Source organism: Actinokineospora inagensis DSM 44258, assembly GCF_000482865.1.
In the GTDB taxonomy this organism is placed as follows: Bacteria; Actinomycetota; Actinomycetes; order Mycobacteriales; family Pseudonocardiaceae; genus Actinokineospora; species Actinokineospora inagensis.
Window position 1 is genome coordinate 57,672 of record NZ_AXWW01000026.1, and the last position, 55,930, is coordinate 113,601.

Annotated in this window: 28 protein-coding genes and 3 pseudogenes; 14 read left to right on the plus strand and 17 right to left on the minus strand. The window is 71.3% G+C overall.

Translation table 11 applies throughout. The annotated features are described in order from the left end of the window. The first annotated feature begins 45 nt into the window (after positions 1–45). The 4 genes and pseudogenes from H504_RS0111190 to H504_RS43015 all read left to right on the plus strand — a co-directional run. Positions 46–537, plus strand: coding sequence for a DUF4383 domain-containing protein (locus tag H504_RS0111190; protein ID WP_051385730.1), 492 nt, complete (start codon positions 46–48; stop codon positions 535–537). A gap of 411 nt (positions 538–948) precedes the next feature. After that, positions 949–3,060 carry a catalase gene (locus H504_RS0111200; protein WP_026422840.1) on the plus strand — a complete coding sequence of 704 codons (2,112 nt, stop codon included), beginning with the start codon at positions 949–951 and terminating at the stop codon, positions 3,058–3,060. Between the two features lie 171 nt (positions 3,061–3,231). Beyond that, a pseudogene (locus H504_RS43010) lies at positions 3,232–3,475 on the plus strand (hypothetical protein); the annotation flags it as partial. Between the two features lie 124 nt (positions 3,476–3,599). Then, positions 3,600–3,780 (plus strand): annotated as a pseudogene (locus tag H504_RS43015) (SRPBCC family protein); the annotation flags it as partial. On the opposite strand, the gene H504_RS34515 reads toward H504_RS43015, so the two are convergent. Beyond that, positions 3,779–5,785, minus strand: coding sequence for an ABC transporter ATP-binding protein (locus tag H504_RS34515; protein WP_051385731.1), 2,007 nt, complete (start codon positions 5,783–5,785; stop codon positions 3,779–3,781). The pseudogene H504_RS43015 and the gene H504_RS34515 sit on opposite strands and share 2 nt — an antisense overlap. Positions 5,786–5,859: 74 nt before the next feature. Between H504_RS34515 and H504_RS0111215 the strand changes: the two genes are divergently transcribed. Continuing rightward, a complete protein-coding gene (locus tag H504_RS0111215; RefSeq protein WP_026422842.1) occupies positions 5,860–7,719 on the plus strand; it encodes a S9 family peptidase in 1,860 nt (619 codons plus the stop codon). Here H504_RS0111215 and H504_RS0111220 read toward each other — a convergent pair. The 7 genes from H504_RS0111220 to H504_RS34525 form a co-directional block, all read right to left on the minus strand. Next, positions 7,706–8,920: a cupin domain-containing protein gene (locus tag H504_RS0111220; protein WP_026422843.1), complete on the minus strand. Its 1,215-nt coding sequence runs from the start codon at positions 8,918–8,920 to the stop codon at positions 7,706–7,708. The two genes, H504_RS0111215 and H504_RS0111220, sit on opposite strands and share 14 nt — an antisense overlap. Next, the gene (locus H504_RS41945; protein ID WP_169735371.1) at positions 8,920–9,066 is read right to left on the minus strand and encodes a hypothetical protein; all 147 of its coding nucleotides are present in this window, start codon (positions 9,064–9,066) and stop codon (positions 8,920–8,922) included. The genes H504_RS0111220 and H504_RS41945 overlap by 1 nt, the downstream gene beginning before the upstream one ends. A 192-nt stretch (positions 9,067–9,258) precedes the next feature. Then, entirely contained in the window at positions 9,259–9,726 is a 468-nt protein-coding gene (locus H504_RS34520; protein WP_157440350.1) for a helix-turn-helix domain-containing protein, read from the minus strand. 88 nt (positions 9,727–9,814) lie between these two features. Further along, complete coding sequence (locus tag H504_RS0111235; RefSeq protein WP_026422844.1) at positions 9,815–11,023, minus strand: ABC transporter permease; 1,209 nt, start codon at positions 11,021–11,023, stop codon at positions 9,815–9,817. Next, positions 11,020–11,712 carry an ABC transporter ATP-binding protein gene (locus tag H504_RS0111240; RefSeq protein ID WP_035304024.1) on the minus strand — a complete coding sequence of 231 codons (693 nt, stop codon included), beginning with the start codon at positions 11,710–11,712 and terminating at the stop codon, positions 11,020–11,022. The genes H504_RS0111235 and H504_RS0111240 overlap by 4 nt, the downstream gene beginning before the upstream one ends. A 5-nt stretch (positions 11,713–11,717) precedes the next feature. Beyond that, complete coding sequence (locus tag H504_RS0111245; RefSeq protein ID WP_051385733.1) at positions 11,718–12,797, minus strand: efflux RND transporter periplasmic adaptor subunit; 1,080 nt, start codon at positions 12,795–12,797, stop codon at positions 11,718–11,720. A 31-nt stretch (positions 12,798–12,828) separates the two neighbouring features. Next, complete coding sequence (locus H504_RS34525) at positions 12,829–13,338, minus strand: hypothetical protein (protein WP_051385734.1); 510 nt, start codon at positions 13,336–13,338, stop codon at positions 12,829–12,831. Between the two features lie 166 nt (positions 13,339–13,504). Between H504_RS34525 and H504_RS0111255 the strand changes: the two genes are divergently transcribed. Beyond that, positions 13,505–14,158: a response regulator transcription factor gene (locus H504_RS0111255; RefSeq protein ID WP_026422847.1), complete on the plus strand. Its 654-nt coding sequence runs from the start codon at positions 13,505–13,507 to the stop codon at positions 14,156–14,158. Between the two features lie 68 nt (positions 14,159–14,226). After that, the gene (locus H504_RS0111260; protein WP_051385735.1) at positions 14,227–15,309 is read left to right on the plus strand and encodes an ATP-binding protein; all 1,083 of its coding nucleotides are present in this window, start codon (positions 14,227–14,229) and stop codon (positions 15,307–15,309) included. 7 nt (positions 15,310–15,316) lie between these two features. Here the strand turns inward: H504_RS0111260 and H504_RS0111265 are convergent, their stop codons facing one another. Further along, positions 15,317–29,665: a toxin glutamine deamidase domain-containing protein gene (locus tag H504_RS0111265; protein ID WP_026422849.1), complete on the minus strand. Its 14,349-nt coding sequence runs from the start codon at positions 29,663–29,665 to the stop codon at positions 15,317–15,319. Positions 29,666–30,333: 668 nt separating this feature from the next. Between H504_RS0111265 and H504_RS0111270 the strand changes: the two genes are divergently transcribed. After that, on the plus strand, positions 30,334–38,640 hold the full coding sequence (locus H504_RS0111270; protein ID WP_157440351.1) for a toxin glutamine deamidase domain-containing protein: 8,307 nt from the start codon (positions 30,334–30,336) through the stop codon (positions 38,638–38,640). Positions 38,641–38,716: 76 nt separating this feature from the next. Here the strand turns inward: H504_RS0111270 and H504_RS0111275 are convergent, their stop codons facing one another. After that, positions 38,717–39,034 carry a hypothetical protein gene (locus H504_RS0111275; RefSeq protein WP_026422851.1) on the minus strand — a complete coding sequence of 106 codons (318 nt, stop codon included), beginning with the start codon at positions 39,032–39,034 and terminating at the stop codon, positions 38,717–38,719. 16 nt (positions 39,035–39,050) lie between these two features. On the opposite strand from H504_RS0111275, the gene H504_RS41070 reads away from it, so the two are divergent. Then, positions 39,051–39,275: a hypothetical protein gene (locus H504_RS41070; RefSeq protein ID WP_157440352.1), complete on the plus strand. Its 225-nt coding sequence runs from the start codon at positions 39,051–39,053 to the stop codon at positions 39,273–39,275. 342 nt (positions 39,276–39,617) lie between these two features. On the opposite strand, the gene H504_RS43610 is transcribed toward H504_RS41070, so the two are convergent. The 6 genes from H504_RS43610 to H504_RS34535 form a co-directional block, all read right to left on the minus strand. Further along, the gene (locus tag H504_RS43610; RefSeq protein WP_281173610.1) at positions 39,618–39,752 is read right to left on the minus strand and encodes a hypothetical protein; all 135 of its coding nucleotides are present in this window, start codon (positions 39,750–39,752) and stop codon (positions 39,618–39,620) included. A 106-nt stretch (positions 39,753–39,858) separates the two neighbouring features. Then, positions 39,859–41,592 carry a thiamine pyrophosphate-dependent enzyme gene (locus H504_RS0111285; RefSeq protein WP_026422852.1) on the minus strand — a complete coding sequence of 578 codons (1,734 nt, stop codon included), beginning with the start codon at positions 41,590–41,592 and terminating at the stop codon, positions 39,859–39,861. A 9-nt stretch (positions 41,593–41,601) separates the two neighbouring features. Beyond that, on the minus strand, positions 41,602–43,185 hold the full coding sequence (locus H504_RS0111290; protein WP_051385736.1) for an FMN-binding glutamate synthase family protein: 1,584 nt from the start codon (positions 43,183–43,185) through the stop codon (positions 41,602–41,604). Between the two features lie 158 nt (positions 43,186–43,343). Next, positions 43,344–43,874 (minus strand): RICIN domain-containing protein, encoded by a 531-nt coding sequence (locus tag H504_RS0111295; RefSeq protein ID WP_026422854.1) that lies wholly within the window; start codon positions 43,872–43,874, stop codon positions 43,344–43,346. A gap of 56 nt (positions 43,875–43,930) precedes the next feature. After that, on the minus strand, positions 43,931–46,006 hold the full coding sequence (locus tag H504_RS34530; RefSeq protein WP_035303995.1) for a tetratricopeptide repeat protein: 2,076 nt from the start codon (positions 46,004–46,006) through the stop codon (positions 43,931–43,933). After that, positions 46,007–47,221, minus strand: a complete 1,215-nt coding sequence (locus tag H504_RS34535; RefSeq protein WP_051385737.1) for a hypothetical protein — start codon at positions 47,219–47,221, stop codon at positions 46,007–46,009. A 348-nt stretch (positions 47,222–47,569) separates the two neighbouring features. Between H504_RS34535 and H504_RS34540 the strand changes: the two genes are divergently transcribed. Genes H504_RS34540 through H504_RS0111325 form a run of 3 tightly spaced genes read left to right on the plus strand, consistent with a single transcriptional unit; the run spans position 47,570 to position 53,347 of the window. Next, entirely contained in the window at positions 47,570–50,113 is a 2,544-nt protein-coding gene (locus H504_RS34540) for a type 2 lanthipeptide synthetase LanM family protein (RefSeq protein ID WP_084467560.1), read from the plus strand. A gap of 23 nt (positions 50,114–50,136) precedes the next feature. Then, positions 50,137–50,424 carry a hypothetical protein gene (locus H504_RS0111320; protein ID WP_026422855.1) on the plus strand — a complete coding sequence of 96 codons (288 nt, stop codon included), beginning with the start codon at positions 50,137–50,139 and terminating at the stop codon, positions 50,422–50,424. A 46-nt stretch (positions 50,425–50,470) separates the two neighbouring features. Next, positions 50,471–53,347, plus strand: coding sequence for a LuxR family transcriptional regulator (locus H504_RS0111325; protein ID WP_026422856.1), 2,877 nt, complete (start codon positions 50,471–50,473; stop codon positions 53,345–53,347). A 151-nt stretch (positions 53,348–53,498) separates the two neighbouring features. Here the strand turns inward: H504_RS0111325 and H504_RS0111330 are convergent, their stop codons facing one another. Next, positions 53,499–54,119, minus strand: a complete 621-nt coding sequence (locus H504_RS0111330; RefSeq protein WP_026422857.1) for a C39 family peptidase — start codon at positions 54,117–54,119, stop codon at positions 53,499–53,501. Positions 54,120–54,248: 129 nt separating this feature from the next. On the opposite strand from H504_RS0111330, the gene H504_RS34545 reads away from it, so the two are divergent. Both H504_RS34545 and H504_RS39750 read left to right on the plus strand, forming a co-directional pair. Beyond that, the gene (locus H504_RS34545; protein WP_051385740.1) at positions 54,249–55,202 is read left to right on the plus strand and encodes an ArsR/SmtB family transcription factor; all 954 of its coding nucleotides are present in this window, start codon (positions 54,249–54,251) and stop codon (positions 55,200–55,202) included. Positions 55,203–55,389: 187 nt separating this feature from the next. Continuing rightward, positions 55,390–55,875: pseudogene (locus H504_RS39750) on the plus strand (transposase); the annotation flags it as partial. Positions 55,876–55,930: the final 55 nt, after the last annotated feature.

Consider the following 55,930-nt stretch of genomic DNA (forward strand, 5'->3'; position numbering starts at 1 on the left):
TCCCGCCGCACACCCAGTTCCCCACCACTGACAAGGGGTTTGCCAATGGCCACACCACACCACCCTCAGCCAGGACCAGCCACCAGCGGCATCACCCCCGGCAAGGCCACCCCGGCGCAACTGGTCGCCAGGGCCTTCGGGGTTGTGTTCCTGTTGGTCGGCATCGGCGGCTTCATCCCGGGGCTGACCACGAACTACGATCAGTTGTCGTTCGCCGGACACGGCTCGATGGCGATGCTGCTGGGGTTGTTCATGGTGTCGATCCTGCACAACGCCGTGCACCTGTTGTTCGGCGCCGCCGGGCTCGCACTGGCTCGCACACCGGGCTCCGCGCGGACATACCTGATCGGTGGCGGCCTGATCTACCTGGTGCTGTGGGTCTACGGACTCCTCGTCGACCACAACTCCACCGCGAACTTCGTGCCGGTCAACACCGCCGACAACTGGCTGCACCTGGGCCTCGCGGCCGTCATGATCGCCCTCGGTCTGCTCACCGCTCGCGTTCCGAGTCCATCCGCGCCCGAGAGCCGCCGGTGACCACCACCACCGCGCAGTAGGGGTGGTCGCCACGCACTACCCATTGTGGACAGACCGGTTCGTCGCTCGCCTGGACGCCCGGCGGTCGTGGGTGGTCGGAGCAAGCCCGCGCATCGAAGACACTGGCCGTCGACCGGCTCGACGCCCTGCACGCGGCGGTGAGGGGTGGGACGGCGTCGGTGTCGGGCGTGTACGGCGGCGAGGTCGATGATGGAGATGTTCGACCGGGGCATCCAGTTGCGCATGGGCGTCCGCAAATGGGCCTGCGCGGCGGCGAAGTGGGGGCAGCGTGCACGTGTGAAGCGGGAGTTCGCGGGGTAGACGAAGACAAGATCGTGGGCCTGTGACACCTGACAGGCCCGTGCGCCCCAGACCCCGGCGTATCCACATTTCCTGGTACCTGGAGGCGCCATGCCCACGTCCCGCAAGTCCGACCAGAGCGCACCGGCGCCGACCGGTCCCACCGGCACCGTCGAGGGTGACCCGGCGACCGGGGACGCCCGCGCCCAAACCGGTGAGTTCCTCACCACCGCGCACGGGCTCCGGCTGCCCGACACCGACCATTCGCTGAAGGCGGGCGACCGCGGGCCGACGCTGCTGGAAGACTTCCACCTGCGCGAGAAGATCACCCATTTCGACCACGAGCGGATTCCCGAACGCGTGGTGCACGCCCGAGGGGCCGCCGCGCACGGGGTGTTCGAGGCCTACGGCACCGCCGGTTCGGTGACCAAGGCGGGATTCCTGGCGCAGGAGGGCCGCCAGACCCCGGTGTTCGTCCGCTTCTCCACGGTGCTGGGCTCCCGCGGTTCGGCCGACACGGCTCGGGACACCAGGGGCTTCGCGGTCAAGTTCTACACCGACGAAGGCACCTTCGACCTGGTCGGCAACAACATCCCGGTGTTCTTCATCCAGGACGGCATCAAGTTCCCCGACATCATCCACGCCGCCAAGCCCCACCCGGACCGGGAGATCCCGCAGGCGCAGTCCGCGCACGACACGTTCTGGGACTTCGTGTCCCTGCACACCGAAGCCACCCACCACGTCATGTGGAACATGAGCGACCGGGGCATCCCGCGTTCCTACCGGACGATGGAGGGATTCGGGGTGCACACCTTCCGGCTCGTCGACGCCGCGGGCGGGTCGAGCCTGGTGAAGTTCCACTGGAAGCCGGAGGCCGGGGTGCACTCGCTGGTGTGGGAGGAAGCGCAGATCGCCGCAGGTGTCGACCCGGACTTCCACCGCCGTGACATGGCCGACGGGATCGAGGCCGGTGCGTACCCGGTGTGGGAGTTGGGCATTCAGGTGATGCCCGACGACGGCACCGACTCCTTCGAGGGCATCGACCTGCTCGACCCGACGAAGATCGTGCCCGAGGAACTGGCCGCGGTGCAGGTGGTCGGCAGGCTGACCCTCAACCGCAACCCGACGAACTACTTCGCCGAGACCGAGCAGGTCGCCTTCCACACCGGCAACCTGGTACCCGGCATCGAGGTGACCAACGACCCGCTGATGCAGGCCCGGTTGTTCTCCTACCTGGACACTCAGCTAACCCGGTTGGGCGGCCCGAACTTCACGCAGCTACCGATCAACCGGCCGCACTGCCCGGTCAACGACATGCTGCGCGACGGCATGCACCAGACCGCGATTCCCACCGGTGTGGCGCCCTACCGGCCCAACAGCCTGGACAACGGCGAGCCGCTGGTCGCCACCGCCGAGGAAGGCGGCTACGTCCAGACCCCGCGCCGCATCGACGGGACGGCGGTGCGGGCCAACCCGGTGTCGTTCGCCGACCACTTCTCCCAGGCGACGATGTTCTACCGCAGCCTCACCCCGCTGGAGCAGGCCCACATCGTCGAGGCGTTCACCTTCGAACTGGGCAAGTGCTACGAACAGGCGGTCAAGGAACGCGAACTGGGAGTGTTGGCGAATGTCGACGCCGAACTGTGCGCCCAGGTCGCCGCCGGTCTCGGCCTACCGGCGCCGCAGGGCGAGCCCGCCGAGGACGGTGCGCTCTCGCCGAGTCTGTCGCAGATCGTGACCGAACCGGGTCCCGTCACGGGCCGCACGGTCGGGGTGATCGCCGACGCGGGCGCCGACCTGCCCGGGATCGCCGCGCTGCGCAAGGCGATCGAGAAGCTCGGCGTGACCGTCCACGTCATCGCGCCGTTCGGGGGTGTCCTCAGCCGCGGCAACAGCAAGCAGACCGTGACGCGAACCCTGCTGACCGCCCGCTCCATCGAGTTCGACGCACTGGTCGTCGCGGGTGGCACGACGCCGAGCACCGACATCAAGCTCGTGGTGCTGCTCCAAGAGGCATACCGGCACTGCAAGGCCCTGGCCGCCTGGGGTGACGGCGACGGGATCCTGCGTGCGGCGGGCGTCGCCCTGGACGCCCCCGGCGTGCTGCTGGCCGAGGCCGCGGACAAGACCTTCACCAACGATCTGGTGGTCGCGCTGGGGCTACACCGGGCATGGGACCGCGCCGACCTCGTGATGAACTCGGCGATCGCCCCCTCCGGATGAGGACCAACCCGGCCCGCGCGGTCGGGAACTGCCGCGCGACACCGACAAGGCGACAGCAGGGGAACCGATCCCGACCCGACACGGTGTCGCCGAACAGCGGTGGGCGACCCGTTCCGGGAGCAGCCAGAGGGAGAACCGCACCTGGGCAACCGAACACCCTCCGCGCACGCCATGACCAATCGCGATCCGGCGTTCGCACGACCGCTGGCCGAGCAGACCGGCTTGGGCGCGATCGACATCCGTGCGGTGGACACGATCCGCGTGCCGGCCGCAGACGCGGTGCAGAAAGCGGTCAACGGCCACCCCGGCACGGCGACGAGCCTGGCGCCGTTGGCGTACTTGCCGTTCCAGCAGGTACTGCGGCACAACCCGGACGACGACCAGTGGCTGGGGGCGGGACCGGTCCGTGCTCTCCGGACCGCCCGCGTGGACGGGAACGTGTCGCGCCTGGACGTGCTTGCCACCCCCGAAGCACTCGAGCTCAAGGGAAAGGCCGCGGTGCGAGAGCAAGCCGTACCGCGGCACCGCCACACGGGTTCATGAGCAAGACGAGTCGTGTCGTGGGGGCAGATCCCGACGACGTCTTCGCCGTACTGGCCGATGGCTGGTCCTACGCGGGCTGGGTCGTCGGCGACTCATACATCCGGGGACGTTGACGCTGGTTGGCCGTCGGTGGGTACACGCATCCACCGCAGTGCGGGAGTGTGGCCTGCGCGGGTTACTCCCTCTCGATGGCGGCCGAAGGCTGTTTGGTGTCGAGGGGTCGGGGTGGTTGGTTGTCGAGGTAGGGGGCGGCTTGGAGGTGGAAGAGTTCGGCGTAGGTGCTGCCGGGGTGGGTGAGGAGGGTGGTGTGGGTGCCGGTTTCCACCAGGGTTCCGTTGTCCAGGACCAGGATTGTGTCGGCGTGGCGGACGGTGGAGAAGCGGTGGGAGACGTAGAGGACGGTGCGGCCTTGGGAGAGAGCGGTGAGGCGGGTGAAGAGGTCGGCTTCGGCGCGGGCGTCCAGGGCGGATGTGGGCTCGTCGAGGAGGAGGAGACCTGGTTCGGCGCGGAGGAAGGCGCGGGCCAGGGCCAGGCGTTGCCATTGGCCGCCGGAGAGGTCGGTGCCGCGGCCGAACCAGCGGCCGAGCATGGTTTGGGGGCCTGCGGGGAGGGACTTCACGATGGATGTCGCGTCGGCGCGGGCCAGGGCGGTTGTGATGGCGTTGGTGTCGTCGATGTGCGGGACGTCGCCCAGGCCGACGTTTTCTTGGACGGTGGCCTGGTAGGTCACATAGTCCTGGAACATGGCGGCGGTGCGGGCGTGGACGGAGGCGGGGTCGTACGTGGCCAAGTCCTTGCCGTCCAACAGGACTCGGCCGGATGTCGGGTGGTAGAGGCCACAGGCCAGTTTGACCACAGTGGACTTACCGGAGCCGTTGGGGCCGACGAGGGCGGTGACTCCGCCTGCGGGGAGGTCGAAGCTCACGTCGCGCAGGGCCCACTCCGCCGAGTCCGCGTAGCGGAAGGAGACGTTCTCGAAGGTGATTCGAGGGGCGCCGGGGGCCAACCGCAGTGTCCCGCCCGGGGTGTCGGGCCGCACGGAGAGCAGGGCGAACAGTTGGTCGAGGTACAGCGTGCTCTCGTGCATTGTTGACAGGGCGGAGAAAATCGCCTGGATTGACGCCTGCAAGGTTACCGCGGCGGCGGTGTACAGCATGAGGTCGCCGACGGTCAGTTTGCCTTGTGTGGCCGCCAGGGCGATGTAGAGGTAGGTGCCCGCGCCGACGAGTGTGCTCAGCACCCCCCACAGGGCGGCGGCGATCTGGCGGCGGCGGACCTGGGTGCGCAGACGCCGGTAGTAGCGGTCGCCGATGAGGCGGAAGCGTTCGGTCAGGTAGGCGCCGAGACCGAGGACCCGGACTTCCTTGGCGTAGGTGTCCGTGGTGAGCAGGGACGACAGGTAGTCCATCCGCCGTCGGGCCGGGGCGGCCAAAGTGGACAATAGGAACGCTTGCGTACCGTGCCGGGCGTCGGCGATGAACGCCGGGACCGGGGCGAGCAGCGCCAGCAGGGCCAACCACGGGCTCACCGTCACCAGCAGCACGGCCAGGCCCGCGAACATGACCAGGTTCTGCAGCAGGCCGAACGCGCTGCCCACCATCCCAACCGGACGGACGGCGGCCTCCTGCTGGGCTTGGCGCAGCAGGTCGTAGGACTTGCCGCGCTCGAAGAAGGCCAGGTCGAGGCTCGCGGCGTGGTCCATGATCTGGGCCCGCACGTGCTGGGTCACCTTCTCCTGCAACAACTGTTGCGTCCCCGTCCGCACGGCCGAGGCCACGCCGCCGAGCAGGGCGACGGCGAGCTGGGTGCCGACCAGGACGACCACGGCGGTGGTGGTGGGCAAGGCGGGCAGGTGGAAGGCGAACCCGGGCAGTCGCACGTCCAGCGGGCCGCCGCCCTTGCCGGACAGCGCCGCCAGTACCGCGTTGACCAGCACCCGGACCGTGGCCGCGGTGACGACCGGGACCAGCCCGGCGACGACGATCGCCGCGCCCAGCCACCCGGTCAGCCGCGCGTCCACCCCCCACACCAGCCGCAGCACCCGGACCACGCCGGTGAGCGCGGCCAACGGGTGGCGGCGGCCCGCGGGCGCGGCAGGCGCGGCGCCGAGGTCCGGGTCGCCGGTGAGGCCGCTGCCGCCCGCGTCGCCCGCGGATTTGGAAAACACGAAACGCACCGACATGACTCTCCCCGTGTTGTCCGGTCCACCATTCGGTCGCTGGACAGCGGTCGCGCGCGATCAACATACTGACCGCCGTGACCGAGCCCAGGATCATTCCGCGCGCGATTCTGTTCGGAAACCCGGACCGGATGAGCCCGGCATTGTCGCCGGACGGGCGGCGAATCGCGTTCATCGCCCCGGTCCGGGGTGTCAAGAATGTGTTGTGCGGTCCGGTCGGCGGCCCGTACGAGCCGGTGACCGACGACCGCGGCCGCGGCGTGCACGTGTTCGCGTGGGCGCACGACGGCACCACGCTGCTCTACGCCCAGGACCGCGACGGTGACGAGAACACCCACCTGCAGGCGGTCGACGTCACCGCCCCCGAGCCGCGCGACCTCACCCCGTACCCGGGGGTCCAGGCGCGGCTGGTTGCGCTGCGGCCGAACCGCCCGGGGCACGCCCTGATCACGCTCAACCGCCGCGACCGCGCCAGCGCCGACGCCCACCTGCTCGACCTCCGCACCGGCGACACCGAGTTGGTCGCCACACGGCCCGGAGTGACCGCCTGGACCGCCGACGCGGACCTCGACCCGCGGGCCGCCGTCGAGGCGCGACCCGAGGACGGGCTCGCGGTGGTGGTGCGCGACGCGGACGGCTCGTGGCGCACGCTGCACGCGGTCGACCACGACGACACGATGCTGCTGCGCGTGGTCGGCTTCACCGCCGCGGGCACGCACCTGCTCCTCTTGTCCAGCAAGGGCGCCCCGGCGGCGCGGCTGCTGCGGGTGGACGTGGCCACCGGGGTGGCCGAGGTGCTGGCCGAGGACCCGCGGTACGACGTGATCGGCGCTGGTGTCGACCCCGACGGCGAGGCCAGGCTGGCAGTGATCCGCCGCGAGCGAGCCGACATCGAGCCGCTGCGGCCGGACACCGAGGCCGACATCGAGGCGCTGCGCGCGGGGGGTCCCGGCGAGGTGACCGTGCTCGGCGAGGACGACGCCGACCGGACCTGGCTGGTGCGCTACCTGGTCGACGACGGCCCGGCCATATACCGCCTCTATCACCGCGACACCGGCCGGACGACCACGCTGTTCTCCCATACGACCGCGCTGGCCGGTCTGCCGCTGGCCAAGGTCGAGCCGTTCACCGTCACCGCGCGTGACGGCCTGGCTGTCCCCGGGTACCTGACGTTCCCGCCGGGGCGCACGCGCGCGGGCCTGCCCGCTGTCGTTGTCGTGCACGGCGGTCCGTGGACCCGGGACCTGTGGGGCTACCGGGCCGAGACGCAGTGGCTGGCCAACCGCGGTTACGTCGTCGTGCAGGTCAACTTCCGCGGCTCCACCGGCTACGGGAAGGACTTCGTGAACGCCGGTGACCGCCAGTGGGGTGCCGCGATGCAACACGACCTGCTCGACGCCGTGGACCACGTGGTGTCGGCGGGTTGGGTCGACCCGGCGCGGGTGGCGATATACGGCGGCTCTTACGGCGGGTACGCCGCGCTGGTGGGCGTCACCGCGACCCCCGAGGTGTTCCGCTGCGGGGTGGCGCTGGCCGCGCCGTCGGACCTGCGCGCGTTCGTGGCGACCGTCCCCGGCGGCGGCCTGTCCGGCCTCACCCAGCGGATCTGGCGCCGAATCGGGCACCCGGTCGACGACGCGGAGATGCTGCTCGCCCGCTCCCCGCTGGCCGCGATCGACCGGCTGCGGGTGCCGCTGCTGGTCGCGCACGGCGCCAACGACCCGCGGGTGCCGGTGGCGGAGGCCGAACGCGTCGTGGCGGTGCTGCGGGCCAACGGGATCGACCACGAGTACCTGCTCTTCCCGGATGAGGGTCACGCGATCCTGCGGCCGCGCAACCGGATGGTGTTCCACGCGGCCGTCGAACGGTTCCTCGCCCGGCACCTCGGCGGGGGAACCGAGGAGCCGGGCGAGGTGACGCCGGTCAGCCGACCGTGAGCAGGCCCTCGCGGACGAGGGTGCCCACCAGCAGGACCTGGCCGGGCGAGTCCAAGCCGCCGGGCAGGTCGCCCGGCTGGAACGGACCGCTGGCCGAGGAGATGAACCGCACCTGCTCGTCCACCCGCGCGGGCAGGCTCACCTGCTTGCCGTGGAAACGCAGGTGGATCCGCTCCGCGTCGGACTCCACCGCGACCGGTACCCGTTCCCGCCGCCGGACGGTGGTGGTGCCGTCGAGTGACCGCAGGGCCTCCAGGTCGAGCAGGTGCCCGCCGAGTTCCGGTCGTCTGCCCACCGCCGCGGCGCGTTCGGCGCGGTCGAGCAACTGCGCCGGGTCGGCCAAGGCGCGGACCAGGTCGAGCAGTTCACCGACCGCGGCCTCGGCGTCCGCGCGGCCCCCCGGCTCGGTGAAGGTGCCCGCGGGCACGGCCCGGCGGAACCGCTCGTCGCGCTCTATGGCGGTTTCCACCGCGTCCCGCACGACCGACGCCCACAGCACGGGCAGCACGCCGATGGTCATGTGCAGCGACGCCTCGTCCCGCGACCGCGCGTCGTGCACGCACCCGCGCGGCATGTAGAACACGTCGCCCGGACGCATCACGAACTCTTCCACCGGCGGGCCCGGGTCCGGACCGACGCGGTGCCGGGCGTACGACTGCCCGTGCAGCGGTAGCGGATACGGGGAGTCGTAGATGCGCCAGTGTTTGCTGCCCGACACCTGCACCACGAACACGTCGTGCGTGTCGTAGTGCGGGGTGAGACCGCGCGCGCCGGGCGGTGTCAGGTAGACGTTCACCTGGATCCGCGCGTCGAGGTCGGCCGCCAGCGCCGCACACAACTCCCGCAGCGGCGGCCATCGCTCGTCGAGGAACTTCAGCACCAGCGTGGAACCCTTGCGGTAGCAGTCGTAGAGCAGTTCCAGCGCCGTCGCGTCCCCCGGGGCGGCCAGCTCGGCCACCGGGGTCTCCCGGCCGTCGGCGACCACCCGCAGGTCGGTGGACCGGAGGCTGGACTGGGCCAGGATCGCGTCCACGTCGGCCAGGGACAGCGGCAGCGCCCGGCCGCCGTCACCCGCCGGGACGAGCACGTGCCCGCGCTCGTGGAACTCGGTGGTGAACCGGTCCACCGGCAGCGGGTCGAGCAGCGCGGCGAGCCCCGGGGAGGGCCGTGCGGCCCTCCCCGGCGTCGAGACGTCCGGCATCAGAGCACGGGGTCCGACGGGTCGTTGTCCGCGATGACCAGCACCGGGTCGGTCGGGTCGTTGTCGGAGATCACGAAGTCCGCCGACACGGGCGGGGTTCTGGTCACCTCGACGTCGTCGGCGTCAAGGGAGAACTTCTCGGACATGGCTTACCCCTGTTTCTTTTGTTGCTCAGTGGTGGGATCGGCAACCACGGGAATCGGCTGCCGAGGCCGATTCTCGGGAGCACCGGCCGACGACGTCAACTCCACAAGTAATGCTTTCACGCTTTTGGAGCAGGTTCCGGAAAGAACAGACCCGCGCTCGTTCCAAAAGAACGCGAACACATTCCTGTCCACTTATTCTGCCGCATTTTCGCGGAGTTCCGCCGCTGCTTCCTGCCAGGCGACACCGGCGTCGAGCAGCACCCGGCGCACCTGGCTGCGGCTGACGTCGATGCCGCGCGCCCTGGCCGCCGCGGTCAGCCGGGACAGCGTCCACGGCACCCGGCCGTCCCCGCCCGCCGCCAGGAAGGTCAACGCGGCGCGGTCCGCCTGGGTCAGCCGCAGCGGCCGACCGGAGCGGGGCAGGTCCGCCAGACCGTCGACACCGTCGGTGTCGAACCGGGTGAGCCAGCCCCGTACGGTGCGCGGACGCAGCCCCACCAGCTCGGCGATCTCCTCGGTGGGGGTGCCGTCCCAGCTCAGCGTCACGATCTGGGCGCGCTGCCCGAGCCAGCGCGGCACCGTCCGCGACGCGGCGAGCTTGCGCAGCGTGCGTTCTTCCTCGGCGTCGCGCGCCGGTCTGGCGAACTTGCGTGCCCCCATCTGCCCCCCTGTGTGCCGCCGGGGACGGTTGCCCACTTGTGGAACCGCGCCACCGGCTCGTCCAGACCTCCTGACCTCCTGGCTGCCGCTACACCGAGGCCAGCGCCTGGGTCGGGCTCAGCCGGGCCGCGCGCCCGGCCGGGTAGAGCCCGGCGACGACCCCGGTGCCGACCGCGGCCGCCAACCCCATGGCGAGCACCGCCCACGGCAGCGTCACCGGCAGGTCCCGCGACAGCGAGTAGCCGACGCACACGGCGATCCCGATCAGCACGCCGAGCACCCCGCCGATCCCGGACAACACGGCCGACTCGGCGAGGAACTGGGCCCGCACGTGCGCCCGGGTGGCCCCCAGCGACCGGCGCAGCCCGATCTCGCCGCGCCGCTCCAGCACCGAGATGATCATCGTGTTGGCCACCCCGATCCCGCCGACCAGCAGCGCGACCGCGCCGAGGCCGAGGAACAACTGGTCGAACGCGGACCGGGCGGCCAACTGCGCGGTGAGCGCGTCCGACGGCCGGGACACCGCGACGTTCTGCGGGTTCTCCGGGTTGGCGGTGGCCGCCAGCACCGCCCGGACCCCGGCGACGGCGGAATCCGCCGACCGCTCGTAGACCGTGGTGGGGTGGCCGGTGAACCCGAGATCGGACTGGGCCACCGGCCAGCCGACCAGCGCGGCCCGGTCGATCTCCGGGGCCAGCGGCAGCCCGTCGAGCAGGCCGACCACGGTGAACCACCGGTCGCCCAGGTACACCTGGTCACCGGGACCGGCTATCCCCAGCCGGGCCGCGGCGACGGAGCCGAGGACCACCGCCGGGTAGCGCTCGGTGGCCCCGGTCAGCCACGACCCGGCCAGCACCGAGCCGCCCAGCGTGTCGAGCAGGTCCAACCTGGTCGCCAGCACCGCGATCCCGTTGGTGTCCTGCGGGTCGATCTTGTCCGTCCGGCGCACCGAGCGGCCGCCGACCGCCCCGACCGCGCTGACCGACTCGACGCCATCGATCCGCCCCACCATGGCGACGCTCTCGGTGGGCAACTCGGTCTGGTTGCCGAACAGGTCCCGCCCCGGCGAGACCGTCAGCATGTTCGTCCCCAACCGGCTGATCTGCGCGATGAGGCCCGCCTGGCTGGCCGCGCTGATCCCGAGCACGGCCACCATCGCGGTCACCCCGACCGCGATGCCGAGCAGGGAGAGCACGGCGCGGGCGGGCCTGCCCCGGATGCCGGATGTGCTCTCCCGCAACAGGTCCGCCGACCGCAGGGCCGACGACGGCGGCAGATCCCGCGCCACGGCGGTCATCGCGCTCCCCCATCCAGGACGGCCGCACCAGTGGAATCACCGACGACGGCGCCGTCGCGGATGCGGATCCGGCGGGGTAGGCGGTTGGCGATGTCGGTGTCATGGGTGATCACGACGATGGTGGTTCCGTCCCGGTGCAGGCTGTGCAGCAGGTCGAGCACGACCGCGCCGGACGCGGTGTCGAGGTTGCCGGTGGGCTCGTCGGCCAGCACGATCGCCGGGTCGGTGACGAGGGCACGGGCGATGGCGACGCGTTGGCGTTCCCCGCCGGACATCTCGGCGGGCCGGTGGTCGAGGCGGTGGCCGAGGCCGACCCGGTCGAGCACCTCGGCGGCTCGGCGGCGACGGCGGCGGTGCGGGACCCCCAGGTACATCAGGCCGGTGGCCACATTGTCCACAGCGGACAGTGTGGCGCCGAGGAAGAACTGCTGGAACACGAACCCGATCCAGTGGGCGCGGATGGCCGACAGGGTCCGGTCGCTGACGGCGGCGACGTCGTGGCCGAGCAGGCGGATGGTGCCCGAGGTCGGCGTGTCGAGGGTGCCCATGAGGTGCAGCAGGGTGCTCTTGCCCGATCCGGACGGCCCCACGATCGCCACCAACTCGCCCTCGCGGATGGTCAGCGACACGTCGGTGAGGGCGGGGACACCGCCGCGGTAGCGCTTGCCGACGTGGTCGGCCGTGATCATGTCGGTCACCGGGCGGGCACCTGCACCTTCATCCCCTCGGTCAGCCCGGCGGCGGCCACCTCGACCTGGCCGGTGGCGAAGAAGCCGAGCCGGACGACCACCCGGCGGGTGTGCCAGCCGCCCGCCGGGTCCGTCTCCACCACGTCGACCGCGTAGTCGCCGTCGGGCATGGCCAGCAGCGCGACCAGCGGGACGGCGAGCACCCCGCGGTGCACGTCGCTGGTGAACTCGACCGATACCGGGGCGCCGTCGAGCGTGCCCGCGGCGTCCGGTTGGTCCAGGGTGACCCGGACCGGCACGGTGGCCCGCACGGCATCGTTGCTGTTGTTGCCGTCGTTGCCCGCCGACGACGGGTCGTTGGGCACGGCGGTCGCGACGGTCCCGACGGAGGCCACCTTGCCCGGTGTCGCCGTGCCGGTGGGCAGCAGCACCCGCACGGCGGCACCGACCTTGGCGAGGCCCTGCTGTGCGACGCCCAGGTTGACGGTCACCACGCGTGCGGTGCCGGACGCGGTGGCCACGACCGGTGGCAGCGCCCCGCCCAGGGTCGCCCGCACCTCGACCACGCGCAGGTCCGACGAGGCCACGACGACCTCACCCGGCCGCACCGTTCGGGTCTCCGCCACCCCGATCGAGTGCTGCCAGCGCTGCACAGCGTCGCCGACGGCGGAGGAGAAGTGCGCGCTGTCGGCCAGATCCGCGCCGAACCCGAGGGCCCGGAGGTTGTCCCGCAGCTCACGCACGTCCGGCCCGTCGTCCACGCCCTCGGCCAGGTCCCGCCAGAGCGGGGTGTCGCCGTGGAACAAGGGGACCGGGCGGTTGTTCACCGAGTAGACGCGCTCACCCAGGTGGACGACGGTGCCGGGCGTGGGCAACCAGGTCGCGACCCCACCGCCGGGCGCGGCGGGCACCGACATCGTCCCGTCGTAGCCGAGGGTGCCGTCGGCGCGGGTGGTCTGGGCGAGGTCGGCCCGCGCCACAGGGGCGGTCGGTGGGACCGGTCGGGCCTGACCCGCCGCGGCGGTCCGGTCCGGCCGGACCAGGACGAACGCCCCCGCGCCCGCCCCGACCAGGACGACCACCACGACCAGCCACCACCAGCGGCGACGGCGGCGCTCACCCGCCACTGGTCTGCCCGCCCGGCTGGGTGGTTGCCGCGCCGAACTGGGCGGCGACCTCGCGCCTGCAGTCCTGCACCGCCTGCAGCGCCTTCGGGTCCTTGGCGTCGATGTCGAGGCGCAGCGGCTGGCCGGGGGCCGGGTCGTCGACCTGGATGCCCTTGCCGCGCAGGCAGCGGGCGGTGGCCAGCGCCCGGTCCTGCTGCTGGGGGTCGGTGGCGTCCTTGCCGCTGCCCTGGCCGAGCAGGTGCCTGCACTGGTCGACCGCCTTGGCCATACCGGGGTCGGTCTTGGCCTCGGGCGGGAGCTGCACGGTCTGCGCGCCCGGCGGCGGGTCGGGCAGCGAGAAACCCTGGTCGCGCACGCATTGGACGAACCGAACCGGGCCGTCGGCGGCGACGGCGGTGGATGTGGCAGGCGGCGACGAGCCGCCGGTGCCGGTCGAGCAGCCGCCCAGCACGGCACCGAGCAGCACCAGACCGGTCAGGGACTTCGAGGGCAGACTCACGGGGGAACACCTTCCGGTGAACACGAACGCACGGATTGGTGCCAGGTCTAGCGAAACGCGGCTATCCCGGTCGTCACGCTTGGCCGATATGCTCGTGAAACACCCCGCTCACTAGGGTGGCCGAATCCCCGGCGGGGAGTCCGCCGCGATGGAACCGGGAGAAGCGGTGCGGGTGCTCGTCGCCGAGGACGAACCGGCGTTGGCCGAGCTGATCGCCGAGGGCCTGCGCAGGCACGCGCTGGCCGTCGACATCGCCCTGACGGGTGACGAGGCGCTGCAGCGGCTGGCCACCAACCGGTACGCGGTCGTGGTGCTGGACCGGGACCTGCCGGTGGTGCACGGCGACGAGGTGTGCAGGCGGATAGTGGCGTCCGGGTCGGGCAGCCGGGTGCTGATGCTGACCGCGTCCGCCACCAAACGGGACCTCATCGGCGGGCTGTCCCTCGGCGCCGACGACTACCTGGCCAAACCGTTCGACTTCGACGAGCTGGTCGCCCGCATCCACGCGCTGGGCCGCCGCCCGACCGGGGTCGTCGCCCCCGTGCTGCGGCACGGCGACCTGGAACTCGACGTACCCCGGCACCAGGCGGTGCGCGACGGCCGCTACCTGGCGCTGTCCCGCAAGGAGTTCGCGGTGCTGGAGATCCTGCTCAGCGCGGGCGGCGGCGTGGTCAGCGCGGAAACCCTGTTGGAGAGCGTGTGGGACGAGAACGCCGATCCGTTCACCAACGCGGTGCGGATCACGATCAGCAGGCTGCGCGCGAAGCTGGGCGACCCGCCGCTGATCGTGACCGTCCCCGGCGTCGGCTACCGGGTCTGACCCGGGGCCGCAGCGGGGTCCGGCTGCGGCTGACCCTGCTCTACGGCGGCCTGTCCCTGGCGGCCTGCGTGGTGCTGCTCGGGGTGGTGTTCCTGCTGTCCGGGCAGACGCTGGCGGGCAACGTGGAGATGGTGATCCGGCACGCGGTCACCGGCCAGCGGGGCACCAACGTCACCGTGCTGCCCAAGCAGACCCTCCCGGAGGTGCAGGGCGCGGCGCTGAGCCAGGCCCAGATCAAGGCCCTCGCCGAGGACATCAAGGTCGACGCGCTGAGCCAACTGCTGGTCGCGTCCGCGATCGCGATCGGCGTGATGGTCCTGTTCGCCTGCGCGGTCGGCTGGTGGGTGGCGGGCCGGGTCCTGCGGCCGCTGCACACCATCACCGCCCGCGCCCGCCGCATGTCCGCCCACAACATCCACGAACGCCTCGCGCTGACCGGACCACCGGACGAACTGCGCGCCCTCGCCGACACCTTCGACGACCTGCTCGACCGGTTGGACCGCGCGTTCACCAGCCAACGCCGGTTCGTCGCCAACGCCTCACACGAACTGCGCACCCCGCTGGCCGTCGAACGCGCCATCATCCAGGTGCGGCTGGCCGACACCCAGGTGCGCACCGACCTCCTCGCCGCCAACCGCCGCCTGGACCGCCTCCTCGACGGCCTGCTCACCCTGGCCCGCAGCGACCACGGCCTCCCCGAACGAGTCCCCGTCGACCTGGCCGCCGTCGCCACCCGCGTGGTGACCGAGGCACTGGCCACTCCCCCACCGGACGCGCCTGTTGTGCGCGGCTCAGTCCACGCGGACTCCCTTGTGGTGCCAGGGGACGAGGTCCTGCTCACCCAACTCGTCGACAACCTCGTCCGCAACGCCATGCTCTACAACACCCCCGACGGCTGGTTCACGGTCACCATCACCGGAAACACCCTCACCGTCGCCAACAGCGGCCCGGCGGTCCCGCAGAACACAGTGGACGTCCTCTTCGAACCCTTCCAGCGCGCCCACCGCCACACCAACCACGGCGGCGCGGGCCTCGGCCTCGCCATCGCCCGCGCCATCACCAACGCCCACGACGGCATCATCACCGCCATCCCCCGTGCGCAAGGCGGCCTCGACGTGGTGGTGACGATGCCTGAGTCCACAGTGGACTAGTGCAGTCCTAGGTGATGTCGGCCATGGCGGGGCGGCCTCGGTGCCTGCGTCGCCACGGAACCGAGGATCCGGCGGGGCCGGGTCTGGTTACCGAGCTGGGGTCGGTGTCGGGCTCGGGGCTGTCGGCCAGGTTGTCTCCGGTGGCACCGCCATCGCCGCGACCGGAACCATCCGCGTTGTCGAAGCCATCTTCACCGGTGGAGCCATCTCCAGCCGGGGAACCATCTTCACCGGGGGAATCATTCCCGGCAGCGGGGTCATCGTCACCGGGAGCGTCATCCCCAGCGGTCGGATCGTCGTCACCAGGGGAATCGTCTCCGGCCGTGGGGTCATCGTCACCGGGAGCATCGTCCCCAGCGGTCGGGTCATCGTCACCGGGAGCGTCGTCCCCGGCAGCGGGGTCGTCATCGCCAGGAGAGTCACCCCCGGCGGTGCGGTTGTCCCCGGCGGTGGGGCCGTCGTCGCCGGTGGGGTCGTTGTCGTCGGGGCCGTCGTCGGGGCCGTCGTCGGTGGGGTTGTCTTCGACGGGGAGGGGGCGGCCGCGTGGGGGGAACTTGAGGTGGCGGAGGTCGTCGAGGTCGGCGCCGACGACCATGGCGGTGATCTGTCCGTCGAGGACGGTGGCGTAGTGGGCGATCTCGCCCGCGGCGGCGGGGGTGGGTGAGAGCAGCACCCAGCCGCCGCGGTGGGGGACGAGGATGCCGATGTCGTCGGGGAGGGTGATCACGCCGCCCCGGGCGGCGGTCGCCCGTAGCTGCTCGGCGATGACGCGCCGCCGGTAGGCGCCGAGGGCGGCGATCCGGTCCATGATGGTGCGCCGTGGGGCGCCGGTCAGCGCGTCGGCGACCTGGGCCAGGTCGCTGCGTGCCCGGTCGACCTCGGCGAGTCGGGTCGACGCGCTCGCAGGCTCGGTGGGGACAGGGGGGTCGAGGGGGTTGTTGTTCGCGTCCAGCGGGAGGGCCTGGATCGACTCGGTGTCCGCGGTGGGGCGGGTGGCGGCTGGGCCGTGATCGCCGGTGAGCGGGTCGACGAACAAGACTTCGTCGTTGTGGTTGACCAGGTTCCACGCCTGGGCGCCTGCTTCCGCCTGGCTCACCACCAGGGCGCCCGCGCCGTGACCCGCGTCCGCCACCAGGTCGACCAGGGTGCGCTGGGCGGTGGGTCCGGTGCCGAAGTCCACCAACGGGTGGTTGGTCCACGTCGCCGGGCGGGTGCCGTGGCTGTCGCTCGCGTCCACCACGGCGGGTTGGCCCTGCCAGACCGAGTGGGCCGCCATGGCGTGGTCGAAGGGAGTGGACTGGATGTCCGAAGTGGACTCGGCAGCCACGGACCCGGCCCATTCCCGCGGATGGGTGTGCCTGGTGTCCGCCGAGCCCAGCCGCTCCATGCGTCCGCCCGGCGGCACGGCACCAGGCACGACGATGGCGTCGGGTTGAAGGGTCCCGGAGTCCGGCAGGTTCGCCACGGCAACGGACGAGGCGTCGGAGTCGTAGTCCACAGTGGCGCCTTGGAACTCGTCCGTCCACTCGAAACGAAGGACGTCGTCGACCACCGGGCTGTCGGCCTCGACGGCCGCCGGGCTGTCGACCCTGGCGGTGACCTGCCCGCTGACGGCGTTCGGGTCCGCCAGTTCGAGCACCAACGTCCGCCCCAGCCTCGGGAACGGGTGTTCCGAAAGGGGTCCGATCCGCCCGTTCAGCGGGTCGGCGAGAACGATCTCGCCGTTGACGTTGAGCAGGGTCCACGTGTCCCATGTGGACCACCCGACTCGTTGGCTGATCACCAGCGCGCCCGCGCCGTGGCCCCGGGTGGTGACCAGGCCGAGCAGGTTTCGCTGAGCGGTGCGGCCCGCACCGTAGTCGACCATCGGATACCCGCTCCACGACAACGACGCGGCCCCCGGCACGCCCGCTTCAGGCACGCCGGGCAGGGGAGCGAACCTCCCGATCTCGGCCAGGCCCGCCCCGGCGGGCAGGTCGACGATGTCGTCGCCTGCCCACGCGCTGGTATCGGTGTACCGCCCGGACACCGGGACCATCGTCCTCAGCGCCTCGAACCGCGGATCGGACTCGACGATCCGCGAGATGTGGCGGTCAGGCGCCGCGTTGAGGTTGATGTAGACGTTCTGCGCGTCCAGCGGAAGTACCCACATCCGCCCGTCCACGGGGATCGTGCCGTCGTCAAGGCTCTCGATATGATGGGCCGCAGGCTCGATGAACAGGATCTCACCATAGTGGTTGATCAGGTTCCACGCCCGCGACTGACCCCGCCCGTTGTGGCTGATCGCCAGAGCGCTCGCGTGCCAGCCCGCGCGCGCGACCGCGGTGAGCAACGCCAACTGGGCCTCGGGGCCTGAGCCGACATCGGTCATCGGGTACCTCGTCCACGCCGCCGACTGTCCGACCCGGGTGTCGCCCGCCCCCACCACCGTGGGTTCACCGCGATAAGTCAGGTGAACCGCCTTGACGAGATCGAAGGGCTCAACCCCGGCGGACTGGTCGCCCTCGGCGCCCCACATCGACTCGACCCAGAGGTTCGGATCGACGTATTGACTACCCACTACGGACTGAAGTGTCACCAACCGCTGGTTCACGTCGACGGTGTCGACCTGCTCGACGGGTTCCTCGACGAACTCGGTGGTGGCCAGGCGCGGTTGGATGAACCTGTTGCCCGCGTCCATCGGGATCGCACGCACGGTTCCGAGGCCATGGCCGACCGTGCTGTTCGCGGCGAGCTCGTAGGTGCCTGCTCGCGGGTCGACGATGTACACGGTGCCCTCGTGGTTGACCACGTTCCACGTGTACTGCGGTCCTTTGTCCATGTGGAAGCCGACCATGATGGCATCCGAGCCGTACCCCCCGCCTGCGACCCGGTCGACCACCTTCCGCACAGCTTCGACGCCGAGCCCGAAGCTCTCCGTGGGTTCCTGGTTCCACCACGCGTCGTCCGCGACCTGCTTGATGTCGTTGCCGGGGGCGCCGACCACCACGAGGTCGCCGTTCAAGATCGAGTGGAACGCGACCGCCGAGCGGTAGCTGTTCGTCGCGGGTGACTCCGTGTCGTGGGCACCGTTGACCAGTCCCAACCAATGTCCAAAGTGGATGGACCGGCTGTTGCCGGTCGGCATCCAGCCCCTCAACAAGAGCAGCTTCCTGCCCGCCTCGACTTCGGCGGTATGGGCACGCTGCTCAGCGGCGAGGTGGTTGCCGTCCGGGTCGAGCGCGATCGCGTACAGGTAGGCGGAGTTGCCGACTTTGTGCGCCGTGGCGGGCTCGTGCGAGCCGGTTCCCAGGTCGAACAGCCAGACCTCGCCCGCCCGGTTGACCGCGCTCCACACACCGGACTCCAGGCCGTCGACCTGGGCCACCACCACGGCCTCCGCGCCGCTCCCCCCGGCGGCGACCCGGTCGAGCACCGCCCGGAAACCCGGGGCGCCTGACCCGAAGGCCTCCAGCCTGGGCTCGGCCCACTCGACCGCTTCCGCGCCCCCGGGCAGGTAGCTCGAGAGGAGCACCTTCGCCTTCAGCGACTCGGAAAGGTGGCTCTCGCTGATCATCCGCACCATCGATTCCAGCGCCACCGCACGATCGGTCGGAGCGGGTGGGAGGACCGGCTGGATGTCGATGAATCCGTTGGTCTCGTCGAGGCGGATCGCGTGCACGGTACCGATGTCGGCGATCACGTGCGGGTCGACGAAGTCGGACTCGGGCTGGAAGACACGGGTGGCGTCGGTCCAAGTGCCCGCGGCCGCGTCGAGGATCAACACCTCGCCACCGTGGTTGACCACGTTCCACGTGTGCGACCTGTTGTCGCCGACCGTCAAGAACCGCACGATCGCTGCCGAGCCGGGTGGCGCCGCGGCGACCCCGTTGATCACCCCGCGCAGGGCGTGCTGATCCGCGCCGATGGGCTGCATGGGAGCACCAACCCAGTTTGGTGCATTGTGGATGTCCGCTATGGACACATTGACACCTGCGGAATAACCGTGATAGGCCAACTGGAACTTCTTCGAGGCTTCAACGGCATCGGTCGCACCGGTCGGATCAACCCCGGTCCGAATCCAGACGCGCGGGTCGGAGAAGGCGCTCACCGACACCAGGCCTGGTGTCGGTGAGGCAGGCGCCAAGCCGGTGATGAAGTTGCCGTTCGCGTCCACCGGAATGGCGTACAACTGCACGGGGTTGCCGAGTACGTGCTTGTCGGCCAGTTGGATCGAGTTCTCCCCCGGGGTGATGAGCAACAGTTCGCCGTTGTGGTTGATCACGTTCCACCACCCCTGCTCCTCTTCCCCTTCCACATAACCGGACACGATGGCCGCCGACCCGTGCCCTCCACGCGCGACCCGGTCGATCACCCTCTGCACGGCGTCCGGACCGGCCCCGAAGTCCTCCAAGTCGTGCTCGGCCCACGCAGGCATCCGGCTGGGCTCGGCGCCCTCCACAACGGGCTCACCGTGGTAGGTCGCGAGGACCGCCATGGACGCGTTGAAAGCGCTGGCCGAACCCGAGTACCCGGACGTGTTCCTGATCAGGCTCAGCCAACTCGCCGGGTGGGTGAACTTCTCGCCCGCCGACACGATCTCCCGCAGTTGAGCCAATCTGGGGTCCGACATGAGCTCGGCACCGAGACGGTTGTCGTGGGCGTCGACCGCGACCGCGAACACCGACCCAACCTCGCCCAGCGCATCCGCGGTGGACCCCACGTAGTCGCCCGATCGCGGTTCGAACACCCGTACCACGTCGTGGTGGTAGACCACGTTCCACGAGGACAACTCGCCAGACCGGAAGTCGTACACGATGGCCGCCGAGCCACGTCCCCCGCGCACGACCCGGTCGATCACTCCCTGGAAGGCGCCCGGCCCCGTCCCGAAGTCCTCCATCGGTTGTTGCGCCCAGCGCGCGTCCGCTCGGACACCACCGGACCGGGTACCCACGACGACAGGCTCACCGCGGTACGTCGAGTGGAACGCCCTCGCCGCATCGGCGGGGTTTGTCCCCAGAGCCTCGCCGTTGACCAGGTGAACCCACCCCAAGGGGTCAACGGGTCCGCGCGACACCGCGTACCGCAACGCGGCCAGCCGCGTGTCCGGGTCCATCGCCGGTAGCCCAACCTCCCCGGGCCGGGAGGTGTCGATAGGCGGCGGTGGGGCCAAGCCCCGCCGCCGCGCGATCGGTACCCGCGGCGCCCCCTCGGGCGGTGTGGACAGGGGCGGGGTGGGCCGAGGTGCGTCCGGGCCGGCAAGCGGGGGCTCGCCGACTGGCCGGTGGGCGGCGGACTCCTGGATGGCGGGCTGCTCGGTCTCGGTGCTGTGCTGCCGGGGGTCGGGGGCGAGGTGGTTGTTGTAGCGGTCCAGGTGGATCGCGGATATCGGGCCGAGGTTGGGGATGACGTCCGGGGCGGTGAAGGTGGCGACGTCGCCGGGGGCGAGGCCGGGGATGCCGGGGGGGTTGAAGATTCGGGTGGCGTCGGTCCAGGTGCCCGCCACCGGGTCGAAGATCAGTACCTCGCCGTGGTGGTTGACGACGTTCCAGGTGTAGGTGTCGGTGGGGGTGTGTGCGGTCACGATGGATGTGGTGCCGTGTTCGGCTTGGCCGACCCGGTCGAGCACCTGGCGCAGGGCCGCCGTACCGGAGCCGATGGGGGTTGGTGGGCGGTTGGCCGGGTGCGCGGGCGGGGTCGATTGACCTGCGACCGCGGGGGTGCCGTGGTAGGTCGACTGGAACATCGCGGCGGCCGCGTTGCCGTCGGTTTGGCGACGCAGGCCGAGGGGCGCGGTGTTGACCAGGCCGACCCAGTCGCGCGGGTCGCTGTACACCGTGTCCGGGGGGACCACCAAGCGCAGCGTCGCGAGGCCGCGATCTTCCCGTGCGCCGTCGTCGACCTGGATGTCGGCGGCGGGCTCGGCGTTCGTCGGGGTGCTCGCAGTGGAGGGTGACGGGGGCGAGGTGGGGTCGGGTAGGGCGATGTGTTGGGTGGCCTGTTGGTTGGTGGGCAGGCCCCGCACGAAGTCGAGCACGAGGTCGGCGGGTACGCCCGGCCCGAGGTACAAGGTGCGGCCCCGGCTGTCGGGCGCCTGCTCGACGGGGGCGGGCAGGCCGGTCGCGGGGGCGTTCACCCGGGTCACGACGAGGCCGTCCGGGGCGGCGGTGTAGGTCAGCGCGGCCCCGGACGGCGGCGTCGGCAACCGCACCCCGGCGCGATCCCACACGTCGGTGAGGGTGATCAGGCCCGCGCGCAGGGCGTCGGCTTCCCAGACGCGGATCCGGACGTCCTGGTGCACGGTGATCCCCACCGTGGTCGATGTGCCGGTGGCCGGGCGGGAGGCGCCCGGCGGGGCGGCCTTCCCGGCGGCGGTGTGCACCTGGTACTCGGCGTCCGCGGTGAACAGGTAGGACTCACCGTCCTGTTTGACCAGGGTCACCTTGTACTCGCCGACGCTGTCGGCGACCTGGCGGGCGACCGTGGTGTCCAGGCCGACCTGGGCGAGGGCGGTGCCTTCCGAGGGCACTCCCCCGTCGGTGAAGCTCTGCGTGGACTGCGCCACCCCGGACAGCCCGCGCACCTGCGCGGCCACCCGGGACATGCCCTGCAGCTTGATCTCCTCGATCTCCCGGCCGTGCACGACGGGTGCCGCGTCGGGGCCCGGCGACACCTTGGTGAACGTGCCGGGGACCAGGCGGGCGCGCACGTGCAGGTCGAAGGTCTCCTCGTGCAGCAGGTGCTTGGGACCGAGGATCTCCCTGGCCGAGTACGCGTCGCCGGTGAAGATCTCCCAGGCGCCGTTGTACAGCGACTGGCCCGCGGTCAACGCGTGCAGGGCGGGCTCGGACGCCCAACTGCGGTCGGTGTACCGGGAGGTCCGCGCCGCCGCGGCGGCCACTTCCGCCTGTCCCCGGTCCGGCCGCCGGGGGACTAGCGGCGCGCTGCCGAGCTGGGCGTAGGCCGCGTCCCGGATGGCGGTGGTGGTGGTCGAGCCCAGGTGCTCGATGTACCACATGGCCTTCGGGTCGAGCACCGTTGGCCCGGTGCTGACCGCGCCCGTCCGGTTGCCCTCGGCCACGGTGAAGGTGGGCGCGGCGGCGGGGCGCGACATCGACGGCACCGTGCCGTGGCCGGGTGAGACCAGCTCGACCGAGCCGTGGGCCAAGACCGGCGCGGCGGCGGCGCCGTACACGCGGTTGAAGAACCGGGCGGCGGTCAGGGTGACCGCGGTGAGCAGCGGCATCGCCGTCTGCCGCCGGGTGATCACCAACTGGTAGGTGACGTCGTGCGGGGACAGGTCGAGCTTGCCGTAGGTGGCCATCATCATCGGCCGCCGGGTCGCCGAGCCCGGCACCGTCTCGACGGTGGAGACCTGGCCGCCGATTCCGACGGCCGCGCCGAGGGTCTCCACCGACGTGCCCGGCTCGGTCATGGTGGCGGTGCTCTGCAGGCCGATCGAGTACCCAGACGCCGCGTTCACCTGGGTGGCCCTCGTGCTGGAGGCGTAGGTGTAGGTCGTCATCGAGTTGGGCACCACCGGTTCCGCCGCAGCCCCCCGACCCCCTGGGCCAGATGTGCTCGGCACCGCGGTGATCCGGATGTCGACGACGTCGGTGGTGAACACACCGTGCTGGGGCACGGAAAGCACCCGTTCGCCGCCGAGGACGTCCTTGAGGTTCACCCACTCCGAAGGGCTGGTGAACAGCTTGGTGAGCCGGTCGAGGACCTTCTGCCGCCACTTCCCGCCGACACCCAACTCGGTCAGCCTGGTGCCCGCGCCTGCCAGCGCGTCGGGGGTGTGCAGCCGGGAACCGAAGACCGCCACCGGGCCGTACGCGACGTACTCCGCGCGGTCCCGCAGTAGCTGCTGGGAACCCGGCACCGGGTTCGGCCTCGGCGCGGTGCGGTCGATGAAGGCGAGGTCCACCGGCGCGTCGATACCGAGCGTGGCGAACATGTGCGCCGCGGTGGCGACGGGCATCTCCACCAGGAGCGCCTCCGCCTCGTCGACGGTCACCTCGATCGGCCGGGCGCTGTTCGTGCGCAGCATCGTCTGGACGTCGACCTCGCCGGTGAAGGTGTAGCGGGCGTCGAGCGCCACCCACACCGTCGGGCCGGTGTAGTGCAGCACCTGCCGGGAGCCCGGGGTCAGCTCGTTGACCATCGCCTGCCCGCGCCTGCGGTTGCCCGACAGCAGGAGCTGGATCTGCGCGCCCCACTCGGTGGTGCGCCCGGGTGTGGAGAGGAACGTGAGGTTCCCGTCCACCCCCGCCTGGCGCACGGACACGGAGTTGACCGGCTTGTCGCCGTCCCCCCGGCGGTGCAGGTGGTGGTTGGTGCGCACCTGGACCACCCGCGGCGACAGGTACTGGACCCGCCCGGTGATCGAACCGGCCAGGTTGGTGAAGGTGCCGGGCAGCAGCAGCGGGTGCGGGCCGCTGACCTCGCCGTTGAGCCCGAGCACCGCCAGCCCCCTGGCACCGACCTGCGACACGAACTGCCGGATGACCTCGGCCGAGTCGGCACCCGGCCTGGTCAGCGCGGACGGCCGGTACCGCAGGACCCGCGCGGGATGACCGTTGAACCGGGTCTCCTCGGCGCGGCGCACCCCCCACGACGGCCACAGGCCCGCACCCGGCGGCGACTTCCGCAGGGTCTGCTCGCGCCTGCCACGGAACCACCTGCTCCCCGGCGTGGTTCCCATCACCTGCACGCTCTTGGCGAGCGCCAGCAGCAGGGCCTCCCGGGTGTTGGCGCTGACCCGCACGTGGTCGACCGTGGTGAACCTGCCGAACAGCTCCGGGGCGACCGTGTGGGCGCGGACGTGGTTCGGCAAGGGGGGCGGCTCGCCGACGTAGATGCCGGAGACGAACCCGGGGGTCGGCGCGGGCGCCCGGTCGGCCACCGGCAGCCGGTCGTTGGGCGTGGAGACGACCACGGCCCCCGACACCCGCTTGCCGCGGGCGAACTCCCCGTTCCGGGGCGGCGTCGGGATGCCCGGCCTGCTCGCCTCCGTGAACGCCGCCCTGATCTCCGTGACGCTGGGTTCGACGAGCCGATCGGCGGCGCGTGGTCCGCCGATCATCCGGTCGAAGAAGACGTTGTGCTGCAACCAGGTCGGCAGCACGACCTCGCTGTGCACCACCACCAGTTGGAGATCGCCGTTGAACCCGCGGAACACGCCCTCGTAGGTGGTGTTGTGGCTGTCGCGGCTGTTCGTGCCCACCGAGGTGGTGACCGTGCGGGTCGCCGCGCCGCCGAGGTTCACCCGCGGCAGCAGGCTGGTGGGACCGCCGCGCGAGCCGCTGCCGGGGCCGTCGGTCAGCGTGTCGCGCACCTCGGCGCCCAGGCCCGCCTTGAAGTCGCGCCCCACCTGGGCGACGGACCGGTACTGGGTGGTGACCTGGTCCTGGATGTGCGACCGGGTCTGCGTCGAGGGGAAGGTCTCCTCGGGCGGGGCGATCGCGCCGCGGATGTCCAGGACGTGCAGGCGGCCGCCCGCCTGCCAGGTCACCTGGTGACCGCCGTGCATCGAGTTGTAGAGGGTGGTCACGGCCTTGGGGAAGTCGGCGAACGCCGCGCGCACGGCCGCCCGGCCGGTCTCGTCGATGCCCTCGCCGAGGAACTCGACGATCTCGTCCTGGCCGGGGACGGCGACGATGTCGTCCCGGCCGATCCGGTAGACGGCGCCCGCGCCGGGCCGTTCGGTCGTGTTGCCCGGCGACAGGTGGTCGGGCACCGGCAGGCCGAGCCGACGGGCGTCCAGCACGGGCAGCGAGACCAACCCGGACACCCGGCCGAGCACGGACGGGGCGGTGCCGACGGTCACCACCACCGGCCGGTCCACTTGGTAGACCAGCGTGGTGTGGGCCGCGTAGCGCTCGACCGCGGCCTCGTTGGCCAGGCTCGTGCCGCCGGTCTGCTGGGTGACGAGGTCGCCGAACGCGCCCGCGTACCAGCGCGTGGTGCCGTTGTCGTGGCCGCCGCCGAACCCGAGGCCCGCGATGGCGCCGCTGCCGGACAGCGCCACCCCGGTGGCGGTGGACCCGGTGCGCTGCTCGACCACCCAGCTCGACGGCCCGACCAGGGACACCTCCAGTCCGCCCGCGGTCACCTGGACCCGGCTGCCGCCGATCTCCCGGTTCAGGTGCCCGTTGTCGGGCAGGCCCAGCAGGTCCGCCGATGCCAGCAACTCCCCCACGGCACCGGTCTGTTCGACGGCGATCGACCGGGCCACCTCCTGGACAAGCCCGTGCGGGACCCGGATCTGCGCGCCCGCGGCCAGTTCGGACCGGGTGGTCGCGGTCAGCCCGCCGAGGGTGGGCCTGCGGAGGATGCTCGACGGCGCGGAGGTCGGGGCGCCCGCGCTGCTCATGGTGATCAGCGACGAGGATGTCGTGTCGTCCGACGTTTCGGACGAGACACCGTCGTCGGAGGACGTGGACACCCGACCGGACTCCGCCGTCGCGGAGGGGAGTTGGAAGGTGACCCGGCGGCCAACGCCCGGGAGGGCGGACGCGGCCTGGGCGACGGCAGGGAGCGCGACGGACGTCGGAACGACCAGCGGCACGCGCAGTCGGACGGGCACGATCGCAGCCGCGGGCGCGAGGCGGACGTTGTCGAGCCGGGTCGCCACGATCCCGACCCGCGCGTCCACCACCGACCGGTTGCCCGCGCGCAGACCGGGACGGCTGGTGGTGCTGGTCGCCGCGACCTCGACCCCTTGGGAGAGCAACCCCATGGACACAAGCGTTCGCAGGAAAGGGAGGAGCTCCGTCATGGTGATCGGGAGCCGGGTGGCGTGGTTGGTCGTCGAGGTCGCCGTGCGCGCGCTCTGGCTGTCGGTGCTGGCGATGTCGACAACATCGGGATGCGCGTGCCGAGGTGGGGCGGCCCCCGCCCACAGCCGCGCGTCGCCGGGCGGGAAGACCTCGGCCGCCAACCAGACCCTGGTCCCGCCCACGGTGATCTCGCGGCCGCGGTTGACGACCTCGGACAGGTGGTCGCGCAGCGATTCACCGATGCTCTTGGTGACCTGTCGCGCCGCCTCGGCGTCGGTGCCGAACAACGTGGTGCCGACGTCGCCCAGCGGCTGTTCGTCGACCCGCACCACACCGATGTCGCCCGCGAGGGGCAGGTCGCGCAGGAGCGTCGTGCTCCGCTCCAGGGTGCTGCGCGCGAAGGCCTGCTGAGCGCCCGCGGCGGCCTTGTTCGCCTCCTGCAACGCGCCCGTCACGGAACCGAGCGTGGTCTCGGCCAGCTTGCGCCCACCCTCGGCCGCGGTCATGTGCGCGAGGAAATCGGGTGTCCCGGCGACGAGGATGCCGTGCGCCGACGTCACCTGGCCTGCCAGGTCCACGAGCGTGTCGATGGCCTGGCCGATGTCGCCGATCGCCGCCTCGGCCGCCGTGACGTGGGTCGCCGCCGTGATCGCCGCCTCGGTGGTCTCGGTGGCGATGTCCGCTTCCGGCCGCAGCGCTTCCAGCCGCAGCCGCAGGGAGTTCCGAGCCGGGACGAGGACGGCGAGCGCGTCGGACAGGACTCGCACATCGTCGTGAGTCCGGGTGCCGTCTGTTGTGGACTGAAGTTGGCTGAGTTCCTGGCCTATCCGGCTGATGTGGTTGTCGTGGTCACGCAGCGCCTTGCGCATCTGGTCGAGACCGTTGAGCGCGTCACGCAGGGACCGCGGCCCCGGATCGATCGGGCGGTACGGACCGAGCCCTTGGTCCAACCTGCCCAGCGCGGCGTCCGCGACGGACTCCGCCATCTCGGCGGCCCGCTTGGTGATGACCAACTCGTCGCGCGCGGCCTGCTGGTACGTCCGCGCGGTGGTGACCAGCGTGTCGACCTCCCGCCGCCACGTGTCGACGACCGTGGCCGCCTCACCGGCGGTCCGGGGCACGTTCGGCTCGGCCACACCGGCGCCCACGGTGTCGAACTCACCGGGCTTGGGCCACTCCCAGAGCCGCGCCCAGGTGGCACCGTCCACTCCGGACTCTGATGGAACTTCTTCCGGGGTAAGGGTTTCGTGGACGATCGTGCGCGCCGGGTCCGGGATTCCTGCGGCAGCTTCCGCCGTGACGGTCTCGCCCTGGCCCAGGACACCCTCGGACACCTCGGGCGCCGAGGTCCGCGCCGTGGTGTCCTGGCCCGCCACGGTCCGATCGGATGGGGTCCGGGCTGTGCCGGGCTGGGTCGTCGAGGACGGCGGCACGACCGATGCCTGCGTATCCGCGGTGCGCGCGACCGCAGGCTGCGGCGCCGAGAACGTCTGCGCCCCACCGGGCTGCGCGATCGACGGCCCACCCGGGGACAGCGGCTCGACCAGCGACTGTCCCACCGAGGACAACACCTCCGACGAGCGCGGCCCGACAGGTTGCCCGACACCGGCCCCAACGACCGACGGCTGTGCCACCGCCGAATGGGACGGCGCCCCAGTCGGTTGCGCGGTCGAGGGCTGGGTGATCGAGGGGGGCGCAGTCGAAAGTGGTGCGGTCGAGGGTTGGGTGGGCGAGGACGGCGCGCTCGGGGCGCGCGCGGCCGAAAGCTCCGCTGGTGAAGGGTGCGCGACCGAAGGCTGGGCCACCGAGGGGGGCACGGCCGAAAGCTCAGCGACCGAGGGGTGCCCGGTCGAGAGCGGTGTGGTCGAAGGGTGCCCGGTCGAGAGTTGCGCAGTCGAGGAGTTCGCGACCGTGGGCTGGGCGGGAGAGGCGTGCGTGGCAGGCGAGTGCGTGGTCGAAGGGGGCGTGGTCGAGGACTGGGCGGTCGACGGCTGGGCGACCGGCGGCCGCGTCGACGCGGACTGGGCGGCCGCGGGCTGGTCGAGCGAGGAATGGGTGGTCGAGGAGTTCGCGCTCGCGGGGTGCTCGACCGAAAGCCGGGTGGGCGAGGGGTGCCCGGTCGAGAGCGGTGTGGTCGAAGGGTGCCCGGTCGAGGGTTGCACAGCCGAGGGCTGGGAGGTCGAGGCAGGCGTAGCCGGCGAGTGCGCGGATGAAGAGGGTGCGACCGAGGGGGGCGTGGTCGAGGGCTGAGCGGGTGAGGAGTGGGTGGCCGCAGGCTGTTCGGGTGAAAGGTGGGTGGTCGGAGAATGTTCGGGTGTGGTGGTGACCGGGGTTGAGCTTGTCGGTGACGTGGGTCGGCCTGCGGCCGGGTGGTCGGGCGTGCTCGCGGCGGCGGTGCCGTGGCCGGGTGGGGTCTGGGGTGTCGGGGTCGTCACCGTCAGGTGTGGTGAGGCCGGGTTCGGGTGGGTCGGGGCCGGGGTGCTCGGAATCGCCTCGACCCGGCTGCCGGGGGTGGCCCGCACCGAGGTCGAGCCCGGACTCGGCACGTCGATGAGCGGGTGTGATGTCGTCAGGTCCGTGGTCCGCGGTTCGGGAACGTGCGCCGCCGGGTGTTCGGCCGTCGCGCCCGCGGGCAGGCTGTGAGCACCGTGGGCGCCGCCCGTGGACCGGTTGTGGGCGAACGACCGGCCCGCGGCGCCGCCAATGCCGGAGAAACCACCGGAGGTCGCGGAGAACACGTTCATGTTCCACTCGCCGGTGGTGAAGTAGTTGTACAGCGACTCGGTGAAGACCTCGTGGAAGGCCTCCACGCCGATCTCGGACACCAACTCCGGGACCGTGTGCGCCCACGACGGGATGGTCTTGGCGAACTTCGCGAACTTGGCCAGCGCCGTCTCCAGGCCCTGCTCGGCCACGTGCGCCAGGACCTGGCCGACCTTCGTCAGCGGGAGCATCAGCACGCCGCCGAGGGCGCCGACCGCGAAGGCGTTGGTCGTGTAACTGGTGTTCCACGTGTGCCGGGTGCCCATGGCGAACTGGATCGACTGCGCCAGCACGTCGATCGCGGCCTGGAACGCCATGCCGACCGCCTCGGCCTGGGCGAAGGCGATCGCCAACCTGCCCGCGGCCGTCTGCAGCAATGTACGCACCACGGCCACCCGCTCGGCCAGCCACTCCAGGCTGGCCCCACCCGTCGCGTACGCGGCCGCGCTCGCCCAGGCGATCTCGACGATCAGCGCCCCGATGCTCAGGATCGAGACGAGCTTGACGTACTCCACGTCCACGGCCAGGTCGCGCAGGTACTTCGCCAGCCACCGGAACTGCTCGCTGGCGGCCGAGATGTAGTTGTCGTCGCCCTCCACGTACGGCGACATCTTCGCGACGAACGCCCGCTCGGTCTCACCGTCGAAAGTGGCCCGGATGGCGACGACAGCCTTGAGCAACTCGGGGGCGAGCTCGCCGGAAAGCCGCTGGGCCGCGGTGTCCCAGGCGTCCGCGAGCACCCGCAGCCGGTCCTCGTCCGCGTCCGGCCACTCCTCGCCGGTGAGCACCAGGAAAAGCCTGCGGACGTCGTCCGGGACCATCATGGCCATCGGCGACTACGCCTTCGCCGCGGTGCCTGGACGACCACTTCGGCTCACGTCGTCGGAAAAGCCGACCCGCCGCCCGTCGAGGACGGTGACGTTCGCCATCGTTCGTCTCCTGTAGACAGTCGCGACCACCTGCTCGGCGCCACACCCGGAACGCGGACATGCGCCGGCCCGGTCAGCCGCCACATGCCCCCTGGCCGCGGAACCTACCGCCCGCGCCATCCACAAAACGTGACTGGAGATGAACGGACGCCAAATGAACGGCGACATCATGCCCGCACCGCCATCTGGTCCAGACCACCAGCCAGACCGATCCCGACATCCACCCCAGACCGCGCAACCCCCCACGCCGAGCACCGTCCTAACCGGACCACAGTCCACGACGCCGACCGCGAACCTGTGCGGGCGACGGGGTTAGGGCGCACATGACCGGTCCCGTCGCTCTCGGTTTCCGCACAGGGCGGCGGACTCCGGCGATGTCAGGTCGCGGCCGTGCAGGCCGGATCACCGGCTGTACCCGACGCCGGGTGCGCTCACCCGGATTTGGTGTGGTGTTCATCTCGATGTGTTTTTGGTGGGTGTGACGTGGATCTAGGTTTCGCGATCATGGTCGGCCCCGTGCGAACCGGTTGGTGGGGGTGGGGGTTGCCGGGGGTAAGCGGACCGGTGTCTTGGATCAGCCCTGGGTGGGGGCGGGCGGTCTGATGGCGATGATGGTCCCCGATGGCGTGCGCGGGTTGTTCTTGGTGGTCACCGGGGAGGAGTGGCCGGATGCGAACGAGGACAAGTTGCACGTGTTGGCCGGGGCTTGGGAGTCGGCCGGGCGGGGGTTGTCGGGGGAGCTGGGGCCGGAGTTGCGGCGGGCGGTGGCGGCGGTCCGGTCCACCTTCTCCGGTGCGGCGGAGCAGGCGTTCGCGGCGCGGATGTCGCCGTTCGTGGAGGGGGCGGACAACTACGTCGACGCGGCGGCGGAGCAGTTTCACGGGTTGGCGCAGTACCTGCACGACCTCGCGGTGGATGTGGAGTACGTCAAGCTGGTCTCGGTCCTGAGCCTGGGGGCGCTCGCGGTGGAGATCGCGTGGGCGTCGGCCGCGGCGGCGGAGACGGGTGGGGCCAGTGTGGTGTGGCTGGCGCAGCGGGTGGCGTTGGTGCGGTACCTGCTCAAGTCGGCGTTGGGGCGGTTGGCGTTGCGGTTGGCGCAGGCCGAACTGGTGGGCATGGCGTTCCAGGCCGTGATCGACATCCTGGCGCAGGGGATGCAGTTCGCGATGGGCACCCGGCACACCTGGAACACCGGCTACACGACCAACGCCTTCGCCGTCGGCGCGTTGGGCGGCGTGTTGATGCTCCCGCTGTCCGCGGTCGGGGAGGTACTGGCGCGGGCGGCGGCGCAGGGCGTCGAGTCGGTGCTGTCGAAGTTCGCGAAGTTCGCCAAGTCGATCCCGTCGTGGGCGCACACGGTGCCGGAACTCGTGTCGGAGATCGGGGTCGAGGCGTTCCACGAGGTGTTCACCGAGACCCTCTACAACTTCCTGACCACCGGCGAGTTCAGCATGAACGGGTGGTCGGCCACCTCCGGCGGCATCTCCGGGATGGGCGGCGCCGCCGGACGGTCCATCCGGCACAAGGGCATCGGCCACGCACCCGCCCTGCAGATCCATAATGGACACAACGTCGGCCCGACGGCAATTCCCCACGGCACACCGGAAATCACGCCCGAAGCAACAACGAGACAGTCCATCCCGGTACCAATCCCAGCCGCACCGAGTTTCCCCCACTTGGCGGTGACCCGATCCGGCTCCCCTCCGCACAACCACCCGACCAATGGACCTGCCGCGATCGGGGAACCAGGAAACGCCGCCCGGACTCCGCAAACCCGACCAGGGCACCCGACAACCGCACAACCCGCGATCGCCCGACCGAGCAGTCCGACGGCCTCCCCCGATCGCACGCCGGTCACCACGCACCCGATTTCACCAGCCGGAGGCGGTATCGCACGATCCACGGTCACGCACGCAGGCGACCCCACATCGCCCGCCATGCAGAGAACACACCCAGCCACGTCCCCCGCATCCCCACCCGCCGGGCAGCACGAAGTGTCCATTGGGGATGGTAACGCGCGGCCCACGATCGCCGCACATCCCATCAGTCCACAGTCGACAGTCGTGGGGCAGCAGGCTGCCCCGCAGACCACAGCACCGAGCAGGCCGGTAGAGTCAGTCACCTCGCCACCAACAATCGCACCATTCTCCGCTGACATCGCGCCACCGGCGGCGGTGACCAAGGACGCGGTCGTGCGAGCCGAGCCGGTCGCGGGCAACCCCAGTCAGGTGCGCAACCCGGACCGGGTACTCCCCCAGCCGAACAGGACGATCGCGTCCCTCGGTCGACCGAGCACAGTCGCGCCTACCGTCACCGCTGCTCAGGCCGGCGGCGCCGGGAGTCAAGTCGCGGTGGCCGGAACCACGCACGCCGCGGTCGGGTCGGCGGTGCGGCCGGGGGTCGAGAGGTCCGAGTCAGGCGCGGACCCGCGGCCCGGCACGACAACGCCCGAGGTGGCCGACCCGGGAGTGCGGGTACCAACACCGGACCACGCTCCCGAGGCGCCCAGCAGCGACATCGTGCGTCCGGCGCTCACCGACCCGGTGCTCGCGGCATTGGCCGGGCGGCCGTTCACCGACTTCCGCGACTGGCTCCCCCGGATCAACGCGATCGGGGGCACGCACAACTGCGTCTACACGGCCGCAGCGGTGCACAACACCTGGCAGGGCCGTCCCGAGGCCGCCGCGCGCGAGCACGGACCGAACAGCGTGTGGCAGAAGGCAGGCGGGTTCGCCGACGAGGTCGTTGGCTACGGCCACTCCGCCGTCAACACCGTGGCAAGCCGGTTGCTCGCGGCAGGTCACGGGGCATCGGCCCTGGTCAGGACCATCCGGGCGGGCGCGGAGGTTGGCCACGTGTGGAACATGATCAACCAGAACGGCGTCGTGTACCACGTGGACGGTCAGCCGGGGGACTGGTTGGCGGCCGAGCAGGGGCCCCGGGACGGCAAGCACAGCATCGGCGAGGTCAAGGCGATCGTGGTCGGCCCGGCGGGCGACAACATCTCGCTCGCGGCCGAGATCGGCGACCCGGTAGAAGCGCTCGCCGACGTGCGCGGGTACCTGGCGGCGGCGAGCACGGTGCGGCGTGCCACCCAACAGCTCGAATGGTCCAGACACGGTCTGACCGACGCAGCCGAGGCGGCGACGGTGGCGGGGGTGGCCGCCATCCTGGCGAACAGCCGCGCGAACCTGGGCGGCCGCTCGCTCGACGACCTGCTCGCCGAGATCGACACCCGTGAAGCGGCCATGGCCGGGTACGAGAGCCAGGTCGCGCACCTGACCGAGACGCTGGCCAAGACGACGGCGGCCGCGGCGACGCAGGTCCGGCTCGCCCCGGCGGTCACCCAGATGGGGGAGTCCCTGGCCAAGGTCACCCAGGCCCGAGCCGACGCGCGCGCCGAACTGGCCGCGTTGCGGCGCACGGCGAACTCAGCCGCCGTCGCCGCCGAGGCGGACCAGCAGGCCAAAGCCGCGGCCGCCGCGTTGACCGACGCCCGCGCGGCGCACACCCGCGCCGAAAGCCCGACCAAGGTCATCGACCTGGCCGAGACGACCCTGACCGCCAAACGCGACGAGCTGGCCGCGCTGCCGCCGGACACCGACCGGGCCGCCTGGGACGCCCGCGCTGAACGCGTCGAACTGGGCTGGTGGGCCGCCGACACCGCCGCACGGCGTTACCCGACCGTCCTGGCGGAGTTCGGCCGGGTGCGGGAGGCGGCCAAGGCCGCCGAGGTGGCGGCGGGCCAAGGCGACGTCGAGCGGAGCCTGACCCTGCTGCGCGACCTGCCGCTCGACCGCCGCGTCGAGGTGGCGCGCGTCGACGTGACGCCCTTGACCAGGGCGGTCAAGCGCCTGTTCGCCGACCCGTCCGCGCTGTCCTCGGTCAAGGAAACGTTGACGAAGGCCGTGCGGGAGAACCTGGCCGACATCGTTGGCGGCGGGCACCTGGTCACCCTGCCCACGCCGGCGGACCCGGCGCAGGTCTGGTTGATGGGGCAGGTCGCGGTGCCCACCGACACGCGCGTGGACGCCGGTGCGGTCCCCCCGGCGGGGATGGCCGCCGGTCCCGGGGGCCGGTCGCTGGTGGACGCCAAGCTGCAGATCACCCTGGCCAGGGTGGGTCGGAGCGCCACGCTGGAGCACGCGGCCGTGAACGTCCGACTGCGGGTGCCACCGGTCGCCACGGACCTCACACCGTACGTGCCCCCGGCCGACCCCGGAGTCCGGCGGGGGACCGTGCCCGCGGGGGTGTTGGCCGAGCTCACCGAGCGGCAGGCGATCGGGGTCGAGTTCGCGCTCGTCTGGCAACTGGCCGGGCGGGTGGGCGACGAGCACCTACCCGACCTGGCGGACTTGCTGCGCTCGACCGAGGTGCTGCGGTTGCCCGCCGGTCAGGTGTTGAGCACGGGGTTGCCCGACGGCACGCCGGTGCGGATCACGGGCGACCCGATCGAGGTGAGGTTGATCGGACCGTCGGACCAGGTGGTGGTGCGGCGCCCGGTGAGCCTGCCCGGCCTCCGGCAGAGCAACCACACCGAGGTGGTCCGGGGAGCGACCGACACCACGCTGGTCTACCAGACGAGGCGACGGGTGGCGGTGAGTGTCGGCAGACACCCGGGCTCCCCCGGGTACGTGGACGGGGTGACCGCGCTGCCGGTGCTCGACGCGGCCCGGCTCGGTCTGCCGGTGCCCAGGCAGCTCGCGCCGGACCCCGACCTGACGCGCACCCCCGGTACCGGCCGCTACCGGATCGGGACCGACGAGATCCTCGGCGTGCCGGGCAGGCAGCGGATCGGGGACTTCGTCGCCGACGGCCTGGACCTGGCAGGCCGGGCGGCGGTGGGGTCGGCGTTCGCCGATGACGCCTCGGCCGCGGCCGCCGTGTTCGACGCCCTGCACGGTGGCCTGCAGATCACCTGGGCGGCGGGCGAGCGGACGGTCCTGCTGGAGGTGCACGCCGAGATCACCCCGCCCGCGGCGACGTTCCCATCGCCCCGCACCGACGCGACCACCCGGGACCAGGTGACGAACCGGGACAACGCCTCCCCCGGGATGTCCAAGGTCAGCGTGGTCGCCCGGGGCTCGGGGTTCCCGGGGGCGCACCGCGGGTTCACCGGCGATCTGGAGCTGGTGGTGGTGCGCCGCGAGGTCGTCGAGTCGAAGGTGGTCCGACGGACCCTGTTCGGCGACCCGACCGAGCCTGTTCGGCTCGTCGAACCGACCGCGGCGGACGTCGCCACAGCCCTCGACCGCATGGCGGTCAACGGCGATCGCGGGAACCTGCGTGCGACCCGGGTGAGTGACGCGGTTGTCGTGTCCACGCCCGCCGACAAGCTGGCCTGGGTCGACGAGCCGACCGCCGCGACCCCCGGGTTCTCCCCCGGCCTCTACGTGGGCGAGCCACCGCCGTTGGCCGCCGAGGTCGCCGCGCACGCCGTCCCCCCGGAGCTGTTCGGGCCGTTCGTGAGCGTCGAGCACGCGCGGATGTCGCCCGCCATGGTGGAGGCCCCGCACATCGCGCTCGCGGCGCACGTCGAGGCGGTGTCCGGACGGGCGCGTCCGGCCTGGTTGCCGCGTTCCGGCACCGGGACGCTGCTGGGCGGTGTACCCGGTCCGAACCAGCGTGAACGGCTGCTGGTGCCGGGGACGTCCGGGTGGCCGTCGTGGCGGCGGCATCCGGAGACCGGTCGCGTACCGCCACCCGCGGCGGTCCGGTCGTTGTCCACACAGGGGCGGGCGAACACAGAGTCCAGAGTAGACAATCAAGGCGGGTCGGTGCGCTACCGCGAGGCGGCGCTGGGATCGGAGCTGACCTCGTGGGGGCGGCGCGAGCTTGTCGAGTCCACACGGGACGATGGCACGCCTGGTCGAGTCCTGCGCTACCGGCTCTCACCGCTGACCAGGCCCGGCTCGGCCACCGCGACCACGCTTCGAACCCTCGCCGCCCAGCACGGCGCCCGATACCTTGCCGTGCACGGGATCAACGGCGAGCTCGGCGGTATAGACCGGTTCTCGGCGAAGGACGGGGCCAGCTCCATGACGGGTACGCTCAGCGGGCGGGTGCGGTTCTTCGCACCGCGCGTGGTCGACATCCGGGTCGACGGGTTCCTGCGGCGCCGGGGTGAGAGCCACTCGCGCACCGGCGACGCCGGGGCGATGACCGACTTGGTTCCCGGTTCCCACCAGGAGTTCGACTACCGTGGCCCGACGGCGTTCGTCGCGTTGGACGCCCGCTACACCTTCACCGGTGAGGTCGCCACGCGGCTGGCGGAGACCCGCGCCAACGCCGGGCCGGTGGCGGTGACCGTCGACGAGCCGGAGGCCGTCCTCGTCCAGATGCCCTTGCGCAATGCCGTGGAACTGCTCCGGGTGACAGGGATGCCTGAACACCCGGGGTTGAGCGTCATCCTGGACGCGCAGCCGGATCGGGTGCAATCGGTGGGCACGCAGCAGTTGTTGCCGATCGGCTCCGGATACGTCGCGTACGGCCCGGCGGTGGTGACCGATTCCTGGCTGCGCGGAAGCGATCCACTGGCGGGCGTGCGCGCCCGACTGGGCGAGCTCGGGGTCACCGGCATCTGGGCGACGCAGGTCGAGCACCGGATCATCTGGCTGTTCAGCAGCCCGAGCGAGTTCGTGAACCTCACCGAGGCGCTCGGTGGCGTGCACGCGGTGTCGGTGCCCGGAGTGGGCGCGCACGTGGCCGAGATTGTCGACATCCGGGTCACCGCGAGACGCACCACGGCGCACGAGGCACGGCTGACGACGAGTACGGGCAAGATCACGCAGTTCACGCCGAACTCGATGTCGGTCGGCGGGCGGGGTCCGACCACGGGGTCTTGGTACACCGACACCTATCCCACGGTGGACCGCGCGCACCGCGACGTGACCTACACGCTGGTGATCACGCGCAAGCACGTGGCGTCGTCGCCGGTCAGCGCACTCACCCTGACCGCCGCCCACAACGCCAACCGCGCGGCCGAGGTGCGCACGGAGAACGTATTGGGCGCGGTCGGCCTGGCGTACCCGAACGCGGAGACATCGCCGCCGATGTCCCGGCCGCAGGCGGAGCCCACGGTGACCGTGCTCGACCACAACCCGCCGGGCGCTGTCCGGCGGGCAACGCTTGACCCGGATTCCATGTGGAGTGTCGAGGTCATCGGATCGGCCACGACCGCCGCGGTGCGGGACGCCCTCTACGCTCAGCTCGGCGGTGCGCCGCCGGCAGTGGGACATTCGTCCATACAGGACCTGGCGGCTGCCGCGGCGCGGACTTCGCGTTATACCGAGGTTGGTACGCCATCTGAATTGGCCATTCAGAAGCTGACCACCGGTCAGGCGTTGCGTACCGCGGCTCGGAACCTGTTCACCGGCGGGTCAGCCGAGGTCAACCACGTCCCGGGGAGCAAGGAGACCCTGGGGGTGCGGATCAGTGCCCGGCTGGTACCGAACACGTTCACCCTGGTCGCCACGGAGCTGGGCGCGAGTTCCGTCGTGCACAGCCGGGAGGTGGCGGGCGGGCCCGGCGTGCGCCAAGGCGGACCATCCTATCTGTTCACGGCGGACGCGGAGTTCTATGTGGACACTCCGGCGGGTACGGTTCTGGTCACCGGCCACCAGGATGTCCGGATTCGTGTTTGGGAGTCTGACGCCCTGCACCTGACCGCGCTCAACCTCACCCTCGCCCATGTCTGGCAGCACGCGGGGGTGACGGCTCCGGAGGGACTTGCCTTCACCGCCGCGGGCGACGGCGTCATGCTGCACTTGGAGAGCCAGGAACCGCCCGACCCGCCGAAGCACAGTCGATCCGATGGGCGTGCCCTCTACGTGGCACCGAACGTGCCTGGCACCATGGTCGTCGACCTGGTGCGCGGACTGCCGCTGCGCACTCGGCCGACCGTGGCCTACTCGCTGAGTGGCCCGCTCAGCGAGTGGACGCCCTTCCCGCTGCCGAAGCACGACCTCGGTACAGGCCCGATCGCCCTGCCGCCGAAGTCACCCACCACATCATCGGCGCCGGCGACCAACGGCACCGGTTCGACCGCACGCGTCGTGGTCTCGCGAGCAGTTTCGACCAACAGTGTGGACGCGGTGCTGGCGTATCACACGAAATACAACACCGCCCCAGCGGACTGGACCCAACACCCGCTGGAGTACATGGGATCCGGCGCCCACGCCCTGGGCGCGCTGATAGACCGGGTCACCCTCGCAGGCCACGGCTCCGCCGCCCTCGTGTTCGGCAGGCTGCCCGACGGAACCCGCCACGGCTGGAACCTGGTCAACCAACACAACCGGGTCCTGCTCATCGACCCCCACCTCGGCACGACCCTTCCGGCCAGTCCCGGCGCGATCCCCGGTCTCGGCCTCGTGCACGCGGTCGTCCTCAACGCCGACAACCACTACGTCGGCGGATCAGACCTCCCCGCAGGCGTCGCCCACGAGTACGGCACGCACGTCGACGCGGGCTCACCCAACTGGCAGGCCCACCTCGACCGCGTCGACACCGAACTGCACGACCTCCGCCAAACCCAAGCCGACCTCGGCAGCGCGTCCCCCCGTTCCTCCCTCACCCGCCGCATCGCCGCCCTGGGCCAACACCGCCAACGGGTCATCGCCCACCACATCCGAGCCGCCGCCGAACGCGGCACCGTCATCGAACTCCCCGACCACGAGGGCCTGCTGGTCCCCTACCGCGGCGGCTGGGTCCTGCTCTCCCACACCCCCACCGAAGCCGGTACGGTCGCCCACCTCGCCACCACCCTCAACGGCAACATCACCGCCATGGTCGTCGACCCCAACCTCAACAACCTCCGCCACCTCAAATTCCCCCCACGCGGCCGCCCACTCCCGGTCGAGCCCGCTGAGGTCCAGTAACCGTGCTGGTGGAGGACACCGGACCGGACGCGCCCCGCAGGCCAATCACCGCACGGGCTCAAGCGCCATCTCCTGGTTACTGCTTCGGCTCGCCTGAACGATCAGGCAGAACTGTTGTCGGATACGTCGCGCACAGCGTGCGGATCGACTCGATCAGGTCGTTGACCAAGCGCACACCGCGGTTGACGGGAAATCCGCGGATCGACCCGCCTGCGTACTCGTAGTGTTGTACCACCACGATTTCCGAGCCGCCAGCCTGGTCGGTGGCCCAGGTATACTCCAGGGCCTCGCGGGTCAGCAGCAGGTCGGCGTCCCACAGCAGCAGACGCAGGGCGCGATCGAAGTCGGTTGGATTGGGGCGGTGGGCCAGGACGAACGCGTCGACGTCGGCCACGACGACCAGCGGCGAAATGGGTACGCCGACCGGCGACGGCTCCAGGAATGCCGCGCTCCAGCAAGGCGATCAGTTCACCGGTGAACGCGGTGAATCGCTCGCCGGGTGGGGCGAGGGCCTTCTTGTTCTCCGCGGCGGCGGTGAACACGAAGGTGCCTTCTATCGCGGTGCGGTGGCCAGGCCCGCGTCGGGGGCCATCTGGCCGGTCATGGCGCGTGCGCTGAAGCAGCAGTCAGGATGACCACCTTGCGCTCAGCCCGCATTCCAACAAGCACGGGCGCAGCCAGTCGAACGGCAGGGTCGTGTGCACTTTGTCCGTCCGGGACCCGGTGAGCGCCAACCCCAGTTCGGCCCGCTCGGACACAACCAGCCCGTGCCCCCCTTAGTACACAAGCAGCATGTCCATAGCAGCGGCAGCGGCCGCGCCGACGATCTCGACCACTGTCTCGGCGTGCTTCGGCTCGGCCACCACCTGACAGTGCCCAGCGGGCAGCCCCCAGACCACTGGATCGGTCAGCAGTTCAGTGAGTCGGACGTGGATCGGCGAGCAACATGTCAGTGATCGAGAAGGCCGGTCAGGTCGTTACTCGCCTGCGCCGCGCACCACCAGGCGGAAGCCGCCGACACGAGTCCGCACATCGGCGTTGCTCGCAGGCCATGGCGGCAACTCCGGCGTGACCAGGGCGATCTGTGCCAACGTCGCCTCCGGCTCCGTCATGGGGACCCGTTGCCAGACGGCACCGCCGAACGGGCGAATCGCGAAATCCCCTACGGGGTGGTCGAGGGCTAGCGCGCTCCGACCCCAACAGTGACGCGGGTGCGGGTTAAATTGTTTCGCCGGGGCTGTGGAGGAGTTCTTTGACCTTGGCGATGGCGAAACCCCAGCCTTGGTCGACGGTGGGTTTGGGGGGGACGGACATTTCTTCCGGGTTGGTCAGGACGTCGAGGAGGACTGGGCCGGGGGTGGCGAAGGCTTGTCGCACGGTTGGGTCTAGTTCGTCGGGGTCGGTGACGCGGAAGCCGGTGATGCCCATGGCTGAGGCTACGGCGGCGAAGTCGGGGTTGTGGAGTTCGGTGCCGAACTCGGGGAGGCCTGCTTGTTCTTGTTCGAGTTTGACCATGCCGAGTCGGCGGTTGTCGAAGACGACGAGTTTGATCGGGAGGTTGTGGGTGGCGATGGTGATGAGGTCGCCGAGGAGCATGGTGAGGCCGCCGTCGCCGCAGAAGGCGATGGTCTGGCGGGTTCGGTCGAGGAACTGGGCGCCGATGGCCTGGGGCATGGCGTTGGCCATGGAGCCGAGGTTGTAGGAGCCGAGTAGGCGGCGGGTGCCGGTCATGTGGACGAAGCGGGACAGCCAGACCGTGGCCATGCCGGTGTCGGAGGTGAACACGGCGTCGGTGGCGGCGACCTCGTTGACGACGGCAGCCAGGGCTTCCGGGCGGATCTGGTGGTCGCGATTGTCCAAAGCGGACCGGACGCGGCCGATGAGGCTGCTGTCGTGGTCGGGTGCGGCCAGCCGGGCCTGGCCTGCGCGCCACTTGTCGAAGTGGGTGCGGGCGTGGTCGAGGTGGTCGCGGTCGCTGTGCACGGACAGGCGGTCCAGTAGCGCGCGCACAGTCGGCCCCACGTCACCGACGAGTCCGATGTCGACGGGGACTCGCCGTCCGATGTGGTCGGCGGCCGCGTCCACCTGGATGACCTTGCGGCCTTGGGGATACCAGTCGCGGTAGGGGAAGTCGGTGCCCAGGAGCAGAAGTGTGTCTGCGGAGTCCAGTGCGGACGCGGCGGCCGGGTTGCCGATCAGTCCGGTTTGGCCGACCTGGAACGGGTTGTCGTCCTCGAAGCCCTCCTTGGCCTTCAAGGTGATCACCATCGGCGCGGCCAGGCGGTCGGCCAGGGCGAGGACGTCCGCGCGGGCTTCCCTGGCGCCGCGCCCGACCAGCAGGGTGACCCGGTCGGCGGCGTTGAGCAGGCGGGCCGCCTCGTCCAGGGCCGGGTCGTCCGGGCGGGTGGACCGGCTGGCGACGGAGAACCGGGGTTCCCGGTCGGCGTGGACCTCCTGGTCGCCGATGTCGCCGGGGATGGTGAGCACGGCGACGCCCCGGCGGCCGATCGCGGTGCGGACGGCGATCTCCAGCAGGCCGGGCATCTGCTCCGGCGAGGTGACCGTCGCCCGGAACAGGGCGACGTCGGTGAACAGCAGGTCGTTGTCGACCTCCTGGAAGTAGTCGGTGCCGACCTCGGCCAGCGGCACCTGCCCGGCGATGGCGAGCACCGGGGCGTGGCTCTTGGCGGCGTCGTAGAGGCCGTTGAGCAGGTGGATCGAGCCGGGGCCGACCGTGCCCATGCACACGCCGATGGTGCCGGTCAGTTGGGCCTGCGCCCCGGCGGCGAACGCGGCGACCTCCTCGTGCCTGCACCCCACCCAGGTCAGCCCGTCGGTGCGGCGGATCGCGTCGGTGAGCGGGTTGAGCGCGTCGCCGACGACGCCGAACACGTGGGTCACCCCCAACTGGACCAGACCATCGATGACGACCTGGGCAACGCTGCGGGACATGGCGTCCTCCTAGACGGTGAAGTGGTCGGGATCCGCCGCTGTCCAGTCGGCCACCCAGCCCTGCGGCGGGTCGACGAGCAGTTCGCCGTGGCCCAGCCAGTGGTAGAGCTCGTCGTAGGACCGGACGGTGTGCGGGTCCACCCGCCGCCGCAGCATGTGCGGGCGCAGGTCGTCCGGGTGGTCGACGCCCATCGAGGCCATGATCTGCAGGGCACTGCTCACTGTGGCCTGCTGGAACCGGTGCACCCGTTGGGATTTGTCGCCGACGTCGAGTGCCCGCGCGCGCCTGGGGTCCTGTGTGGTCACCCCGACCGGGCACTTGTTGGTGTGGCAGCGCTGGGCCTGGATGCAGCCGACCGCGAACATCATGGCGCGGGCCGCGTTCGTGTAGTCCGCCCCCTGCGCCAACCGCTTCACCATGTCCGCGCCGGTGGCCACCTTGCCGCTGGCGCCGAGCTTGATCCGGTCCCGCAAACCGGTGCCCACCAACGCGTTGTGCACGGTGATCAGCCCCTCGGTGAGCGGGGTGCCGATGTGATCGGCGAACTCCAGCGGCGCGGCACCGGTGCCGCCCTCGGCCCCGTCGACGACGATGAAGTCCGGGGTGACCCCTTCGGCGACCATCGCCTTGCACACCGCGAGGATCTGGCGCCGGGAACCGACACACAGCTTGAAACCGGTCGGCTTGCCGCCGGACAGTTCCCGCATCCGCGCCACAAAACGGACAAGCTCGCGCGGCGTGCCGAACACCCGGTGGTACGGCGGGGACACCACGGTCTTGCCCTCGGGGACATCGCGCACCCGGGCGATCTCGGCGTTGACCTTGGGTCCGGGCAGCACACCGCCGATGCCCGGTTTGGCGCCCTGGGAAAGCTTCAGGGACACGCATTTCACCGACTCGTGCGCGGCTTTCTCGGCGAACTCCGCCGCGTCGAAGCCGCCATCCGATGTCCGGCAACCGAAATAGCCGGTGCCGATCTCCCACACCAGGTCGCCGCCGTGGCGCAGGTGGTACTCGGACAAACCGCCCTCACCGGTGTCATGTGCGAAACCCCCCAGTGCCGCGCCGCGGTTGAGGGCGAGGACGGCGTTGGCCGACAGCGATCCGAAACTCATCGCCGATACGTTCAGCAGGGCCATGTCGTAGGGCTTGGCGCAGTCCGGGCCACCGATCCGAATCCTCGGCACCTGGTCCGGCTGGGGTTTCGGGGCCATCGAGTGCACGAAGAACTCGTAGCCGTCGGCGTAAACGTCGCGTTCGGTGCCGAACGGTTCCTCGGCCTCGGTGCCCTTGGCCCGCTCGTAGACGATGCTGCGCACATCCCGGTCGAACGGGCGGCCGTCGAAATTGCGCTCGACGAAGTACTGCTGCAGCTCCGGGCGCACACCTTCGAGCAAGAACCGCAAATGACCCAGTACGGGATAGTTCCGCAACACCGAATGCCCGCGCTGCGCCAAATCCCACACGCCGACAGCGGCGAGGAGGACGAGCACGCCCGCGAGCACCCACCACCACGGCGAAACCGCGACGGCCAGCCACACGGCGCCGAGCGCGAACAGTCCGAGCAAGCCGACAGCGGCGAACCTGAGCACCTGCTGAAACTAGCCCGACACAAGGCACCCCGCCGAACGACACCGGACAACCGGACACCGACCCCGACGATGACGAACGGGGCGAAAGTGTGACGATCCGACCGCCCGTGGGCTCCGCCGACACCGGCGGAGCCCACGGGGCGAACCAGGGCGACGGATCAGAGCATGACCCAGCGCTTGCTGTAGACGCTGTCGCAGGGGTACTGCATCAGGTCCACTTTGGAGCCCGGCACCCTGGCCACCAGGCACTGGTCGCTGTGCAGGACGCGGAACGTCTGGCTGATGATGTCGTAGGTCCAGAGCTGGTTGCGGGTGCCGGGGAAGCAGGTGTACTGCTCGACCGCGGCGCCGGGGGTCAGGGACGCCTGCTTGACGTCCGCGCACTTGCCGGAGGCCACGTTGATCAGGTAGCCGTAGGACTTGCCGAGCACGGGGACGTTGGGTTCGTTGACGTACTGCCACTGCTGGTTGAGGCCCCCGTTGCAGGTATAGATCTGCACGGCCTTGTGGTTGTCGGTGCTGCCGTGCGGGATGTCCAGGCAGACCGTCGGGTTGTCCTGGTTGATGATGCGGTACGTGGGCAGCGGGACGCCGCCCGCCGAGGCGGTGACCGCCGAGCTGATCGACAGCACCGGCACGAGCACCAGCGCGGCGAGGGCCGCGGCTGCCCGCTTGACGAACGAACTCATGGAACTCCTTCTTCGGTGGGTCCCGACGGTCGACGACCGCCAAGGAAATCCGGGGGTCAGATCGAGACGGCTGCCCGGCAGCGGTCCAACGCGGCGGTCACGTCGTCGTCGTCCGGTGTCGCCGCCGCCGCGACCATGAGGTCGGCGAGGGCTTTGTCCCAGCGGGCGGCGGCCTCGTGCAGGACCGCGCGGTTGTAGCGGATGGCCGGGTCGTCCGGGGCCAGGGTCACCGCGTGGTCGAGCACCGCCAGGGCCGCGTCGGGCTCACCGAGGGCGTAGAGCGCCTCGGACTTGCCCGCCAGCGCCGCCACCAGGTCGGGGTCCGATGCCAGGGCCTGGTCGTAGGCCGCGACCGCGCCGCTGTGGTCGTCGTCCGCGGTGTGGCACTGGGCCAGCAGGACCCGCAGGTGCGGGTTGTCCGGGGCGAGCGCCAGGCCGGTGGTGACGTCGGACCGGGCCGCGTCGACGTCCCCGGCGTCCAGCAGCAGCGACGCCCGGTTGACGCGCGCGTCGACCTGGTCGGGTTCGAGTTCGATGACGCGGTCGAGCAGGGCGGTGGCCTCGTCCACCCGACCCAGCTCGATCATGATCTCGGCCCGGTTGTACTCGGCCTCGGGCAGCGGCGGACCGAGGCGCACGGCGGTGGCGTAGTCGCGCAGGGCGTCGTCGGCGCGGCCGAGGCGGTGCCGCAGGTTGCCGCGGTCGATGTAGTAGTCCGGGTGGTTGGGGTCGAGGGCGATGACCTGGTCGAAGCAGGACAGGGCCTCGTCGAGCCTGCCGAGCCGGGCCAGCAGTTGCGCCCGGTTGTGCAGCAGCACCGAGCGGTGCAGCGCGTGTTCGCCGGGCGCGAGCAGCTCGTCCAGCCGGGCCGCGCCCTCGACGACCAGGCGCAGCGCGTCCTCCAGGTCACCCAGGTGCATCTCGGCGAGGGCCAGGCCGTTCTGGTGGAACACGGTGAGGAACAGCCGGTCGGCGCGGGAGTCCCCGATCAGGCCCGCGAACGCGACGGCCTGGCGGAGCAGGCCCTTGGCGCGCAGGTGGTCACGGCGGGACGCGGCGTAGTGCCGGGTGTAGATCATGGCCTTGGCGTAGGCGACGTGCATGTGGGCGCGGGGGTGGTCGGTCGCCGCCGCGAGTTCGTCGTAGAGCTCCTCGGCTTCTTCGGCGCGGCGCAGCATCAGCAGCGAGGTGGTGATCTTCGTGCTGGCCAGCCACCACTGGTTGACCGACTCCGGGTCCGCGGTCAGTTCCCTCACCCGCCAACCGAACTCCATGGTCGAGTGGTAGAAACCCATGTCCAGGCAACGGTTCATGGCCGCGGCGAGCGCGGTCACGCCCGCGCCGTGCGGGTCGGTGCCGTGCTCGCGGTGCCAGGGGATGGCCCCCAACGCGAGTGAGGGCTGATCGAGGGCTTCCAGTTCGGCGGCTCTCAGATCGTGCAGCCGGGCGCGGTCCGCGGCGGGCGTGCGGTGGTAGGCCGCCACGAGTTCGGGTGACTCCGGCACGCCGTCCCCGGCGATGTACCGGGCGACGGCCCCGTCGGCAGGCCGGACCGGGCGGGCGTCCACTGTGATCTGCTCGGCAAAGCGGAGGAGGATGTCGGTCAACGGCTCCCCCGGTTCCTCGGCCGAGCCACACACGACGACGGTGAGCCGGTCCGGGTCGGTGCGGCGGACGAGCGCGGCGAGGAACTCCAGGTCCGTGCGGTCGGCACCGTCGACCAGGACGACCAGCGCGCGGCGCCCGGTCCCGGACGTCCGCAGGTACCCGTCCAGGAAGTCGACCACACCGTGGCCGAGCCGCTGGGTGCGCACACCCGCGTAGAACCGGGTCCGTTCCTCGGGAATCGCCAACGAGGTCAACGTTTCCCGTGGCGAGTCCAGCACAGCCCGCAACTCCGGCGCCACCGACAGCAACTCCACCTCGTGCCGCTCCACGAGATCGGCGGACGCCCGCGGGGCCACGGCGCGCACCACCGCACCGGCGGCGGTGAACGGGCCGCGCAACCGCCGATGGGCGTTCACACACGGAACGAGCAGGGCGGGCAGCCCGAATGGCGCCAACAGGGCGGGCAACTCGACCGGGTCCACCGGTCGCGACAGCCGTACCCACAGGTGCTGGTTCTCCGACATCTACGCCTCCAGGGACGGCCGGGTCGCGCGGCGGGCCCGCACGGCTAGGTAGGCGGCCAACCCCAGTTGGCCGAGGATCAGGGCGAGGAACACCGTGGTGTCGAGCAGGTCGAGGCCGGAGGGGTGCCCGGCGGTGCGGGCGGCGATCTCCCGCGCTATGTGCGCGGTGGCGGGCACCACGGCGAGGAACACACCCGCCACGACGGCGGCGTAACCGGCGGCGAGCACCCACACGTACCAGCGCGCCGCCGCGCGGTCCCGGGGGTCCCATTCCGACTCGTCCACGTCCGATGCCGGTCTGCCGAGCAGACGCCGCAGCGTCGTCATCAGCTTCGCGAAGGCGACCTCGTGCAGGTCCACGCACCGCAACGCGGTGACGATCAGGTAGTAGAGGTCGGTGCGCAGGAAGAGGAACACCTGCCAGACAATCCGCAAGAGGATGAGGAAGGCCGACGCCAGCGACAGCCGGGCCAGCAGACCGAGCGCGCCGGTCTGCGGGTCGCGCAGCAGGTCCGCGAGCAGGACCAGCACGGCGGCGGACACCACGTCGACCACGGTCCCGGCCAGGATCGGGAGGTAACGCCTGCGCCGGGGGACCACGGCGAGACCGTCCAACGACGTCTCGACGACCACGTAGACGAACCGGCGACTCAGCCGGATCGTCGAGTCGACGCCGATCCGGCGGCCCGCCAAGACGTGGAACGCCTCGTGCAGCACCACGAACGGGATGCCGCCGAAGACGAGGAACAGTTGCACGACCACCAGCGAGGGCGTGAAGAACAGTTGCGTGGCGTTCGGCCGCAGGTCCGGGTGGTCGACCATGGCCAGCACGGCCGCGATCACCAGACCGGCGTAGCCGAACCACGCCACCGGGGAGAACAGCAGCGCGCCGAGCCCACGCCAGCGGACCGGTCGCGGCGGTACCGGGGACTCGCCCGCCCCCAGCAGCACGTCGAGTTCCGCGAGCACCGCCAGGAAATCGGCGACGTCCACCGATTCGCCGTACTCGCGCTCGTACCAGGCGGCGGCCTCGCCCAGCGGCACGCCGTCGGCCAGTCGGGCGAGCAGGGCGGCCGCGTCGGCGGGGAACACCCCGTACGGGCCGGTTCCGGCCCGCCCCACGGTCACCTGCCCGTCGCCCTCGTCGAGGAAGGCCAGCGGGTGCAGTGCCACGGGGCAGTCCAGGTCGTAGGACAGTGGGTTCGCGGGGTTCACGGCACACCTCGTGGGTTCCGGGGTTGCCCCAGGACCACACGGGTCCGGGGCAACCGTCCGACAGGCGACGACGTCGCCGGTGTCTGCTACGGGGCGAGCGGGCAGGGAACGCCGTAACCCGCGGCGGCGGTGGTCAGCCGCACGGTCCCGGCCTTGCGCACCTTGAACTTCTTCATGGTTCCTCCCGTGGTTGGCGGTGGTGGGTCAGGCGATCGGGGTCGACCCGGGCGAGGCACCGGTCCCGATCACCTGGCACGACGGTCGCCGTGGTCGGGGTTCGCGCGCACGGGTGACACCCACCCGCATTGGTCCCGAAACGGGCACAAGGAATATGGGTAGCGACTACCCATGCGCGCGCCTCTCCGGGCCGCCAGGTTGTTCCGGGTGACGACAAGCGCCGTGCGCCGTGACTGGCGAGAGGCACTCGGGGACTCGCTCGGCATCGACACCGGGCACGTCGGAATCGCGTTGCGCACCCTCGTCGCGGAGCTCGGACGCGCCCGGAAGGGGCGGACGTTGCGTGGCGACACCCCGCAGGACCGGTTCGCGGACTTCTGCCGCACGCTCGACCGCGACGACCTGTTCACCCGCCACCCCGTGCTGGCCAGGCTGCTGGCGCAGGCGGCGCGGCAGGCGGTCGACAGCGGCCGCGAGTTGACCGACCGGTTCGCCGCCGACCGCGCGCTGATCACCGAGACGCTGTTCGACGGTGTCGACCCCGGCGACCCGGTGGCGGTGGACACCGGCCGGGGCGACCCGCACCGGGGCGGGCGCTCGGTGTCGATCCTGCGGTTCGGCGACGGGCGGCGGCTGGTCTACCGGCCCCGACCGATCACCCTGCACGCGCACTTCAACGACCAGGTGGCCTGGCTCGGCCTGCGCACCTCCATCGCGTTCCGGACGCTGCGGGTGCTGCCGCGCGACGGCTACGGGTGGCTGGAGTTCGTCGCGGCGGAGCCGTGCGCCGACGTGGTCGCGGCGGACGCCTTCTACCGCAGGCTCGGCGCGCTGCTGGCGTTGGTCTACGCCCTGGACGGCACCGACATGCACTACGAGAACCTGATCGCGTGCGGTGACCAGCCGGTGCTCGTGGACGTCGAGACCCTGTTCCACCCGACCCTGCCGGTCAACGACGACCCGGCGACCGTCGCCCTGGCCCGGTCGGTGCAGCGCACGGCGTTGCTGCCGCTGGTGATGTTCGGCGACCACGGTGCCGTCGACATCTCCGGCATGGGCGGGGACGCGGGCGCCGCGCTGCCCGTGGACGTCGTCACCTGGGTCGACGCCGGGACGGACCGGATGCGGCTGGTGCGCGCGCCCGGCGTCGCGGCGGGTCGGCACAACCGGCCGGTCTTCGACGGGCGGACCGCCGAACCGGCCGACCACGGTGCCGCCCTGCTCGCCGGGTTCGACACCGCCTACCGGGCGATCGTCGCCCACCGCGACGAACTGTTCGACCTGGTGCGGGTGTGCGCGGACGACGAGACCAGGGTGATCACCCGGCCGACCCGGCTCTACGCCACGCTGCTGGACGAGTCGACCCACCCGGACGTGCTGCGGGACCCGGCCGACCGCGACCGGTTCTTCGGCACCCTGGACGAACTGTCCCGGGACGACCCGCTGCTGCTCGCCCTGGTGCGGCACGAGACCCGGGAGCTGTGGGCGGGCGACATCCCGTTGTTCACCACCCGACCGGGGTCCCGCGACCTGTGGACCGACACGGGTGAGCGCCTGCCCGGCCTGCTGCCGTGCGACGGGCTCACCTCGGTGCGCCACAAGATCTCGGCGATGGGCGAGATCGACCGGCACGACCAGCGGTGGTTGATCCGCGCGGCACTGGGCAGCCGACCGGGGTCGGTCCAGCACCGCGCGGGCGCGACCCGGCGCCCGGCGGGCACCGTGGTGCCGCCCGACCCGCAACGGCTGCTCACCGCGGCGTGCGGGGTCGGGGACATGATCCTCGCGCACGCCAGTGTCGGCGCCCACCGGACGAACTGGCTGGGCCTGGAACTGGTCGACGACCGGTACTGGGCCGTGATGTCCCTCGGCGCGGGGTTCTCCAGCGGCTACACGGGTGTCGCGCTGTTCCTGGCCCAGCTCGGGAAGCTGACCGGTGGCACCCGCTACCTGGACGCGGCGTCGGCGGCGCTGCGGCCGGTCGCCCGCCTGCTTGCCTTGTTCGCCGAGGAACCCGAACTGGTGCGCGCCGTGGGGCCAGGGGGGTTCCACGGGCTCGGCGGAATCGCCTACGCCCTGGCCAGAATGGTCGCGCTGCTGGGCGTGGACCCCGACCTCGTCGACAGCGCGGTGTCGCTCATGCCCGACTGCGACGAGTTCGCCGTCGTCGACGGGATCGCGGGCGCCGCCGCCGCGATGCGGGCCGTGCACGCGGAGACCGGCTCGCCCGAGGCCGCCCGGCTGGCCGAGCGGTACACCACCCGGCTGGCGCGGATTCCGCTGTCGGGCACCGGTTTCGCCCGAGGATCGGCCGGGGCCGATTGGGTGCTCGGCGTGCCGCCGCGGGTCCGACCGGGCGCGGACATGAGCTGGTGCTCCGGTATCGCCGGACTGGTGTTGGGCGGCGCCGACCTGCTCCCCGGGCCGGAACCGTTGCAGGACATGAGTTTGTGCCACGGCGAGTTGGGCGTGCTCGACGCGCTCGTGGTGCTCGCCGCGCGTGGACGGGACGACGCGCGGCGGTTGTTGGCCTGGCGGACGGGATTGCTGCTGGGGACGCTGGACCAACGCGGTCCGCGATGCGGTACCCCCGGCGGGGTTCCCTCGCCGGGCCTGCTGACCGGACTCGCGGGGATCGGGTATGGACTGCTGCGGCTGGGTTTCGACGTGCCGTCCGTGCTCGCCCTCGCGCCATCGGCCGAACCTGGCCGGTAGAACACAAGATGAGGGGACGAGAAATGGGGATTTACGAAGCAGGGGACGACCGCACGGAGGATCGTCAAGACGTCCGTGTGACCGACACCGTTGACATCGAGGGCAACGGGAACGACAGTGGGGAAAACTCGGCGAATTACTCAGGCAACGACACTAACGAAGTCGAGAACCCGTTGGGAGAAATGGGTTTTCCCGCGTTGCCCAGGGTCACGGCCAGGATGCTCGCACTGGCGGGGCTGCCGTTGACAATCGCGACGACCTGGTTGCTCGACAACGAGACTTCGGCGACTGTGTCGTTGACAATAACCTGACAGGACGATTTCTCCCGGCACTGATCGCCGACTAGGGTCGGCCTTCATGCAGACCGGCGTACCCCCGTTGATCGGACGTGTCCAGGAGATCGCCGGGTTGGCGCGGGCGTTGGACAACGCCGGGCGGGGGCACGGTCTCGGGGTGTTCATCGCGGGCGAGGCGGGAATCGGGAAGTCCCGCCTCGCCCGGCACGCCGCCGGGCTCGCCTTCGAACGGGGGATGCGGGTCCTGCGCGGTCGGGGCACACCCATCGGGCCGATGGTGCCGTTCCGACCGGTCGCCGAGGCGCTGCTGTCCCTGGTGCGCGGCGGCGACCTGCCCGCCGACGCGGCGCTCGGTCCGTACCGGCAGGTGCTCGGCAGGCTGATCCCGGAGTGGGCCGATCTGCGGCAGACCACCGAGTCGCTGGTCGTGCTGGCCGAGGCGGTGCTGCGGCTGCTGACGCTGGTGGGTCGGTCCCAGCCGTGCCTGGTGGTGCTGGAGGACCTGCACGAGGCCGACGCGGAGACCCTGGCCGTGGTCGAGTACCTGGTCGACAACCTCGCCGACCAACCGGTGATGGTGATCGCGACGATCCGCTCCGACCCGGGCAACGCGCTGGAGGTGGCCCGCCGCGCCGCGCGGCACGAGACGGGCGTGCTGCTGGAGTTGGAACCGCTGAGCCGCGCGGAGGTGGCGCTGTTCGCCACCCGCCTCCTCGACGCCGACGACGTCCCGGCCGCGGTCGTCGAACGGCTGTGGCAGGACAGCGCCGGGAATCCTTTTGTCGTCGAGGAAATGCTGCACGGCATGGTGGCGGGCGGGCTGCTCGTCTCCGGCCCGCACGGCTGGCACGTCGATGGCGCGTTGCGCGTCGAGGTGCCCGCGGCCGTGGTGCGCAGCATCGTCGCGCGCGCCGACCGGCTCGGGCCGCAGGGCCGCGAGCTGTTGTCCGTGGCGGCCGTGCTCGGGCACCGCTTCCCGTTGAACGTGGTGCGCGCCGTCACCACCATGGACGACGGCGAACTGCTGCGGCACCTGCACGCGGGCGTCGCCGCCCGACTCGTCATGCCCGGCGAACCCGCCCCCGACTGGTACGCCTTCCGCCACCCGCTCACCGCGGAGGCGCTGCGGACCGGGCTCGCGGCCCCGGAACGAGCCGACCTGTCCCGGCGCGCGGCGGCGGCGATCACCGCCCTGTACCCCGATCTTCCCGGCGACTGGTGCCCGATGGTGGCCGCGCTGCTGACCGACGCGGGGGCGACCGAGCAGGCGGGGACGCTGTTCGCCGAGGCGGGCAGGCGCGCGTTGCACGCGGGCGCCGCCGAGTCCGCCGTCTGGTTGCTGGACCGGGCCCACCAACTGGCGACCTCGGCCGAGGCGCGGGCCGACGCCCTGGACGCGTTGCTGCCCGCCCTGTCCGAGGCGGGCCACTTCGAGCGGGCGCTGCGGCTGGGCGAGTCCATCGCCGAGCTGACCACGCTGCCCGCGACGAGACGGGCCTCCCTGCACGCCCGCGCCGCGCGAGTCGCCTGCCTGGCGGGCCGCTGGACCGACTGCGGGGTGCAGATCCGCGAAGCCCGCGCGCTGCTCGGCCCGGACGCGGCCGACGAGCACACCGCTCCGGTCGATGTGATCGACGCCTACCTGAACCTCAACACCCCCGCACCGGACCGCGTCACGGCGGCCGCGGCGCTCGCCCGCCGCGCCGCCGACTCCGCCGATCGCGCCGGTGTCGCCGTAGTGGCCTGTGAGGCGTGGCAGTTGCTCGGCGTGATCGCCCGGGAGGACGACCTCGGTGAAGCCGACCGGTGTTTCAGCCACGCCCTGGCGCTCGCCGACCGGGCGAACATCCCGATCCAGCGCATCTACGCGCTGGTGCGCGCCGCCGGGAACGACTGGCTGCGCCTGGGCAGCACCGACAGCCTCGACTGCGCCCGCGCGGAAGCGCTACGGGTGGGGGCGATCATGCTGGCGTACAATGTGGACGCGATCGTGGTGCTGCAATCGGTGCTGTGCGGGGAATACGCGGCCGCCGCGCGGCAACTGGAGCCGCTGTCGAACGCGGTGACCCAACTGCGCCTGGGAAGTCTGGTCGGCTACGTCCTGATGACGGAGGCGGTAATGCACGCCCACCAGGGCAGGCGCCACGACATGGAGGTGGCGATCACCGCGCTCGTCGAGCAGTCCCGCAGCGGTCCGCCCGAACTGCCGCTGTGCCTCGGCCTGGCTCGCGCGTTCTGCGCGCTGCTGGAGGAAGACCGCGATCTCGCCGACACCGAACTCGCCAAGGCGGCCGCCTACGAGGCCGAAAACCCCACCACATTCCACCTTTCCGGCAAGCACGGCCTCGCCCTTCTGCTGGCGGTCCTGGCGGGTCGGGCGGGCACACCGCACATCACCGAGTCCGCCTCCCCCAGCACCATGCGGTGGAACCAGCAGTTCGTCCTTTTGGCACAGGCGGTCCTGCTGGGCCGCGACGGCCAAGTCGAAAGAGCCGAGGCCACCTGCGCTGCCGCGCTGCGGGCGGCCGCGCCCTATCCGCTGGCCCGCCACCTCGGACTGCGTCTGGTGGCCGACGAGGCCCACGCCGCGGGCTGGGGCAGTCCCATCCCCTGGCTCCGCGCCGCCGACGACTACTTCCACGGCGCGGGCATCACCGCCGTGGCCTCCGCGTGCCGCGCGAAGCTCCGCCGCCTTGGCGCCGCCGTCCCGCAACGCCGCACCGGCAACGAACAGGTCCCGCGCGCGTTGCGGGTGGCGGGGGTGACCGTCCGGGAGTACGAGGTCCTGGTGCTGCTCGCGGAACGCTTGAGCAACAAGGCCATCGCGGCCCGGCTGCACATCTCCCCGCGCACAGTGGAAAAACACGTCGCCAGCTTGATCACGAAGACCGGCAGCGACGACCGCGTCGCGCTCACCGCGCACCTCCCCCGCGAGTAGTGGCTCTGGGAAACCGGTTGTGACCGGTGGCGCCACCCCCGGGCGCCACCGGTCACCCGGTGCTCAACTCGCACAATGCTCAACGAATCAGATGTTCAACGATTCAGGTGTTCAACAAGCCGGATGTTCACCGAGTCAGATGTTCGCCGAGTCAGGCGCTGTAGCCGCGGCCCGCGATCCAGTCGGCCAGCCGCCAGGTCTCCATGTTGTACTGGACGCCCTGGGCCGGGTCGAAGATCACCGAGATGTTCGCGCCCTGCTCGTAGCCGACGACGGTCAGGTAGTGGCCGCCGCTGTAGGAGTGCACGCCGCCGTTCGTGTCATAGGCGTAGCCGACCACGTTCGCCACGATCGGGAAGGCGTTGTTGATGTTGAGCCGGACGTCGGCGACCAGCAGGTCGACCTGCCACTGCGCGGCGTAGCTGCCGCCGATCTCCTTCGTCTCGTACCAGCCACCGACGTAGTTGCGCAGGACCCCGGTGACCTGGCTGATGTGGTCGGTCCCGTTGACCGTCGTGCCCAGGCCGGCGGCGAGCGAGCTCTGCGACGGGACGTTGATCAGCCGGACCGACAGCGCGGCGCGGGTGGCGGCCGGGCCGCAGTAGTAGCCGTTGATCTGCTGCTGGCCGCTGTAGCTGAGGTACTTGCTGGAGCAGACGCCGTCCGGGCACCCCGCCGCGGCCGCCGTCGCGGAAGCGGCGGGCAGGGCGCTGAGCGAGACGCCCAGGACCATCGCCACCGCCAGGGCCACCTTCATGATCACCGATCTCATCGAGTTCCTTCGTGCTAGCGGGAATCTGACGGCGTCAGCCTGGCCGGGGCGGCACCGACGCCGCGACGGGTTGAAGCTGCCGCTTAAACCCCCTGGTAGATCGGTTCTGAACCGGGAAAGATCCCTGCCGTGCACCGGCTCATCCTCGGCTCCGCCGACATCGCCCGGGTCCGCCTGCTCCCGGCACCCACCCCGGTGGCGGAGACGCTGTTCAGCCTCAACGCCCTGCGCGGCGGCCCCGACAGCGCGCACCTGGAGCCGTGGCGCGACCGGGTCCGGGCAGGTCTCGGCCCGTGGTCGCGGATGCTCGCCGCGATCTCCCCGCGCGGCCCGCACTTCCTGGACCTGGTGGCGCTCATGGGCGCCCGGATCGACGACGGCGCCCTGCTGGCCAGCCCCCGGGCGCGGGTACGGGCCGAACTCGACTGGTTCGCCCGCTGGTCCGGCCGGATGCCGTCGGCGCTACGCGGCCTCGACGACGACCTCACCGTCCGCCGCGACCTGCTGGCGTCGCTGCGCGCCTACCACGACCTGGCCATCCGCCCCGAGTGGACGGCGGTCCAGGACTCGTTCGCCCTCGACCGCGCCACCCGCACCCGCGCCCTCGCCGACGGCGGCGTCGACCGCCTCCTGTCCGGCCTGCACCCGCTGATCCGCTGGACCGGCACCACCCTCGACGTCGGCTGCCCCTCCGAGGCCGAAACCACCCTCGGCGGCCGGGGCCTCGACATCGTCCCCTCCTACTTCCAGCGATCCCCCACCCTCCTCCAAGACGGCGACCTGATGCTGCTCATCTACCCCGCCACCCGCACCGAACGCCCCCAACCACCCGCGGGCCTGGCCAAACTCCTCGGCCGCACCCGGGCCACCATCCTCACCGCCATCGCCGAGGGCATCGCCACCACCACAACCCTCGCCCACCACGCAGGCACCTCCGCCGCCGCCGTCAGCCAACACACCACCATCCTCCGCGAAGCAGGCCTGATCACCACCGGCCGCCACCACGGCACCGCCTGCCACACCCTCACCCCCACCGCCACCACCCTCCTCACCCGAACGACCACCCCCGGCACGAACCCCTGACCCATACGCCACCGAACCGGCCCCGGCCGCGGGACCCGGCCAAGATCGGTATTTCCACCCGACCCGCAGAGCCCGGGGATCCGGCGGGACGGGCACTGCGAGCGATGGCATCTGAGGTTGTGACTCCACGTCACCGACAAGTCATCGCCGAGATGCACGAGTGGACCAACCGGCCACAGGATGCCGCGACCGCCGCAACGGCCTCCCGGAAGTCGCGGCGAAAGTCTGGCGCGAACGATCGTCCAAACCTGCATGGTTCACTTGATCCGGAACACTTTCCAGCTCGCGTCCCGCAGGGGCTGGAGCGCGGTGAAACGGGACATCAAACCCATCTGCACCGCCCCCAACCCCGACGCCGCACTCGTGGCGCTGGACGAACTCGAGGAAAGGCAGGCAAGTACGCGGCGGTGATCAGGCTGTGGCGCAATGCCTGGAACGAGTTCGCGCCGTTCCTCGACTACGACATCGAGTTCCGGAAGATGATCTGCTCCACAAACGCGATCGAGTCCCTCAACTCCCGCTACCGGCGGGCGATCCGCGCACGCGACGGAGCAAGCCGCATATATCTTGCGACTCGTAGTCTGACCCGAACGGGACAGTCCGCGCTGGGTGGACGATGCGCTGGAAGCCTGTGAGGGTTATTCAGAGCGTGCGTAGAAGTAGAGTCCGATGACTGCCGTGATGGTGGCCGGGAACGTGTTGGGTGGTCTCCGGTAGTCGGTGTGGAG

What these genes read in the sequence shown, in the direction of transcription:
- H504_RS0111265 (WP_026422849.1), bottom strand. Translation starts at nt 29,665, where the DNA reads ATGGCCATGATGGTCCCGGACGACGTCCGCAGGCTTTTCCTGGTGCTC.
- H504_RS43610 (WP_281173610.1), bottom strand. Translation starts at nt 39,752, where the DNA reads ATGACGGAGCCGGAGGCGACGTTGGCACAGATCGCCCTGGTCACGCCG.
- H504_RS0111285 (WP_026422852.1), bottom strand. Translation starts at nt 41,592, where the DNA reads ATGTCCCGCAGCGTTGCCCAGGTCGTCATCGATGGTCTGGTCCAGTTG.
- H504_RS0111295 (WP_026422854.1), bottom strand. Translation starts at nt 43,874, where the DNA reads ATGAGTTCGTTCGTCAAGCGGGCAGCCGCGGCCCTCGCCGCGCTGGTG.
- H504_RS0111235 (WP_026422844.1), bottom strand. Translation starts at nt 11,023, where the DNA reads ATGACCGCCGTGGCGCGGGATCTGCCGCCGTCGTCGGCCCTGCGGTCG.
- H504_RS34530 (WP_035303995.1), bottom strand. Translation starts at nt 46,006, where the DNA reads ATGTCGGAGAACCAGCACCTGTGGGTACGGCTGTCGCGACCGGTGGAC.
- H504_RS34515 (WP_051385731.1), bottom strand. Translation starts at nt 5,785, where the DNA reads ATGTCGGTGCGTTTCGTGTTTTCCAAATCCGCGGGCGACGCGGGCGGC.
- H504_RS0111190 (WP_051385730.1), top strand. Translation starts at nt 46, where the DNA reads ATGGCCACACCACACCACCCTCAGCCAGGACCAGCCACCAGCGGCATC.
- H504_RS34540 (WP_084467560.1), top strand. Translation starts at nt 47,570, where the DNA reads ATGCGCGCGCCTCTCCGGGCCGCCAGGTTGTTCCGGGTGACGACAAGC.
- H504_RS0111220 (WP_026422843.1), bottom strand. Translation starts at nt 8,920, where the DNA reads ATGCCGGACGTCTCGACGCCGGGGAGGGCCGCACGGCCCTCCCCGGGG.
- H504_RS34520 (WP_157440350.1), bottom strand. Translation starts at nt 9,726, where the DNA reads ATGGGGGCACGCAAGTTCGCCAGACCGGCGCGCGACGCCGAGGAAGAA.
- H504_RS0111240 (WP_035304024.1), bottom strand. Translation starts at nt 11,712, where the DNA reads ATGATCACGGCCGACCACGTCGGCAAGCGCTACCGCGGCGGTGTCCCC.
- H504_RS41945 (WP_169735371.1), bottom strand. Translation starts at nt 9,066, where the DNA reads ATGTCCGAGAAGTTCTCCCTTGACGCCGACGACGTCGAGGTGACCAGA.
- H504_RS0111325 (WP_026422856.1), top strand. Translation starts at nt 50,471, where the DNA reads ATGCAGACCGGCGTACCCCCGTTGATCGGACGTGTCCAGGAGATCGCC.
- H504_RS41070 (WP_157440352.1), top strand. Translation starts at nt 39,051, where the DNA reads ATGGGTACGCCGACCGGCGACGGCTCCAGGAATGCCGCGCTCCAGCAA.
- H504_RS0111320 (WP_026422855.1), top strand. Translation starts at nt 50,137, where the DNA reads ATGGGGATTTACGAAGCAGGGGACGACCGCACGGAGGATCGTCAAGAC.
- H504_RS0111200 (WP_026422840.1), top strand. Translation starts at nt 949, where the DNA reads ATGCCCACGTCCCGCAAGTCCGACCAGAGCGCACCGGCGCCGACCGGT.
- H504_RS0111330 (WP_026422857.1), bottom strand. Translation starts at nt 54,119, where the DNA reads ATGAGATCGGTGATCATGAAGGTGGCCCTGGCGGTGGCGATGGTCCTG.